General features: G+C 68.2%; 54 protein-coding genes and 3 pseudogenes (2 of these 57 cut by a window edge). 25 read left to right on the top strand and 32 right to left on the bottom strand.

What is annotated here, in order from left to right:
* Positions 1-705 carry the 3' portion of a beta-propeller fold lactonase family protein gene (locus FVA80_RS13910; protein WP_147908769.1) on the top strand. 279 nt of this gene lie to the left of the window's left edge, so the window shows 705 of its 984 coding nt (coding positions 280-984); its start codon lies off the left edge, out of view; it ends in the stop codon at positions 703-705.
* Positions 706-784: 79 nt separating this feature from the next.
* Positions 785-1,870: a sulfite oxidase gene (locus tag FVA80_RS13905; protein ID WP_147908770.1), complete on the top strand. Its 1,086-nt coding sequence runs from the start codon at positions 785-787 to the stop codon at positions 1,868-1,870.
* A gap of 3 nt (positions 1,871-1,873) precedes the next feature.
* Here FVA80_RS13905 and FVA80_RS13900 read toward each other — a convergent pair whose 3' ends face one another.
* From FVA80_RS13900 to FVA80_RS13880, 5 genes are read right to left on the bottom strand one after another with little or no spacing between them, the layout of a single operon-like run.
* Entirely contained in the window at positions 1,874-2,245 is a 372-nt protein-coding gene (locus FVA80_RS13900) for a DUF202 domain-containing protein (RefSeq protein WP_147908771.1), read from the bottom strand.
* Entirely contained in the window at positions 2,242-3,132 is an 891-nt protein-coding gene (locus tag FVA80_RS13895) for a LysR family transcriptional regulator (protein WP_147908772.1), read from the bottom strand. The genes FVA80_RS13900 and FVA80_RS13895 overlap by 4 nt, the downstream gene beginning before the upstream one ends.
* Positions 3,129-3,938, bottom strand: a complete 810-nt coding sequence (locus tag FVA80_RS13890; protein ID WP_147908773.1) for an anti-sigma factor — start codon at positions 3,936-3,938, stop codon at positions 3,129-3,131. The genes FVA80_RS13895 and FVA80_RS13890 overlap by 4 nt, the downstream gene beginning before the upstream one ends.
* Positions 3,935-4,444, bottom strand: a complete 510-nt coding sequence (locus tag FVA80_RS13885) for a sigma-70 family RNA polymerase sigma factor (protein WP_147828853.1) — start codon at positions 4,442-4,444, stop codon at positions 3,935-3,937. Before FVA80_RS13885 ends, FVA80_RS13890 begins: the two co-directional genes overlap by 4 nt.
* A gap of 43 nt (positions 4,445-4,487) precedes the next feature.
* Positions 4,488-4,871 (bottom strand): hypothetical protein, encoded by a 384-nt coding sequence (locus FVA80_RS13880; RefSeq protein ID WP_147840841.1) that lies wholly within the window; start codon positions 4,869-4,871, stop codon positions 4,488-4,490.
* A gap of 181 nt (positions 4,872-5,052) precedes the next feature.
* Here FVA80_RS13880 and FVA80_RS13875 point away from each other — a divergent pair, with 181 nt between their 5' ends.
* Entirely contained in the window at positions 5,053-5,508 is a 456-nt protein-coding gene (locus FVA80_RS13875) for a DUF305 domain-containing protein (RefSeq protein WP_147840842.1), read from the top strand.
* On the top strand, positions 5,505-6,941 hold the full coding sequence (locus FVA80_RS13870; protein ID WP_147908774.1) for a YncE family protein: 1,437 nt from the start codon (positions 5,505-5,507) through the stop codon (positions 6,939-6,941). Before FVA80_RS13875 ends, FVA80_RS13870 begins: the two co-directional genes overlap by 4 nt.
* A 231-nt stretch (positions 6,942-7,172) precedes the next feature.
* Here FVA80_RS13870 and FVA80_RS13865 read toward each other — a convergent pair whose 3' ends face one another.
* Both FVA80_RS13865 and FVA80_RS13860 read right to left on the bottom strand, forming a co-directional pair.
* Positions 7,173-8,552, bottom strand: coding sequence for an ATP-binding protein (locus FVA80_RS13865; protein ID WP_147908775.1), 1,380 nt, complete (start codon positions 8,550-8,552; stop codon positions 7,173-7,175).
* The gene (locus FVA80_RS13860) at positions 8,545-9,222 is read right to left on the bottom strand and encodes a response regulator transcription factor (RefSeq protein ID WP_147908776.1); all 678 of its coding nucleotides are present in this window, start codon (positions 9,220-9,222) and stop codon (positions 8,545-8,547) included. The genes FVA80_RS13865 and FVA80_RS13860 overlap by 8 nt, the downstream gene beginning before the upstream one ends.
* A 324-nt stretch (positions 9,223-9,546) precedes the next feature.
* On the opposite strand from FVA80_RS13860, the gene FVA80_RS13855 reads away from it, so the two are divergent.
* The 10 genes from FVA80_RS13855 (at position 9,547) to FVA80_RS13810 (ending at position 20,510) form a co-directional block, all read left to right on the top strand.
* On the top strand, positions 9,547-10,776 hold the full coding sequence (locus FVA80_RS13855; RefSeq protein WP_246692418.1) for an efflux RND transporter periplasmic adaptor subunit: 1,230 nt from the start codon (positions 9,547-9,549) through the stop codon (positions 10,774-10,776).
* 7 nt (positions 10,777-10,783) lie between these two features.
* Complete coding sequence (locus FVA80_RS13850; RefSeq protein ID WP_147908778.1) at positions 10,784-13,921, top strand: CusA/CzcA family heavy metal efflux RND transporter; 3,138 nt, start codon at positions 10,784-10,786, stop codon at positions 13,919-13,921.
* 402 nt (positions 13,922-14,323) lie between these two features.
* Positions 14,324-14,758, top strand: a complete 435-nt coding sequence (locus FVA80_RS13845; protein ID WP_147908779.1) for an EamA family transporter — start codon at positions 14,324-14,326, stop codon at positions 14,756-14,758.
* A gap of 70 nt (positions 14,759-14,828) precedes the next feature.
* Positions 14,829-15,488, top strand: coding sequence for a response regulator transcription factor (locus FVA80_RS13840; RefSeq protein ID WP_147908780.1), 660 nt, complete (start codon positions 14,829-14,831; stop codon positions 15,486-15,488).
* Positions 15,485-16,768 (top strand): ATP-binding protein, encoded by a 1,284-nt coding sequence (locus tag FVA80_RS13835; protein WP_147908781.1) that lies wholly within the window; start codon positions 15,485-15,487, stop codon positions 16,766-16,768. The genes FVA80_RS13840 and FVA80_RS13835 overlap by 4 nt, the downstream gene beginning before the upstream one ends.
* A 93-nt stretch (positions 16,769-16,861) precedes the next feature.
* Positions 16,862-17,635, top strand: a complete 774-nt coding sequence (locus tag FVA80_RS13830; RefSeq protein ID WP_147908782.1) for a hypothetical protein — start codon at positions 16,862-16,864, stop codon at positions 17,633-17,635.
* 73 nt (positions 17,636-17,708) lie between these two features.
* Entirely contained in the window at positions 17,709-18,113 is a 405-nt protein-coding gene (locus tag FVA80_RS13825) for a histidine kinase (protein WP_147908783.1), read from the top strand.
* Between the two features lie 30 nt (positions 18,114-18,143).
* Positions 18,144-18,926, top strand: coding sequence for a hypothetical protein (locus FVA80_RS13820; protein WP_147908784.1), 783 nt, complete (start codon positions 18,144-18,146; stop codon positions 18,924-18,926).
* Between the two features lie 29 nt (positions 18,927-18,955).
* Positions 18,956-19,732 carry a hypothetical protein gene (locus FVA80_RS13815; RefSeq protein ID WP_147908785.1) on the top strand — a complete coding sequence of 259 codons (777 nt, stop codon included), beginning with the start codon at positions 18,956-18,958 and terminating at the stop codon, positions 19,730-19,732.
* A gap of 43 nt (positions 19,733-19,775) precedes the next feature.
* The gene (locus FVA80_RS13810) at positions 19,776-20,510 is read left to right on the top strand and encodes a phosphatase PAP2 family protein (protein ID WP_147908786.1); all 735 of its coding nucleotides are present in this window, start codon (positions 19,776-19,778) and stop codon (positions 20,508-20,510) included.
* 203 nt (positions 20,511-20,713) lie between these two features.
* Here the strand turns inward: FVA80_RS13810 and FVA80_RS13805 are convergent.
* From FVA80_RS13805 to FVA80_RS13780, 7 genes and pseudogenes are all read right to left on the bottom strand, one after another.
* Positions 20,714-20,842: pseudogene (locus tag FVA80_RS13805) on the bottom strand (DUF411 domain-containing protein); the annotation flags it as partial.
* Positions 20,843-21,377: 535 nt separating this feature from the next.
* On the bottom strand, positions 21,378-22,334 hold the full coding sequence (locus FVA80_RS13800) for an alpha/beta hydrolase (protein ID WP_187193682.1): 957 nt from the start codon (positions 22,332-22,334) through the stop codon (positions 21,378-21,380).
* A gap of 338 nt (positions 22,335-22,672) precedes the next feature.
* A complete protein-coding gene (locus tag FVA80_RS13795; RefSeq protein WP_147908787.1) occupies positions 22,673-23,785 on the bottom strand; it encodes a glycosyltransferase in 1,113 nt (370 codons plus the stop codon).
* A 303-nt stretch (positions 23,786-24,088) separates the two neighbouring features.
* A pseudogene (locus FVA80_RS13790) lies at positions 24,089-24,902 on the bottom strand (IS5 family transposase).
* Between the two features lie 516 nt (positions 24,903-25,418).
* Positions 25,419-25,559 carry a hypothetical protein gene (locus tag FVA80_RS30550; protein ID WP_187193681.1) on the bottom strand — a complete coding sequence of 47 codons (141 nt, stop codon included), beginning with the start codon at positions 25,557-25,559 and terminating at the stop codon, positions 25,419-25,421.
* Between the two features lie 455 nt (positions 25,560-26,014).
* Positions 26,015-26,758, bottom strand: a complete 744-nt coding sequence (locus tag FVA80_RS13785; protein WP_147907686.1) for a DUF4396 domain-containing protein — start codon at positions 26,756-26,758, stop codon at positions 26,015-26,017.
* A gap of 5 nt (positions 26,759-26,763) precedes the next feature.
* Positions 26,764-27,513, bottom strand: a complete 750-nt coding sequence (locus tag FVA80_RS13780) for a glutaredoxin (RefSeq protein ID WP_147907687.1) — start codon at positions 27,511-27,513, stop codon at positions 26,764-26,766.
* A gap of 137 nt (positions 27,514-27,650) precedes the next feature.
* Between FVA80_RS13780 and cueR the strand changes: the two genes are divergently transcribed.
* Positions 27,651-28,124 carry a Cu(I)-responsive transcriptional regulator gene (cueR, locus tag FVA80_RS13775; RefSeq protein ID WP_147812918.1) on the top strand — a complete coding sequence of 158 codons (474 nt, stop codon included), beginning with the start codon at positions 27,651-27,653 and terminating at the stop codon, positions 28,122-28,124.
* Positions 28,125-28,152: 28 nt separating this feature from the next.
* On the opposite strand, the gene FVA80_RS13770 is transcribed toward cueR, so the two are convergent.
* From FVA80_RS13770 to FVA80_RS13725, 10 genes are all read right to left on the bottom strand, one after another.
* The gene (locus FVA80_RS13770; protein WP_147853399.1) at positions 28,153-28,485 is read right to left on the bottom strand and encodes a four-helix bundle copper-binding protein; all 333 of its coding nucleotides are present in this window, start codon (positions 28,483-28,485) and stop codon (positions 28,153-28,155) included.
* A 161-nt stretch (positions 28,486-28,646) separates the two neighbouring features.
* A complete protein-coding gene (locus FVA80_RS13765; protein ID WP_147907688.1) occupies positions 28,647-31,823 on the bottom strand; it encodes a CusA/CzcA family heavy metal efflux RND transporter in 3,177 nt (1,058 codons plus the stop codon).
* The gene (locus FVA80_RS13760; RefSeq protein ID WP_147907689.1) at positions 31,820-33,346 is read right to left on the bottom strand and encodes an efflux RND transporter periplasmic adaptor subunit; all 1,527 of its coding nucleotides are present in this window, start codon (positions 33,344-33,346) and stop codon (positions 31,820-31,822) included. Before FVA80_RS13760 ends, FVA80_RS13765 begins: the two co-directional genes overlap by 4 nt.
* Entirely contained in the window at positions 33,343-33,747 is a 405-nt protein-coding gene (locus FVA80_RS13755; protein ID WP_147853402.1) for a FixH family protein, read from the bottom strand. The genes FVA80_RS13760 and FVA80_RS13755 overlap by 4 nt, the downstream gene beginning before the upstream one ends.
* 81 nt (positions 33,748-33,828) lie before the next feature.
* Positions 33,829-34,254: a hypothetical protein gene (locus FVA80_RS13750; protein WP_147907690.1), complete on the bottom strand. Its 426-nt coding sequence runs from the start codon at positions 34,252-34,254 to the stop codon at positions 33,829-33,831.
* 88 nt (positions 34,255-34,342) lie between these two features.
* Positions 34,343-34,543, bottom strand: a complete 201-nt coding sequence (locus tag FVA80_RS13745; protein WP_056488124.1) for a heavy-metal-associated domain-containing protein — start codon at positions 34,541-34,543, stop codon at positions 34,343-34,345.
* 186 nt (positions 34,544-34,729) lie between these two features.
* Positions 34,730-35,893 (bottom strand): MFS transporter, encoded by a 1,164-nt coding sequence (locus tag FVA80_RS13740; protein ID WP_147907691.1) that lies wholly within the window; start codon positions 35,891-35,893, stop codon positions 34,730-34,732.
* A gap of 7 nt (positions 35,894-35,900) precedes the next feature.
* Positions 35,901-37,196, bottom strand: coding sequence for an arsenic transporter (locus FVA80_RS13735; RefSeq protein ID WP_147907692.1), 1,296 nt, complete (start codon positions 37,194-37,196; stop codon positions 35,901-35,903).
* A 36-nt stretch (positions 37,197-37,232) separates the two neighbouring features.
* Positions 37,233-37,658, bottom strand: a complete 426-nt coding sequence (gene arsC / locus FVA80_RS13730) for an arsenate reductase (glutaredoxin) (protein WP_147907693.1) — start codon at positions 37,656-37,658, stop codon at positions 37,233-37,235.
* Entirely contained in the window at positions 37,658-38,005 is a 348-nt protein-coding gene (locus FVA80_RS13725) for a metalloregulator ArsR/SmtB family transcription factor (protein ID WP_147907694.1), read from the bottom strand. The genes arsC and FVA80_RS13725 overlap by 1 nt, the downstream gene beginning before the upstream one ends.
* A gap of 47 nt (positions 38,006-38,052) precedes the next feature.
* Between FVA80_RS13725 and arsH the strand changes: the two genes are divergently transcribed.
* Positions 38,053-38,805 (top strand): arsenical resistance protein ArsH, encoded by a 753-nt coding sequence (arsH, locus tag FVA80_RS13720; RefSeq protein WP_147907695.1) that lies wholly within the window; start codon positions 38,053-38,055, stop codon positions 38,803-38,805.
* A 28-nt stretch (positions 38,806-38,833) separates the two neighbouring features.
* Here arsH and FVA80_RS13715 read toward each other — a convergent pair whose 3' ends face one another.
* The 4 genes from FVA80_RS13715 to FVA80_RS13700 all read right to left on the bottom strand — a co-directional run bounded on the left by FVA80_RS13715 (position 38,834) and on the right by FVA80_RS13700 (position 41,152).
* A complete protein-coding gene (locus tag FVA80_RS13715; protein WP_147907696.1) occupies positions 38,834-39,388 on the bottom strand; it encodes a metallophosphoesterase in 555 nt (184 codons plus the stop codon).
* Between the two features lie 608 nt (positions 39,389-39,996).
* A complete protein-coding gene (locus tag FVA80_RS13710; protein ID WP_147907697.1) occupies positions 39,997-40,269 on the bottom strand; it encodes a hypothetical protein in 273 nt (90 codons plus the stop codon).
* A gap of 86 nt (positions 40,270-40,355) precedes the next feature.
* Positions 40,356-40,601, bottom strand: coding sequence for a hypothetical protein (locus tag FVA80_RS30545; RefSeq protein ID WP_187193680.1), 246 nt, complete (start codon positions 40,599-40,601; stop codon positions 40,356-40,358).
* 233 nt (positions 40,602-40,834) lie between these two features.
* Complete coding sequence (locus FVA80_RS13700) at positions 40,835-41,152, bottom strand: hypothetical protein (protein WP_246692395.1); 318 nt, start codon at positions 41,150-41,152, stop codon at positions 40,835-40,837.
* 190 nt (positions 41,153-41,342) lie between these two features.
* Here FVA80_RS13700 and FVA80_RS13695 point away from each other — a divergent pair, with 190 nt between their 5' ends.
* From FVA80_RS13695 to FVA80_RS31270, 3 genes and pseudogenes are all read left to right on the top strand, one after another.
* On the top strand, positions 41,343-42,062 hold the full coding sequence (locus FVA80_RS13695; protein ID WP_147907699.1) for a response regulator: 720 nt from the start codon (positions 41,343-41,345) through the stop codon (positions 42,060-42,062).
* Positions 42,059-43,399, top strand: coding sequence for an ATP-binding protein (locus FVA80_RS13690; protein ID WP_147907700.1), 1,341 nt, complete (start codon positions 42,059-42,061; stop codon positions 43,397-43,399). The genes FVA80_RS13695 and FVA80_RS13690 overlap by 4 nt, the downstream gene beginning before the upstream one ends.
* A gap of 26 nt (positions 43,400-43,425) precedes the next feature.
* Positions 43,426-43,829, top strand: a pseudogene (locus tag FVA80_RS31270) (DUF4113 domain-containing protein); the annotation flags it as partial.
* 77 nt (positions 43,830-43,906) lie between these two features.
* Here FVA80_RS31270 and FVA80_RS13680 read toward each other — a convergent pair.
* Positions 43,907-45,007 (bottom strand): DNA-binding protein, encoded by a 1,101-nt coding sequence (locus FVA80_RS13680; protein WP_187193679.1) that lies wholly within the window; start codon positions 45,005-45,007, stop codon positions 43,907-43,909.
* A gap of 522 nt (positions 45,008-45,529) precedes the next feature.
* On the opposite strand from FVA80_RS13680, the gene FVA80_RS13675 reads away from it, so the two are divergent.
* The 3 genes from FVA80_RS13675 (at position 45,530) to FVA80_RS13670 (ending at position 49,930) form a co-directional block, all read left to right on the top strand.
* Positions 45,530-48,736 carry an AAA domain-containing protein gene (locus FVA80_RS13675; protein WP_187193678.1) on the top strand — a complete coding sequence of 1,069 codons (3,207 nt, stop codon included), beginning with the start codon at positions 45,530-45,532 and terminating at the stop codon, positions 48,734-48,736.
* A 172-nt stretch (positions 48,737-48,908) separates the two neighbouring features.
* Entirely contained in the window at positions 48,909-49,259 is a 351-nt protein-coding gene (locus tag FVA80_RS30540; RefSeq protein WP_187193677.1) for a hypothetical protein, read from the top strand.
* Complete coding sequence (locus tag FVA80_RS13670) at positions 49,256-49,930, top strand: PIN domain-containing protein (RefSeq protein ID WP_187193676.1); 675 nt, start codon at positions 49,256-49,258, stop codon at positions 49,928-49,930. The genes FVA80_RS30540 and FVA80_RS13670 overlap by 4 nt, the downstream gene beginning before the upstream one ends.
* A 59-nt stretch (positions 49,931-49,989) precedes the next feature.
* Here the strand turns inward: FVA80_RS13670 and FVA80_RS13665 are convergent, their stop codons facing one another.
* Both FVA80_RS13665 and FVA80_RS13660 read right to left on the bottom strand, forming a co-directional pair.
* Complete coding sequence (locus FVA80_RS13665; RefSeq protein ID WP_147907704.1) at positions 49,990-50,355, bottom strand: hypothetical protein; 366 nt, start codon at positions 50,353-50,355, stop codon at positions 49,990-49,992.
* Positions 50,330-50,587: a hypothetical protein gene (locus FVA80_RS13660; RefSeq protein ID WP_147907705.1), complete on the bottom strand. Its 258-nt coding sequence runs from the start codon at positions 50,585-50,587 to the stop codon at positions 50,330-50,332. The genes FVA80_RS13665 and FVA80_RS13660 overlap by 26 nt, the downstream gene beginning before the upstream one ends.
* A gap of 323 nt (positions 50,588-50,910) precedes the next feature.
* Here FVA80_RS13660 and FVA80_RS31265 point away from each other — a divergent pair, with 323 nt between their 5' ends.
* From FVA80_RS31265 to FVA80_RS13645, 3 genes are all read left to right on the top strand, one after another.
* Positions 50,911-51,123, top strand: coding sequence for a hypothetical protein (locus tag FVA80_RS31265; protein ID WP_246692394.1), 213 nt, complete (start codon positions 50,911-50,913; stop codon positions 51,121-51,123).
* Positions 51,124-51,499: 376 nt separating this feature from the next.
* On the top strand, positions 51,500-52,888 hold the full coding sequence (locus FVA80_RS13650) for a hypothetical protein (RefSeq protein WP_147907707.1): 1,389 nt from the start codon (positions 51,500-51,502) through the stop codon (positions 52,886-52,888).
* The gene (locus FVA80_RS13645; protein ID WP_147907708.1) at positions 52,885-54,762 is read left to right on the top strand and encodes a hypothetical protein; all 1,878 of its coding nucleotides are present in this window, start codon (positions 52,885-52,887) and stop codon (positions 54,760-54,762) included. The genes FVA80_RS13650 and FVA80_RS13645 overlap by 4 nt, the downstream gene beginning before the upstream one ends.
* A gap of 12 nt (positions 54,763-54,774) precedes the next feature.
* Here FVA80_RS13645 and FVA80_RS13640 read toward each other — a convergent pair whose 3' ends face one another.
* Positions 54,775-56,607, bottom strand: partial view of a S8 family peptidase gene (locus tag FVA80_RS13640; protein WP_147907709.1) — the 3' portion only. Its footprint extends 717 nt past the window's final position; 1,833 of the gene's 2,550 nt are visible here — the last part of the coding sequence; its start codon lies off the right edge, out of view — the gene reads right to left on this strand; it ends in the stop codon at positions 54,775-54,777.

Raw genomic sequence — 56,607 nt, 5'->3', positions numbered from 1 at the left:
GACAGCGGCACCGGCCGGATCACGGTCTACGAGACCGCCACCGGCAAGGAGGCCGGCGTTCTCGCCGCGGGCCCCGGCGCGTTCGGCACGGTGCTCTCGGCCGACGGGACCAAGCTCTACGTCAACAACGAGGCCGCGAGCACGCTGACCGTGTTCGACACCAAGACCATGCTCGCCGAGGCCGTGATCTCCGGCTTCGCGCAGCCGCGCCAGGGCGTGAAGCTGTCGCCGGACGGCAAGACCGTGTTCGTGACGAACTTCCTCGGCGACAAGATCACGTTGGTCGATACCGCCACCAACAAGATCACCGGCGAGATCGCCGGGTTCGACAAGCTGCGCGCGATCTCAATCACCAAGGACGGTAAGACGCTATTTGCCGCCAACAGCGGCCGCAACACCATCGGCGTGGTCGATGTCGCCGCCCGTAAGGTCACCTCCGAGGTGGCAGTGGGCAAGGACCCCTACGGCGCCGCGCTGACCCCGGACGGGCGCTTCGTCTATTCGGGCAACCTCAAGGACAACTCGCTCTCGGTGATCGACACCGGCACCCTCAAGGTCGTCGCCACGGTGACCGGCCTGAACGAGCCGCGCCAGGCGATCGCGTTCTCGGCCGACAACGCCCACGCCTACGTCCTCAACCGCGACCTCAGCGTCGCCGTGGTGGACCGGGCGAAGAACGCGGTCATCGCGACGATGAAGCCCTGAGGCGACGCGCGCCGGGGGCCTTGTCGGTTCCCGGCGCGTTCTCGTCGTCGACACCTCACCAACGCAGGACAAAGACCCCATGCTCGGCCTGTTCCAGCGCAAGGACCGCCTCATCGTCCACGGCAAGGCGCCCTACAACGCCGAGCCGCCGCTCGATCGCCTACGCGCCGCCTTCCTCACCGATCAGGCCGACTTCTACGTCCGCAGCCACGGCGACATCCCGGACCTCGACGCCGACGGCTACCGCCTGACCGTCGACGGGATGGTCGCGACGCCGCTCGAACTGTCCATTGCCGATCTGAAGGCGCGGTTCGCACCCATCACCGTCACGGCAGTAATGCAATGCGCCGGCAACCGCCGGGCGGACATGCTGGCGGTGGCCCCGGTCGCCGGCGACCCGTGGGCGGCCGGCGCCATCGGCAACGCGGAATGGACCGGCGTGCGCCTCGCCGACGTGCTGCGCGCGGCCGGCCTCGACGCTGGGGGCGCACGTCACGTCGCCTTCGAGAGCCACGACCGGATCGCGGACACGGACACGCGTTTCGGCGCCTCGATCCCGCTCGCCAAGGCGCTCGCCCCCGAGACGCTGCTCGCCTTCGCGATGAACGGCGCGCCTCTCGCCCCCGAGCACGGCCATCCGTTGCGCGTGGTGGTGCCGGGCTTTGCCGGCATCCGCAGCCCGAAATGGCTCGCCCGCATCACGGTGCAGGATCACCCCTCCAACAACCCGATGCAGGCCGACGACTACAAGCTGTTTCCGCCCGACGTGACCGCAGAGACCGCGGACCCCGCCCACGGCATCACCATCGAGGCGATGCCGCTCAACAGCGCGATCTGCGAGCCCGCCCGCGGCGCAGCGTTGAAGGCCGGCCGGCACGCGATCCGCGGCTACGCCATCGCCAGCGACCGCGCGGTCGCCCGCGTCGACGTCTCGACGGATGGCGGTCGCAGCTGGGCACAGGCCCGGATCGACCGCGATGCGGACGCGCCCTACGCCTGGACGTTCTGGGAGATCGACTGCGAGCTGACCGCGGGCGAACACGAACTCGCGGTGCGGGCGTGGGACTCCGCCGGCCAGACCCAGCCGGCCGCGCCCGACGACACCTGGAACTACAAGGGCTACCTCAGCGCCGCATGGCACCGGGTGCGGGTCACCGTCGCCTGACCGTCACGCCCAGAGCAGGGCGGTGGCCGCGAGGCCCGAGATCGCGATGAGCAGGGCCGCAACCCCGACGGTGAGGATGCGCGGCATCATCGGGATCTCGGCATGAGCGAGTCGCGCCCGGATCGCTCGGTCCCGCCATGCGGCGCCGACGAACGAGGCGAGCGCACAGGCGATTAGCGTGAGCGACAGCACCTTCAGTGGCCAGACCGCCAGCACCTCCCGCAGGAAGCGCTGCGCGGCCAGGCCGACGCCGAGGAAGGCGAGCCCGGTGCGAAGCCACGCCACGAAGGTGCGCTCGGCTGCCAGCACCGTGCGGTCCTCGGCGAGCCTGACCCGCGGGTCGTCGGGGGGAACGGGCTTCGCAGGTTCCCTCATCCGGCAGCTGCCTCCTCGATCAGGTCGAGCAGCGCGTCGGCGGCCCGGCTGCGGTAGCGCTCCTTGTGGCGCAGCACCCGGAACGGACGGCTCGGCAGGGCAAACGCCGCCCGCACCAGCGTTCCGGCCCGAAGCGCAGCTGCCACTACGGTCTCGGACAGAACGGCGGCCCCGCCTCCGGCCTCGACGGCGGCGCGGACCGCCTCGTTGGAAGGCAGTTCGAGCGTGACCCGGAGCCGGGCCACGGCCAGACCGGCCTCCGTGAGCGCTGCCTCGAAGGCCGAGCGGGTTCCCGATCCCGCCTCGCGCAGCACCCAATCGGCCCCGGCGAGGTCCTCGGGTGCGAGCGCTGTCGCCCCTGCGAAGGGATGTGTTGGGGCGACCACGAGGACGAGTTGGTCCCGCGCGATGGTGGTGCTCGCAAGCGTCGGGTCGTCCAACGCCCCCTCAACGAAGCCGAGTTCGGCCGTCCCCGCGCGCACCGCGTCGGCGGCATCGGCGGTATTGCCCACGGCCAAGCGAACGGCGATCTCGGGATAGGCCCGGCGGAAGGCGACGAGGTGGCGCGGCAGCCAGTCGCTGGCGATGGTCTGGCTGGCGTAGAGCGCCAGCGTCCCCCGTCGCAGGCCGCTGAGGTCGGCGAGCACGAGTTCGGCGGCTTCCGCCCGGGCGAGCACCGCGCGAGCCTCGACGAGGAATACGCGCCCCGCCTCGGTGAGTTCGATCCCGCGGCCGACCCGGTGAAACAGCTTCGTCGCGTGCCGCCCCTCGATGTTGGCGATCGCCGTGCTGACCGCCGATTGGACGAGGTTCAGCGCCTCGGCGGCTCGGGTCACGTGCTGCCGCTCGGCCACCGCCACGAAGATGCGGAGCTGGTCGAGGGTCACGGCTGCCGCCGATCCGGCGCGAGGCCACGGACCTGCGCATCGACCGCCTGCGCGACAGTGAGCAGCCGGGCCTCATCAGTGCGACCGGTGACGACGTAGGACATGCCGCCGTCGACCCAGGAGAAGGCGGCGACATCGCCCTCGCGAGCGAAGCGGAAGAGCGTTCGCCCATCGCCGTCTCCGACACGGCTGTAGAGCGACAGGCGGGTTCCGCGGTCGTCGTCGTACATCAGCATAGCCGCCGATTCGGCGCCGGCAGGCAGCAGACGCCCGCCCATCAGGCGAAATCCTTGCGCCGCGAGATCGGGGGCCGTGACCGCGTGACCGAGGCGCTTCGAGAGCCATGTCACCAGGTGGGGCTTCTCGTCGGCGCGCACCTCCACCGGATGCACCACCTCGACCACGAAGGTGCGAAAGGCCGCGACCGCGTCCTGCGTCGCCGGTGACTCCGCCACCATCGCCGTCGCGGGTCCGCCGCGCAGGGCATGGCCGACCCAGCCGCCGGCACCGCCGAGCGCAAGGCAGAGCACGGCTGCAGCCGCCATGGGGAACCAGCCCCTGCCGACGAACCGACGTCGCGGGCGAATGTTGGCCACCCGGAGCCGCGCCGGGATCGCCTCCTCGGCGATCGGCGCGAGGCGGGCACGCAGGCGCTCGCGCAGGGCGCGATCCGCCGAGACCTCGGCCGCACGCGCGGGGTTTCCTTTGAGCCATGCCTCGACCAGCGCCTGCCGCTCCGGTTCGAGGCGGCCATCGATCAGGCCGTGCAGGTCGTCCTCGCCGACCGGGCGTGGATCCCCGCTCATTTCACCCTCCTCAAGAGGCCGGTTCGGCCTGTTTCCAGAAAACTTCGCATCCGCGTCCGCGCCCGGCTCAACCGCGACATCACGGTGCCGAGCGGTACGCCAAGCACCTGGGCCGCCTCGGCATAGGACAGATCCTCCACCGAGACGAGGAGCAGCACCGAGCGCTGTTCCTCGGGCAGGGCGTCGAGGCCGGCGAGCACGTCGCGGGCCCCCATCGCGGCCTCCGGGTCGATACCTGGGTCGGGCACCTGCTCCAGCGCTTCCGCGCCGCAATCGACGCCGCGCCGGCCCCGGCGCCGGACGGCGCCGAGGAACAGGTTGCGCTCGATCGTGAACAGCCACGCTCGGAGGTCGCCGTCGCGGCGGCGCCCGGACCAAGCGGACAAGGCCCGCTCCAGGGTGTCCTGGACGAGGTCGTCCGCCGCCTCGCGGTCTCGCAACAGCGCGACGGCGTAGCGCCGCAGGGCCGGGATTTGCGGTTCGATCAGGGCGGCGATCTCGTCCAACGACGTTTCCCGGTCAGAGGGGGCCGATCAAGGCATTCACCGATCAAGGCTTGGCGATGTGCCACGCGCCATTGAGGAAGCCGTCGCCGGTGATGTCGCCGGGCTTGGTGTCCTTGGCAAAGGTGTAGAGCGGCTTGCCCTTGTAGGCCCACTGCATCGTGCCGTCGTCCCGCGTCACCATCGTCCAGTCGCCGCTGGCGGCCGAGCCGGAGGCGGCCATCAGGGCCGGCCAGTTGGTGGCGCAGGGGCCGTTGCACATCGACTTGCCGCCCATGTCCTTGTCGAAGGTGTAGAGGGTCATGCTCTTGGCATCGACGAGCGCCGGCCCCTTGGCGGTCTCGGCCGTCATGGCAGGCGCGGCGGCCTGGGCGGCCAAGGCGGAGAAGGCGACAGCCGCGAAGGCGCCACGGATCAGCAGAGTGCGCATGGGTGAGGTCTCCCGCGGTCGAGCATGACCGCATCGGGAGGGATGCCGAAGAGGCGCCTCTATTCCACGCGTCTTCTCGACGACAGATCACGAAGGCGTGAACGGGCTCTCAGCCACATCCGCGGAATAAAGCCGCGCCCCAGGCATCCTTCCCATCGACACCGGATCAAAAGGAAGCCGCATGCGCGGAGCACTGGGATTTGCCGTGACGGCGGCGCTGATGGCGAGCGGCCTCGTCGGCGGCCGGATGATGATGCGCCCGACCTTGGCCGCCACCGAGCCAGCGGCAGCTCCGTCTGCGTCCTTCGACGCGATGATGGCGCAGTCGATGGCGCAGATGCATGCCGACATGATGGTCCCGCCCTCGGGCGACCCCGACCGCGACTTCGCCGCGATGATGATCCCGCACCACGAAGGCGCGATCGCGATGGCGAAGGCGGAGCTGCTCCACGGCGAGGATCCGGTCCTGCGCCGCCTCGCGCAGGGGATCGTCGTCGAGCAGGGCCAGGAGATCGATGTGATGCGCCGCGCGCTCGCCGATCGCCTCGCGATGCCGGGTCGGGCCGCCGGCGCCCCTCCCGTTCACCACCATGGCGCGGCACCTGCCGCCGAGATGCCTTCGGAGCACCGCCGATGAAGACCGCCCTGACCGTTCTCGCCCTTGTGCTGCTCTCCGGCTCGGCCTTCGCCGGGCAGGCTCCAGGCCCCGCCTCGGCGCCCGACGTGCCCATCAGCAGCAAAGACCGGTTCTACACCTCCGATCAGTTCTCCAATACGGTCTCTGTGGTCGATCCCGCCGCCAACACCCTGCTCGGGGTGATCCGGCTCGGCGACCCGACGCCGACAAACCTGAGCCCGCTCTATCGCGGGCAGCTTCTGGTTCACGGCATGGGCTTCTCGCCGGACCACAGGACCCTGCTCGCGGTCTCGATCGGTTCGAACTCCGTGAGCTTCATCGACACGGCGACCAACGCGGTCCGCCACACCGCCTATGTCGGCCGCTCGCCGCACGAAGCCTTCTTCACGCCGGACGGCCGAGAGGTCTGGGTGAGCGTGCGCGGCGAGGACTATATCGCCGTGCTCGATGCCGCGACCGCCATGGAGACCCGCCGGATCACCGTACCGAACGGGCCGGGCATGACGATCTTCTCGCCGGACGGCACCTACGGTTACGTCTGCTCCAGCTTCAGCCCCGAGACCGTCGTCATCGACACCAAGACCCACGCCATCGTCGGCCGCGTGAAGCAGGAGAGTCCGTTCTGCCCCGACATCGCCGCCACGCCGGACGGCAAGCAGGTGTGGTTCACCCTCAAGGATGTCGGCCGGACCCAGGTGTTTTCGGCGCGTCCGCCATTCGCGCCGCTGAAGACGATCGAGACCGGGCCGATCACCAACCACGTCAACATCGTCTCGACCAAGGCCGGCCAGTTCGCCTACGTGACGATTGGCGGCCTGAACCAGGTCAAGGTGTTCCGCACCGACGATTTCTCCCAGCTCGCAACGATCCCGACCGGCGCCCTGCCGCACGGGCTCTGGCCCTCGGGCGACGGCAGCCGCGTCTATGTCGGCCTGGAGAACGCCGACAAGGCCGCGGTGATCGACACCGCGTCGAACACGGTGATCGCCGAGGTGCCGATCGGGCAGGGTCCGCAGGGCGTCGCCTACGTCCCGAACGCCGTGCCGGAGGGCGACGGAATGCAAAACCTCCAGCCGCTGGGGGCCGCAGGCCAGACCAGTGCGCTGACGCTCGCGGGCAGCGACGGCAAGCCGGCGACGCAGGTCACCCTGTTCGACCAGGGCGTGCTGCAGACGCTGCAGGCCGCGATCACGGGACTGGCGCCGAAGATGCCGTTCGTGCTGGCGCTGTCCGCAGATCCGAAGGGCGCGACCGGCCTGGAGCCACTCGCCGCCTTCACCACCAACCCGGCCGGCGCGGCCATCGTCAACGCGATCGGCCCGATCCGGCAAGTCACCCGCAAGGACGCCGGCCCGAGCCGCCGTTACCTCGTGGTCGCGGCGGGCAAGCCCGGCAAACTCGGCGGCGTCGAGCAGGTGCAGATCACGGATTAATCGAGCGGTGTCGCCAGTCCGGAAGGCGAACATCTCAAACAATGCCTCCGTGACGCGAGCCCAGCCTCGATGTCTGCTTTCGAGAACAGCGTCAGCCCGCTTCTATGGCGTAGTTGGGTCGGATGCAGAACGTCTGCTTCAGGGCGTAGGGTGGGTTTCGGCTCCCCACCCTTTGGAGACCTTCAGTGGTAGAGCCCGGGTGCGGTACTGAAGATCTGCAACTGCCCCGCATTACCGTATTATCGGACGGGGTCCCGCCGTAGGGCACGCCATCTCGAAGCGACATCCACCGAGGGGACCGTCGCCGACGGTGAGGGTAAATCCGTGCAGCTTGGCAATGGCTACCACGAGGCCGAGGCCCAGCCCGTTTCCCTGCGTCTGTCGGGCACGTTCCGTACGATAGAACCGCTTGAAGACGTGGTCGCGTTCGCCTGCGGCGATGCCCGGTCCCGTGTCCTCCACGGACACCACGGCGACGCCGTCGCGCCAGGCGAGATCGATCCGAACGCGGCCCCCGGTCGGCGTGAACTTGATCGCGTTGTCGAGAAGGTTCGAGACCGCCTCGAAGATGAGGCTGCGGTCGCCCCGAACCACGGACGATCCCTCCGCGATGCCGATGCCGAGGGCGATCCCCTTCTCGTCGGCCAAGGGTTCGAACAACTCCGCGGCCTCGCTCACCACGAGCCCTAGGTCGACTGGCCCGAAGGCGGCGCAGCGCCGTCCGTGTTCGATCTCGCCGATGCGCAGGACCGCCGTCACCATCTCAAGCGTCTGGTCGATCCAGATCAGGCCTTGGTCCACCGCCTGGCGCAGTTCCTCGATGTCGCGGGCTTGATCGCGGCCTCGCTCCAGACGCAGCCTCAGGCGCGTGAGCGGCGTCCGGAGATCGTGGGCGACGGCGTCACCCACTCCGCGCACTTCCTCCATAAGGCGCTCGATCTCGTCGAGCATGCCGTTGACGTCCCGTGCTAGTCGGTCGAATTCGTCCCCGGCTTCGCCGACCGGCAGGCGCTGGCGCAAGTCACCCCGCATCACCTGCGCGACCGCCGCCTCCGTGGATGCCAAGCGTCGCCGAGCGCGTCCGGCGAGCAGGACGCCGCCGAGGACGGAGAAGGCCAGGGTCGGGACGAGGGCGAGGCCGAGCGCCCGGATCACCGTGGCCTTGGCGCGGTCGATCTCGTCGGTGTCGTGGGCCACGACCACCACGGTCCCGTCCTCTAGGGAGCGGGCGGCCGACCAGACCTCCTCGTGCAGGCGCCGGCCCGCGATGGCCACCTGCGTACCGATCCGGTGGACCTCGCCGTCGAGGGGCAGCTCCGGTGGGCGGACATCGAGGTTGCCGGCAAGCTTGCGGCCATCCGCCCCAAACAGGCCGGCGAAGTGGACGCTGTGCAGGTCCTCGCTGACCCACGTCTCGATGCGAGCGGCCGCCTTGGCCGGGTCGCCGGAGGCGTACCGGGCCTCGTGGCGCAGGACCTGAGCAAGCTCGTCCTGCATGAACGCTGCGGTCTGCCAGTACACGAAGGCGAAAAGCAGCAGCGAGAGCAGCGTCGACCACAGTGCGATGCCCAGCGCCCACCGGAACGCAAAGGAGCGGACGAGCCTAGACATCGGGGATCAGGGTGAAGCCCTCTCCCCGGACGTTGTGGATCAGCAGCGGCTCGCCTTCGGCCTCAAGCTTCCTGCGCAGGCGGCCGACATGGACGTCGATGACGTTGGACTTGGGCGCAAAGCGGTAGTTCCAGACCTGCTCGAACATCATCGCCCGCGTCACGACCTGCCCCGGCCGCCGCATGAGGTATTCGAGGAGCTTGAGCTCGCGCGGCAGAAGGTCGAGGTCGCGCAGGCTCCTGCGACCGGTGCCGGCGATGAGGTCGAGCTCCAGTGTCCCTACCCTGAGCACCGTCTCGCGGGAGTCCGTCGGCCGCCGCAGCAAGGCCTCGATTCGGGCCGCGAGTTCGGCGAGGACGAAGGGCTTGCCGAGATAGTCGTCGCCGCCGGCGCGCAGGCCGCGGATGCGCTCGTCGACGTCGCCGAGTGCGCTCAGGACCAGCGCGGGCGTGCGGTCGCCGGTTCCCCGCAGGTCGCGCAACAACGTGAGCCCGTCCAGGCCCGGAAGCATCCGGTCAAGGACGATGGCGTCCCAGCAGCCCGTTCGCGCGCCGGCGGCGCCCTCCGGCCCGGTGGCGGCCCATTCCACGGCATGCCCGCGCCCGCGCAGGTCGGCGAGGATCTCCTCGGCCGTCTCGGCGTCGTCCTCGATCAGCAGCAGCTTCGCCAACCCGGTTCACTCCCGGGCTCACGCCCCTGCCCCGCCGCTGATGTGGTTCGTGACCGGCCCCAAGGCCACGAGTGTGAACGCGAATTTAATGGCAGGTTTGGTCGCCCGCTCTATGTCTTAGAACAGCTCTAATCTGATGTGGACGACACCGTGCTGAGGGAGGCGGAGACCGACATGCCCGGGACCGACGATGCCGAGATCGTCGACCGTGGCGGTGTGCGCACGTCGGCGAATGCCGATGGATCGGGCTCGACGGCAGCACCCATCAGCTCCGCGGCACCCGGTCCTGCATCCACTAAGTTTGGTCGTCGTTCGCGGTGGGCCCTGGTCGTTTGTCTGGCCGCGCTCGTGCTGGGCGGGTGGTGGTATCGCGACGCTGTCCGGCCTTTTGTCGAACCGCTTCTTCAGACGGTCGGCCTAGCGCCTTCGGCACCCGAGGCCGCGACGACGACCCCTGCCGCCTCCGAGCAGCCGACAGAGGACAACGTCGTCCGGCTCGATGCCGACGGCCAGGGCCGCCTCGGACTGTCGTTCGGGCAATCCGAGACCCGCCGGATCATCCTTCCCGTGCGGACCCCCGGCATGGTCGCCTTCGACGAGCGCCGGGTCACCCGCCTGAAGCCCCGCACCTCGGGTCGGGTCCTGAGCCTGTCCGTGCAGCCGGGCGACCGGGTGAGCGTAGGGCAGACGCTGGCCACCCTCGATGCCTCCGGCGTCCTCGACGCCAGGAACGGCCTCGCCGCCGCCCAGGCCAGCCTTGGCGAGGCCCAGGCCACCGAGAAGGTCGCTGAGATCAATCTCAAGCGCGGCAGCGACCTTGTCCGGATCGGCGGCGTCGCCCAAGCGGAGGTCGACCGTCGGCAGGTCGAGCTCGCCAAGGCGCATGCCGCGACCCTGTCCGCAAAATCGCAGGTCGACCTCTACCGGGCGCAGTACGAGCGCCTCGCCCCGGCCCCCGGAGAGGCTCCTGGCACCAGCGCCATCGTCTCGCCGATCAACGGTGTGGTGACGATGGCGGGGATCACCCTGGGCGAGGTGGTCGATACCAACCGCGACGCCTTCACCGTGGCGGATCCGTCGCAGATCCAGGTCCTGGCCAATCTCTACGGCCACGACATCGCCACCGTGAAGGCCGGCGACCGGGCGACCATCGAGGCCCCGGTGACGGCGCATCCGTGCTTCGAGGGACGGGTGCGCTCGGTCAACGCCGCCATCGACCCGATAACCAACACCGCCCCGGCCCGCATCGAGATCGCCAACCCCGATGGGAGCTTGCGCGCCAACATGTTCGTCTCCGTGGAGATCGCCGCCGACCTCGGGCGCGAGGGCGTCACGGTTCCGGCCGCCGCGATCCAGCAGACCGAGGGCGGCCCCATCGCCTTCGTGCGAACCGGCGACGACCGCTTCGAGAAACGGGACCTCAAGCTCGGTATCCAGCGTGCCGACTGGGTCGAGGTGACGTCCGGCGTGGCGGCGGGTGAGACGGTGGCGACGCAGGGAAGCTTCGGCCTCAAGGCCATCCTGATGCGCGCGCTCCTCGGCTCGACGGACTGAGGCCGCGATGAACGCCTGGTTCGCCCTCCTCATCCGCCGCCGCTGGCTCGTCCTGATCCTGGCGCTCGCCGGCGCGGTCGGCGGCATCGTCAACCTCGAAGGCCTGTCCATCGACGCGGTGCCGGATGTGTCGCCGAAGCAGGTGATGGTCCTGACCCTGTCGCCGGGACTGGGACCGCTGGAGGTCGAGCGCCTCGTCAGCTTCCCCGTCGAGAATGCCATGGCCGGGGCGCCGGGGCTGTCGGGCATCCGCTCGACCTCGCGCTACGGCGTCTCGGCCGTCTACGTCACCTTCGACGACGCCATGTCGATCACCGAGGCGCGCTCGCAGGTGTTCCAGCGCCTGCCCTTGGCCAAGACCATGATGCCGGCCGGCATCGGTGATCCCGAGATGGGGCCGATGGCGACGGGCTTAGGCGAGATCTACCAGTTCGAGGTGCGCGGCCCGGGCTACTCGCCGATGGCCTTGAAGCGCATCCTGCAATGGACCATCGCGCCGAAGCTCAAGCTGACCCCCGGCATCGCCGACGTGAACGTCTACGGCGGCCAGATGCCGACCTACGAGGTTCGCATCGCCGCCGAGAGCCTGCACCGCTACGGCGTCACGATGGCCCAGGTCTACACGGCGCTCGGCGAGAACAACGCCGCGCGCGGGGGCGCCTACATCGAGCACAACGACCAGCAGGAGGTCATCCGCGGCCTTGGGCTCGCCAAGGACACGAAGGACCTTGCCAACATCGTCGTGACCACGGGCCCCGGTGGCGTTCCGGTGACGGTCGCGACCCTGGGCGAGGTGGTGGAAGCCCCGAAGGTGCGGCTCGGCGCCGTGACGCACGATGCGGCGGGCGAGACCGTCGTCGGCATCGCCATGATGCAGCAGGGCGAGAACGCCAGCGCCGTGGTCGTGGCCGTAAAGCAGACCATCGAGGCCCTGCGCCCGCAGTTGCCGCCGGGCGTCGACATCGTGCCGTATTACGACCGCAGCACCCTGGTGGCGCGGACCATCCGCACCGTCGAGCACAACCTCATGGAGGGGGCGGTACTCGTTATCGTCGTGCTGCTCCTGCTGCTCGGCAACCTCCGGGCCGGCCTGGTCGTGGCGGCCGCGATCCCCCTGTCGATGCTGATGGCGTTCGCCGGGATGCGGCTGTTCGGGCTGTCGGGCAACCTGATGAGCCTCGGCGCCATCGACTTCGGCCTCATCGTCGACGGCGCCGTGGTGATGATCGAGAACGTCCTGCGCGCCCGCGGCGAGCACCCGGAACGTCCGGCCGAGGAGGTCATCCGCAAGGCGACCGTCGAGGTGGCGCGCCCGATCCTGTTCGCGGTCGCCATCATCATCATGGTGTACCTGCCGATCCTCGCGCTCGAAGGGGTCGCGGGCAAGATGTTCCGGCCGATGGCGCTCACCGTGATCCTGGCGCTCGCCGGCTCGCTGGTCCTGACGATGACGCTGATGCCGGCGCTCGCCGCCATCGTGTTGGCCGGACCCGGGATCGGCGAGCGCGAGACCCGCCTCGTCCATTGGGCGCGCAGCGCCTACACGCCCGTGCTGAGGCTGGCCGAGCGCCGCACGGGGATCACCGTCCTGGTGACGTTCGGCCTGTTCGCCGGGAGTTGCCTCCTAGCGACGCGCCTGGGCGGCGAGTTCCTGCCCAAGCTCTCGGAAGGCTCCATCGTCATCACGTCGGAGAAGCTGCCCGGCATCAACCTCGACGCCTCGCTCAAGGTCATGCACCGGATCGAGCAGACCCTGAAAACGTTTCCGGAGGTCAAGCGGGTCGTGTCCCTCACGGGAAGCGCCGAGATCCCGACCGATCCGATGGGCGTCGAGTCGACCGACAGCTTCATCACGCTGGCCGAGCCGTCGACGTGGACGACGGCCGACACCCAGGAGGGTCTCGTCGCCGCCCTCCACAAGCGTCTGCGCGCGGAGGTGCCGGGGGTGTCCTACGCGTTCTCGCAGCCGATCCAGATGCGGATGGACGACCTGCTGGAGGGCGTGCGCGGCGACGTGGCGATCAGCCTCTACGGCGACGACCTCAAGGTCCTGAAGGACAAGGCCGACGCCATCGTGCGCGCGGTCTCCGGCGTCTCGGGGGCGGCCGACGTCAAGGCCGAGGCCCAGGCTGGCATGCCGGCGCTCTCCATCCAGGTCGACCGGGCGGCGGCCGCCCGCTACGGCATCAACGTCAGCGACGTCCTTGACGTGGTGGAGAGCATCGGCGGCCGCACCGCCGGCATGGTCTACGGCGACGATAACTCCATCACCGACATCGTGGTCCGCCTGAAGTCCGCCGACCGTAGCGACATCGCCCGCATTCGCGACCTGCCCGTGGGGCGCAGTGGAAAAGCGCTGGTACCGCTCTCGCTGGTCGCCTCGGTCGACGTGGCGACGGGACCGGCCCAGATCAGCCGGGAAAAGCTCCAGCGCCGGATCTCGGTCCAGGCCAACGTTCGCGGCCGCGACGTCCAGAGCTTCGTGAGGGACGCGCAAGCCGCTGTCCAGGCGCAGGTTTCCCTTCCGCCGCGCTACTCGCTGCAGTGGAGCGGGCAGTTCCAGAACCTTCAGGAGGCGACGAGCCGGCTCTCCGTCGTGGTGCCGGCGGCCATGGCCGCGATCCTCGTGCTCCTCGTGGTGATGTTCGGCGACATCCGGCTGGCCGGCTTGATCTTCCTGAACGTGCCCGTCGCCGCGACCGGCGGCATCGTCGCCCTGTATCTCCGCGAGCTCCCGTTCTCGATCTCGGCGGCGATTGGATTCATCGCCACCTTCGGCATCGCCATCCTCAATGGCGTCGTGCTGACGAGCTACATCCGCGATCTCGAACGCGTCGGCCTCGACCCACGCGAGGCGGCGACCCGGGCCGCCGAGATGCGCCTACGGCCGGTGCTGATGACGGCGCTTGTGGCGACGCTTGGCTTCCTGCCGATGGCGCTGTCGTCGAGCGCCGGCGCCGAGGTGCAGCGGCCGCTCGCGACGGTGGTGATCGGCGGCCTTGTCACCGCCACCCTGCTCACCCTGATCGTGCTGCCCGCCGTCTATCCATATTTGGCGCATATCCGCTTTCCGTGGCGACCTCGCGACAGCGGGCACTCGGAATTGGCGACGCAAGGCGATCAGCGGGCGAGCGCCGATGGCTAGGGTCATCCGCGTCACACCGGCGACGGCCCGCGCGATTGCCATGCTGCTCGGGTCGGCAGCGCGATCCGCGTTCGCTGCCGATTTCGACTGCATCAACCCAACTCAGCCATAGTGGACCGAGCTCGCATCTGCTTCGAGACCCTGGGCAGCCGTCTCGGCACAGAGGAGGCGCATCTGGGGGTGACCGAGTTCAAACGGCTCCGGTCCATACGCCACCCGGATGCGGTTCGCGCGATGCTGGCCTCCACGTTTCCCATGGTCGACTGCCCCTGAATGCCCCATCGGAAGGGCACCAGACGAATACCATGTCGGACGTGGGCTCCGCCGTCGAGGCGTCTCCCAGTTCGAGGACCGTTATTCCATCGATGTCGCGATATGAACCATCCAACCGGATAACCCGCCATGAGATCACTACTCGGATACTGGCAACTGTGGGCACTGCTTTCGGCCGCCTTCGCTGCGCTGACCGCGATCTTCGCCAAGGTCGGCATCGAGAACGTCAATTCCGATTTCGCCACCTTCGTTCGCACGGTCGTCATACTCTGCGCGCTCGGCGCCATCCTGGTGGGTACCGGCCAGTGGCAACCGGTCGGATCGGTGTCGGCAAGGACCTACGTGTTCCTCGTCCTGTCGGGCCTCGCCACCGGAGGCTCGTGGATCTGCTACTTCCGCGCCCTCAAGCTCGGCGAGGCCAGCCGCGTGGCCCCCATCGACAAGCTCAGCGTCGTACTGGTGGCCATCTTCGGCGTGACCTTCCTAGGCGAACGGCTATCCGCGCCGAACTGGGTCGGCGTCGCGCTCATCGCCGCCGGGGCGGTGCTCGTGGCCTATCGTTGATGAAGTCCGGTGGAGAAGACGCATCGTCGTGCCGTTCACGACGAAGGCGCGAAGCCGGACGGGGCGACCGATGCGCGTGCTGTTGATCGAAGATGACCGGATGATCGGCGAAGGGCTTTCGCACGGCCTTTCGGCCGAGGGCTATTCCGTCGATTGGGTCCGCGACGGCGTCGAAGCCGAGACCGCGCTGCGCAACGGCGGCCATGCGCTCGTCCTGCTCGACCTCGGCCTGCCGGGCGGTGACGGCCTCCACGTCCTCCGATCCGCCCGGGCGGCGGGCATCGACACGTCGGTGCTCATCGTCACGGCCCGGGACGGCCTCGACAGCCGCATCGCCGGCCTCGACCTCGGGGCGGACGACTACCTGGTGAAGCCGTTTGAGATGCGCGAGTTGCTGGCGCGGATGCGTGCCATCCTCCGGCGCCGGGCGGGACGGGCGAGCGCCCGGCTGGTGGCCGCCGACACCGAGCTCGATACCGAGACCCACGCCCTCTTCCACGCCGGAACCGTCGCCGTACTGTCCGCCCGTGAGTACGCCCTCATGCATGCCCTTATGGAGCGACCGGGCCGCATCCTGTCGCGGGCCCAGATCGAGGAACGCATCTACGGATGGGGCGATGAAGTCGAGAGCAACGCCGTAGACGCCATCATCCTCACGATCCGCCGCAAGGTCGGCAAGGGTTCGATCCTCAATGTCCGGGGCGCCGGCTGGATGGTGCCGAAGCCATGAGGGTCGTTTCCCTGCGCCGGACCGCGCTGGGGTGGATGACCGCCCTCCTCGCCGGCATCGGCCTTGCCGCGATGCTCGCGGCCTACGTCCTGGCGCGCGGGGAAGCGTCCGACTTCCTCGACGGTCAGCTGCGGCAGGTCGCCCTCAACGCCGGCCCCGGTCTCCCGGACGCGGATGCCCCGCCGGCCGCCGACCAGGATCCGGAGGACCAGCTCGCCGTGTCGATCTGGAAGGACGGACGGCTCCTGCGCAGCGACCGCGGCGTCGACGAACGGCGGCCCGAGCGCACCGGTTACGCGGACGTCGTCATGGGCGGGGAAGCCTGGCGCACCTACGCGACGGCCAACGGCACCACGATGGTCCGGGTCGCGCAACGCGAGGTGGTGAGGACCGAGTTCGCGCGGAACGCGGCGCTGGGGGCCTTGGCCCCCTTGCTGCTCCTGATCCCGCTATCGTGGATCGTGGTCGGGTGGGCGATGGACCGGGTCCTTCGGCGGCTGGACGACCTGGTGCGAGACCTCGCGGGGCGGGGCGCGACGGCGAACGGCCCGCTTTCCCCGCGCGGCGTGCCGGCGGAGGTCGCGCCGCTGGTCGAGGCCATGAACGGCCTGATCCTGCGCCTGCAGGCCGCGCTCGACGCCCAGAAACGGTTCGTCGCCGACGCGGCGCATGAACTCCGGACGCCGCTGGCCGCGATGCAGATCCAGGTCGGCGCCCTCGACGGGGGGCAGGACGACCGACGCATGGCGCTTGCGAGGGGCATCGCTCGGGCGAGCCGATTGGTGGATCAGCTGCTCCGCCTCGCCCGCCTCGACGACGACATCGCGGGAAGTCGCGAGACCGTCGACCTCGGACAGGTTCTGCTCGACTGCGTCGCCGACCATGTCGTGCTCGCGCAAGGCAAGGATATCGACCTCGGCGTGGACATCGAGACGCCTGTGCGGATTCCCGCCGTTCGCGACGAGCTCACGACCCTTTTTTCCAGCCTGATCGACAACGCCCTGCGCTACACCCCGGCAGGCGGGCAGGTCGACGTCACGCTCCGGCTTCGGGACGGGAAGGCCGTCGTGACGGTGCGCGATACCGGCTGCGGCCTGCCGCCGGGCAGCGCATCGCGTCTCTTCGACCGCTTCTTCCGGGCCGCCCCGCCGGGGATCGAGGGAACCGGCCTCGGCTTGGCCATCGCCCGCCGCGCCGCGGAGCGACACGGCTTGAGCCTCACGGTCGAGAACCGCCGCGACGGGCAAGGGGCGATAGCGGAGGTCCGTCCTCAGTCCTGAGAACGTCCCTGCGCTTCCCCGGGCCTGCGCTCATTCCGTCCTCATTCTGGCCGGCTATCACCCACCGCGGACGATGACGGACGGGAGACGGGAATGAGCGGGAAACAGGTCCGGGTCCTGAACAAGGTCCCGGAGGTCACCGCGGCCTTCTGGGTCATCAAGATCCTCTCGACGACGGTCGGCGAGACCGGAGCGGACTATCTCGCCGTCAACGTAAGCCTCGGCGCGGCGACCACGACCACGATCACGGCCGCCCTCCTGGCCGGAGCCCTCGCCCTGCAATTGCGTCAGCGACGCTACGTGCCGTGGATCTATTGGTCGACCGTCGCGCTCGTCAGCGTGGTCGGCACGCAGGTCACCGACATCCTGACCGACAAGCTCGGCGTCAGCCTTTTCGTGAGCACGGGCGTGTTCGCGTGCGCCCTGGCCGCGGTGTTCGCCGTCTGGTTCGCGACCGAGGGGACCCTCTCGATCCATGCCATCGTGACCCGCAGGCGCGAGGCGTTCTACTGGCTCGCCATCCTCCTGACCTTCGCGCTCGGCACGGCGGCGGGCGACCTCGCCACGGAGGCGCTCGGGCTCGGCTTCAATCTTGGCGTCGTCATCTTCGGCACGGGCCTGGCCGCCCTTGCGCTCGCCCGGGGCCTCGGCGCGAACCCGGTGCTGACCTTCTGGTTCGCCTACATCGTCACGCGGCCCCTCGGCGCGTCCCTCGGCGATCTCCTCTCGCAGGCGCGGGAGTACGGCGGTCTCGGGTTCGGCACGGCCCAAACCAGCCTCGTCTTCCTCGCGGTCATCGTCGCCTTGGTGGGGGCTTTGAGCCTGGTCCCGCCATCGGGAGAGCCCGGGGGACTGCGTGGGGGCTGAGCTTTGCCCGGAAGATGTCCGAACGCCCTCCATTTTCCCACTGCCCAACGCCGCATGAGCCGGAGGGAAGACCATGAGAACCATCATCCTTGCCACGGTTGTCGCCGTGATCGTCGGGGGCACCGCCGCACCTCTCGTCCTGCTGGCGATGCAGGACGCCTCCGGCGCGACAGCTCCGGAGGCTGCCACGTCGAAGCTCGGCGACCTCTCGAAATTCCGGGCCATCGTCGTCGAGGTGAAGGCTCTCACCGACCGGGGCGACCTTCCGGCCGCGAAGGGGCGCATCAAGGACCTCGAACTCTCGTGGGACGGAGCCGAGGCGGGTCTCAAGCCGCGTGCGGCCGCCGACTGGCACATCGTGGACAAGGCCATCGATGGCGCACTCGACGCGCTGCGGGCTTCGCCCCCCGACCCGGCCGCCTGCCGTCGCGCCATCGACGATCTGCTCGCGGTCATCGACCGGATGCAGGCCGCCTGAACCGACCCCGGCCTCACATAAGGCATCCTCATGCAACGACCCGAGCGAACCATTCCCACGGAACCCGGCAAGGTGCCGGAAGCCACCGCCGGGTTCTGGGCGATCAAGATCGTGGCCACCACGCTGGGCGAGGTCGGCGGCAACGCCGTCGCCCTGACGCTCGGCCTGGGCTATCTCACGGGTACGGCGATCTTCGGGACCGTATTGGCCGTGCTGCTCGCGGCACAGATCCGGGCAACCCGCTTCCATCCCATCCTGTACTGGGCCGTGATCACCGCGACGACGCTCGCCGGTACGACGCTGGCGGACTTCTGCGACCGATCCCTCGGCATCGGCTACCTCGGCGGATCGCTGATCCTCCTCGCCTCGGTCGTCGCGACCCTCCTCCTCTGGAAGCACACCCTGGGCACCGTCGCCGTGGAATCGGTGCGGACCCCGCAGGCCGAAGGGTTCTACTGGGCCACGATCATGTTCTCGCAGACGCTCGGCACCGCGCTGGGTGACTGGATGGCAGACAGCACCGGCCTTGGGTACAACGGCAGCGCGCTCCTCATCGTCCTCGCGCTCGCCGTCGTAACGGCCCTGCATCTCCGGACGCGCGTATCCCGGCCGCTGCTTTTCTGGACCGCCTTCATCCTGACGCGGCCGCTCGGCGCCACCCTCGCCAACTCGCTCGACAAGCCCGCGGCGTCGGGCGGCCTGGGCATCGACGACATCACGATCTCCGCGGTGCTGGCGCTCCTCATGGTGCTGCTCGTGCTCCTCATCCCGCAGCGTGCCGGTCGTCACGCGGTCGGCGTCGATGCCGCCTGAGGTTCACCTCCAGCCGAAGGATCCATCAAATGAACGACACCCTCGAACGCACCTTGAGCAAGGTCCCTGAGGTCACGCTCGGCTTCTGGATCATCAAGATCCTGGCCACCACGCTCGGCGAGACCGGCGGCGACACCGTCACCATGACACTGAACTGGGGTTACCTCGCCGGCACCGCCCTGTTCGGCGTGGTGCTGCTCGGCCTCGTGGTCGCCCAGGTCATGGCGAAACGGTTCAACCCCGTCCTCTACTGGTCCACCATCGTCGCCTCGACCACCTTCGGCACCACCATGGCGGACTTCGCCGACCGCTCGCTCGGCATCGGATACACCGGCGGGTCGGCCCTGCTCCTCGCCTGCCTCGCAGCGGTGCTCTGGCTTTGGTACGCGTCCGAGGGCACCGTGTCGGTCGAAACGGTCTCGACGCCGCGGATCGAGGCGTTTTACTGGGGCGCCATCACCTTCTCCCAGACGCTCGGCACGGCGCTGGGCGATTGGCTCGCCGACACGGGCGGGCTCGGCTACCAGGGCGGCGCCCTCGTGTTCGGGGCGGCCCTCGCGGTGGTCATCGTCTTATACTACCGGACCTCAATGTCGCGTGTCGCGCTCTTCTGGGCGGCCTTCATCTTGACGCGGCCGCTCGGTGCCATGGTGGGTGACTTCCTCGACAAGCCGGCCATCGATGGGGGGCTGGACCTCAGCCGGCCATTCGCCTCCGCTGTCATCGCGGCCTTCATCGTCGCGCTGATCGTCCTGCTGCCACAGAGGGCCGGACGGCATCCGGGGGCGGACGCGACCGCGTCCTGATGCCCGCCGCCGGGCCCCTACATCCGACCAGGAACCAGGATCGATGAACCAAGTAACCCCGCCCGCCCCGGCGGCCATCGTCGCGCGTCTCGGCCGGAGGGAGATAGGCCTGATCGCGTCGCTGTTCTGCGTAGCCGCCCTCATCCTCGGCTTCGGCCTCCTCGCCGAGGAGGTCGTGGAGGGTGACACGACGGCCTTCGACACCCGCATCGCCCACTTCTTCCGCCCGGTCGGCGCCACCGACGCCATAGGCCCAGCCTGGCTCCACGAGATGGCCCGCGACGTGACCGCGTTGGGCAGCATGGTCGTGCTCTGCTTCCTACTGGCGGGCGTGGTCGGCTACCTGCTCCTGATCCGGAAGCGCGGGGCCGCCGTCCTGCTGGTGGGCTCGATCCTCGGGGGAACGGTCGTCAGTTTCGGACTGAAGCTGCTCTTCAGCCGGCCCCGTCCCGACATCCCCGACGGCATCCAGGTCTTTACCTCCAGCTTCCCCAGCAGCCATGCCATGCTCTCCGCGGTGACCTTCCTGACGCTTGGAGCGCTCATGACGCGCGTCGCCGCGGACGCTCGTCTGAAGGCATACTTCACGGGATGCGCGGTCTTCCTCTCCATCGTGGTCGGACTGAGCCGGGTCTACCTTGGGGTGCATTACGCGACGGACGTGCTCGCGGGTTGGTGCGTGGGATCGGCTTGGGCCGCCCTGTGCTGGATCGTGGCCCTTCGGCTCCAGCGTCGTGGGCAGGTCGAGAGGCCCGGCGGTACGGAAGGCGCGCGATAGGCAGTCCAGCCGGATGCATCCTTGCGGTCGCAATCGCGGTCGAGGGCGGGGGACCGGGATAGCCGGAATGAAGCGCCGGGTTCCGTGCTTATTGGACGGAGGTTTCCGAGAACCGAAGGCGGCGCTCAGCCTATCGACCGCATCGACGAACCGAGACGGTCAACCTGGAAGACGGGTTCGGGCGCCAATGGCCGCTTCCAGCCTCAGGCCGGCGTTCCGCCGCGGTAACGGGTGAAGACGCTTCTGGCTTCCGACCCGAACAGGTCGGCTTCATAGGTATCGGGCTCCATGCCCTCGACTTCCATGCCGGGGGAACCTACGGGCATACCGGGCGATGACGCCATGGCGCAGCCCGGGGCCGGACAGGTTCCGGCCGCGGACGACCATGAACTCCCGGCTGTGTTCGGTGTCCACCCAGAACATCCACGGCACGTCCGCCGCATTCAGCGCCCGCCGCAAACCGGCGCTCCTATCGTTCCCGAGTGAAACAGACTGGTTTCCCGATTTGCTGACTCGTTTTCCCGATTAATACCGACTCAAACTCAACCGCTCCTCAGACAACTTAGAGATACTCGCTCCAGCTACCTCATCGACTTAGCAGCGAACCCGGCAATCAAAATCACCAACTTCGTCGCTCTGCCCCTGATAGGCGAGTGCGGGATCTCCTCGTAATAGCCGACCCAATGTTTTGCTTTTGGGCCTCAAAGTTCGGCACTAAATCAACTTAGAGTGAGGCAGCACCTGCGGCTTCTAAACTGCATGCGCTGTCCGTTTCACGTTCGCGCAATTCGAGAACAGTCGCTTGGAAAAGACCGATTTCGGGTCACGGGGTCAAGTCCGCTCAGGTTTCCCGCCGCGCGGACCTGCTCATGCGGCTCGGGCAATGATGTCCACGGCTGCCATGACCTCATGCGGTGCGGTGTGATGCATCATGTGACCGCATCCCTCGACGACGTGGAGGCTGCTGGCCGGGAGCGCCCGATGGAGGCGTTTGGCCTGAGCGTCGAGATCCACCATCTTGTCACCGCTTCCTGCAACGATGGCGACCGGCATGGAGAGCTCGCCGTAGCGGCTTTGCATCGCCAGGGCGTCCGGGATCATCAAGGCAGACTCAGCCGCACTGGCCCTCAGTTGCGAGGGACGGATCGCCATCTCGGAGGGCACGCCCATGAACGTGGCTGCCACCGGCGCGGGACTGAACAACTTGCGGATCATCGTCGGCCACAGGAGACGCGCGACCGGCGGCGAGACGGTATAGCGCAGGATGTCGCCGACGATTGGCACGGCCGGTCCTGACATCATGAGGACGTCGGCACGAACCGACCCGTAGTAGTAGCCGCTTTCCAGGATCAGTCCCCGAACCATCTCCGGGTGGTCGAGTGCGAGCGCGAGGGCGACTGAGGCGCCCCATGAGTGCCCAAGCACCAGGGTGCGTGCCACGCCGATCCGATGCAGTGCCTCGCGAAGGAGCTCCGCCTGCGCGGCGGGCGTCCAGATCGTGCTGCGGGGCCGCTCGGTATAGCCGTAGCCTGGGCAGTCAAAAGCGATGACGCGGTAGCGCTTGGCCGCCGCTTCGACGAAGCCGCTCGCCATGAAGTCTTGGAGCATGCTGCCGTTGCCGTGCAGGAGCACCAGGGGCTCCCCCTCACCAACTTCTGCATAGTGGACCTGTACGCCATCAACGTCGATGAGGCGGCCGGTCGGCGGGTTGTCGCGCTCGGCTTGCCGTGCCCTGGCGCTAACCAAGGTGGCCGTCAGGCCCAGGGCCAAGGCTCCCAGCCCTAGGATGGCAGCGGGACGCACGAAATCGCGGCTTTGGGCCATGGGGAGGTATCCGATCCCGGGGTTGGAAGCGCGGTGGGACAGGCCGTCCGCGTTGCACTGCAACAGGGCCAACGGTCCCGGCCCACCATCGTTCCGGACGACGTGGCCTTGTGACGTCAGCCCTAGATTTCAAAGGAGGCTGACGAAATAAGCGTCAGGTTTTTGCTGCTTTCCAACTGGTTTCGCAGGGAGCGCCTGGACCATAGGCTCATACCCGAAGTCATAGCGAAAGCGGCTTTTAGGTTGTAAGCCGAAGATAGATTTCGCAGCGATACATCTGATCGATCGGCGGCTGCCTTGATGGTGGAAATGTTACCATCCGCGCATTTGCATTCCTGCTAAGCCGCACGGTTCCCCTTCATATGGTCTAATGGCAAGTCATCGTCAGTTCGACGTGGTGTGTGATCGTCGACGATCTGTCGATAGACTTCCAGATAGCGGTCGGCCATGGCCTCGGCGTCGAAAAGCGCTTCTGCTCGGTTTCGGCAGTCACGGCGTGACAGGCCCATGGCCTCGCGCATCGCGGCACCCAGGTCGTCCGCGTCATCCGGCTTGCCTAACCGTCCGCAGCTTACGTCGAGGATGGCAGGCATCGCGCCACGGCGGAAGGCCGCGACCGGTGTGCCGCAGGCGAGCGCCTCGGCGACCACGAGGCCGAACGGCTCCTCCCATCGGGGCGTGACGATGGCCACGCTCGCCAAGCCGATCCGTTGGGCAAGCTCACGATGCGGGAGGTGTCCCAGGTCTACCAAGTCCCACCCCAGGCGTGGCGCGATCTCGGCCGCCCAGTAGGCCGGGTCGAGCCTAGGTCCGGCGAAGTGCAGCGACAGGCCCGCTGCCCGGGCAGCGTCAATGGCGAGGTGTAGGCCTTTCTCCGGAACGATGCGGCCGGACCAGATCGCATGGGGGGGCACATCCGGAGTGGCGTTGTAGGTGAACGTCGTGAGATCGACGCCGTTGCCCACCACCTGCGCGTGAGGCACGGTCTCGGACCATTGCCGTGCCAGCGACGACGACACCGCCAGGAACGTCATTCCGGGCGCCGCAGCCACGATCCCGCCGACGAGGGAGTCGAACGGCGGGACGTGTAACACGGTCACCCATGGCAGGCTCATCCCACCGCTTGCCCGCAGTGGCAGGTCATCCAACGCGTTGTTGTGCACGAGATCAAAATTCCCGGCACGGACCATATCCATCATCGCCCGATAGGCGACGACTTCCGCATCGTAAATGGCGGCCTCGTGCCGGGCATCGCCTTCCGCCGCAATGCCGGTCGGGTCGCACATCATCGTGGGAGCAAGCTCGGGGTCGGAACCGGTGCTGGCGAAAAGGGTGACCACGTGTCCGCGACGCTGCAGCGTCCGGACGAGGAGGTGGGTGTGCATCTCCAAGCCTCCTGCGTAGGGCTCGGCGATGGGGTATTTCAGATGCGCGACGACGGCGATCCTCACGAAATGCTCACCCCTGTGTTTTCCGTAGAAAAACTGGCCACGACGTATCATGCCTCGGGCTTGGATCGCAGTCTTCGAAGGCCTTCGGTAGCGAGGTAGCCTGATCCGTCGCGCCGGGACGGATCCCTATTCCCAGTCCCGACTGTCAAGCGTGCACGCACCATTCGCTGCGGCCGAGATGGCCGACATGGCCGCGTCGAGCGAGGCATGTTCCCGCTTGACCGATTTGAGGAGCCCGGCAGGTTCAGGCTGGACCAAGACGTCGTCTGTGTCGGCGGCCTTCGTGACGGCCCCTAGAGGCTGTTATGAACTGGCTGCCAGTCGAGCGGCTTGTTTGAGCATGAGGCAGACGAAGGCGACGATGTGGAGATCCGCGAGCGTGCTGGGATAGCGCTCGTAGTCCTTGACGAGGCGTCGGAAGCGGGTCGCCCAGGCGAAGGAGCGCTCCACCACCCAGCGCCGCGGCAGCAGGACGAAGCCGCGCTTGGCCTCGGGCAGTCTGACGACCTCCAGCTCGATACCGTGCGTGCGTGCGTGCGGCCTTAGCCGGCCTCTCCCCGGTGTAGCCCTGATCGACATAGGCGAGATCGACGGTGTCGCCGGTGGCGGCCTGGATCGCCTTGGCGAGCTGCCCGACCTGGGCGCGGTCGTCGGCGTCGGCGGACGTGACGTGCAGCGCCAGGAGGTGACCCAGGGTGTCGACGGCCAAGTGGACCTTCGAGCCCCGTTTGCGCTTGGCTCCATCGTATCCGGCCCGCTCGCCGCTCTCGGGCGTCGAGCGCAGGGTCCGACTGTCGAGGATCGCTGCGCTGGGCTCTGAACGACGCCCGGAGGCTAGGCGCAGCAGGGCGCGGAGGTCGTCGGCCAGTTGCTCGAAGCAGCCGGCCGCCAGCCAGCGTTGGGACTGCTGGTAGACGGCTTCCCAGGGTGGCAGATCGTTGGGCATCCACCGCCAGGGTGCCCCTGTCTTCACGACGTAGCGCAGGCCATTGAACACCTCGCGCAAGCTATGCTCGCGCTGCCCCGCATCCTCGCGCAGCAGGGTCAGATAAGGGGCGACCAGCACCCACTCATCATCGGAGACGTCGGATGGGTAGGATCTGCGCGAAGGGGTCATGCCCCCTCATCTGGAATCCCCAAGCCACGGGTCCATAACAGCCTCTAGCTTCCGCCTAGCAGGCCGTTGAAAAAGTCGAAAAGCGCCTCAGGAGATCGATGTGACCTACTGCAGGTAGGTGCCACCTGCCTGTTGCCGTACCAGATCTGAGTGCAAGCGCCGCCCGTCCGTACTTTTTCAACACCCTGCTAGGCGGTCATCCAGGGTCCACGCATTGCCGCTGGACCCAGTGGGCGTGAGAACGACATCCATCTCTTCGATCCTCGACGTAGGGCGATACTTCCAAGGGCTAACCCGGCAGAGAAAACCGATTAGGCGGTGATCCTCACGACCAGCCGCTCGGTCCCGTCGATGGCGACCCGAATGATCTCGGCCTGGGCGGAGATCCGGTCGGCATCGGTCGGCCATCAGAGACCGCCGTCTGTCCCACGGAGCATGTCGGCAAGGCGCGGGTTTTGGAGGGCCAGGGATTTTATCGCATTACAGCTGTTCACCACATGACCCCCGATTTTGGCTTCAGGCCGCTTCGGGCGCACCTTCCAGCCTTGCCAAGGCCTCGGCCTCGAAAAGGGCTGCCAAGGCCAGGCCGAGACGGCTGCGCACCGCTTCATCCAGGTTGATCGGGAACGCGATTTCCAACGCGCGGGTGGTACCCACGATGGCAGCCTGCACTGCCACGGACCGCGGCAGAGGTCGAAGTCGGTGGAATGGCATGGGGCACCCTGTTGGCCGGCGAGCATGTGCCACCCACGCGTATTCACCTATGTTTATCTTAGTCGGCTCGGAGGCTCGCCCTCCGAGAAGGCGGCACGCTCCGCAGTCGGCCGCAGGAGCGACCCAACTCGAACGCGGCGGCCTCAACGAGGTGCGGCCGATCATGGTTAAGGAATCCTTGATTCCGGAAGTGGGCAACTGAAAGCAAATCCCCCGTTCCGCTTCCCTCGGAGTCGAGATCGACCGCATCGGAGACGGCGACGATGTCCACCCCGGCGGGCGGGTAGGACGTCCGACACTCAGATCATAATGATCGACCGCGATCCGTACGGGCCCTGGATGCGGATCAAACGGGTTGTTTTCCGTCCGGTCGCGCAACCTAGAAGGCACCGACGGTCCTACATCCGCTCCTTGATCCCCGCGGAGACAAGCCACCAGTTCACCGGGTAGCTGGTCAGGAACCCCGCCAGCATGGCGAGCTGCATGACGAACCAGAACTCGGCCGAGTTGACCGGTGCCCGCTGCCCCGTGAGGTGCGGGAACAGAATGAACTGGGCGAAGGACATGAACCCGTACATGCCGACCTGCCAGGCGATCAGCGACAGGGTGTCGGCCTTGAGCGCGGCGACGATGCCCTGGCCCGGGGAGAGGCCGCGCATCGGCACGATAGCGTAATACTGGAACACGATCCCGAGCCCGAAGGCGAAGACGAAGTCCAGCACCCAGACCGCGTACATCTTCTCCTCGAACAGCGACTGCCAGCCGAACCAAACGGCCACAGCCGGCACCAAGAAGGCGAGCCACTCGGCGGCGACGTCGCCCAGCATGCAGCCGCTTCCGCAGTGGAGCGCGCCCTTGCCCACCATCACCGGAAACGGCGTTTGCGTCATGTTCGGAGGCTTCTCGTCCCGCTCCATCGCGCGGTGATGCGCCTCCAAGGTCGCGAGGCGGCCATAGCGAAAGTAGGCCCAGACCACGACCACCGTCCCGAACAGGGCGCTGACCGGCCAGACCACGTTCATCACGGCCATGTGCTGCGGATGCCGGATCACCTGCACCGACAGTAGGATCGAGGAGGCGGCCCCAAGCAGCAGGGCCAGGATCGAGAGCGCGTGGAGCCAGGCGGGGACCGTCGTGGCCATGCCGCTCAATGCCCCATCGCCAGCATCCAGACGGCCATGGCGACCATCATCACGTTCTCGGTCAGCGAGACGAAGCCGAGCGGCACCTTGCTCGATCCACCGACGCAGGCGCACTTGATCTCGCGCTTCTCGACGTAGACCGCCTTGAACACCGAGACCGCGCCGATGGTACCGATGAACAGGGCCACCGGGATCGACAGCCAGTTCAGGGCGCCGGCCACCATCAGGACGCCGGCGATGCCCTCCAGGAACGGGTAGGCGTAGGCGTAGCGCACCCAGCGCTTGGCCAGCAGGTCGTAGCCGAGGAACATCGACGAGAAGGTCTCCACGTCCTGCAGCTTGAGCAGGGCCAGCACGCACATGCTGAAGGCGATGAACCACTCGGCCGCACGGACGGTCAGCGGCGTGCCGTACACGGCGTAGCTCGCCGCGAGCGCCATCAGCGCCGTCATCGAGAACACCGCCACGACCGGCGTGTAGGTCGTCGCGTTCGGGTCGTTGGCGGCCTTGCCGAAGTGGCGCTGCAGGTCGTCGAAGCCGCCGACGCGCTCGCCGTTGATGAAGGTCTGGGGCGTCGACTTGACCCCGTGCTCGGCCTTGAAGCGGTCGGTCTCCTCGCGGGTGCTCAGCCAATGATCCTCCACCTCGAAACCCTGGCGTTCGAGGAGGTCCTTCGCCTTGAGGCCGTACGGGCACGTGTGCTGCGGCATCATCATGCGGTACAGGACCGCCTTGCGGGACGCGGTGGCTTGCATCGGAAACTCCGTGGGTTGTCGGGCCGGGATGCCGTGCGGGCTTCGAAATGGAAGCAGGGTGCGGGCAGCGGTCGATTTGGCTTGCGTACCTTCCTGCACCTTCCCATGATGGGAAGGTCAACGGGGGAAACCTTACGATGAACATCGGCGAGGCGAGCCGGGCCTCGGGGGTCTCGGCCAAGATGATCCGGCACTACGAGAGCATCGGGCTCGTGCCCCCGGCCGACCGGCGCGACAGCGGCTACCGCGATTACGGGACCGCCGACCTGCACCGGCTCGGCTTCATTCGGCACGCCCGGGACCTGGGCTTCTCGCTGGACCGCATCCGGGTGCTGCTCGGGCTCTGGAGCGACCCCGACCGCAGCAACGCCGACGTGAAGGCCATCGCGAGGGCCCATGTCACGGAACTCGAACAGCGGGCCCGCCAACTGAACGAGATGGCCGACGCCCTGCGGTCCCTGGCCGACGCCTGCGACGGCGACGGCCGGCCGGACTGCCCGATCATCGCCAGCCTGGAGACCGGGGCGAACGTCCCGGCCTGCCATCCGGGCGGCTCCCAGGGGGCGATGCCGCCCCCCGCACCGCGTCGGAAGGCCGTGGCCGGTCACTGAGCCCGAACCGGCTCCGGCGGCGCTTCGATCAGGCGGCCATCTTCCGGCAGCTCTCGGCGCAGCGGCGGCACTGCTCGACGCAATGCTGCATGTCGCCTACCTGCTCGCAGCTTCGGGCGCAGTCCTCGCAGACGTCGGCGCACTCGGCGCAGGTGTGCTTGTGATGCCTCGTCCCGATCAGCATGAAGTGCGCCGACGTCCGGCACATCTCGGCGCAGGCCAGCATCAGGCGGAAGTGCTCGGGCTCGACGTGCTTGCCGCCCGCCGGGAGGCAGTGGTTCGAGGCCATGCCGAGGCAGGTCTGATAGCAGCGAAGACATTCGTCGATGCAGGACTGCATCTCGCTCGACATATTGCCCATGTGAAGCTCCTTTATGTTAGACAAAAAGAGAACGAGCATCAGCACTGGGTGACAATATGCCTCCAGTATTGCCTTGCTCATTCTGTCAACTCATGCCGGTATAGTTCGTTCTAATAAATCCCTTTCTTCTTGGCCGGGATTTTCAATTCGTCCGCAAGCGCCTACTCCGCCGCCTCGCGGTAAGCGGGTCGTTCGGCCGGGGCGACGCTTGCCGGCGTCTCGGCGGCCGTTGACAGGCCCCATCCCTTCACGAGTCCGTAGACGGCGGGGATAACCACGAGCGTCAGCACGGTCGAGGACACCATCCCGCCGATCATCGGCACCGCGATGCGCTGCATGACCTCGGAGCCGGCGCCCGTGCTCCACAGGATCGGGATCAGGCCGGCCATGATGGCGGTCACCGTCATCATCTTCGGGCGCACCCGCTCGACCGCGCCCACCATGATGGCCTGCCGCAGGTCCTCGCGGGACAGCGGCCTCCCTTCGCGGTCACACGCGGCCCGGACCTCGTCGAGGGCATGGTCGAGATAGACCAGCATGATCACCCCGGTCTCGGCCGCGACGCCGGCGAGCGCGATGAAGCCCACCGCCACCGCCACGGACATGTTGAAGCCCATCCACCACATCAGCCAGATGCCGCCGACCAGGGCGAACGGCAGTGACAGCATGACGATGAGCGTCTCGGTCAGGCGTCGGAAGTTGATGAACAGCAACAGGAACACGACGAGCAACGTCAGCGGCACAACCACCTTCATGCGCGCCTCGGCCCGCTCCAGGTACTCGTACTGCCCGCTCCACTGCAGGGTCGTGCCCTGGGGCAGCTTGACCCCGCTGTCGACCGCAGCCCGCGCGTCGGCGACGTAGCCGCCGAGATCGCGCCCATTGATGTCGACGAAGATGTAGACCGCGAGTTGTCCGTTCTCGGTGCGGATCGAGGTTGGGCCCCGGGTCAGCGCGACCTTGGCGACCTCGCGCAGCGGCACCGTGCCCCCGGCTGGGAGCGGCACCTGCACCTCGTCGGCGATGGATCGCGGGTCGGACCGGAAGGCGCGAGGATAGCGGACGTTGACGGTATAGCGTTCGCGTCCCTCGACGGTGTTCGTCACGCTCTGGCCGCCAAGCGCCGTGGCGATGACGTCCTGCACGTCGCCGACCATCAGCCCGTAGCGTCCGAGCGCCTCCCGGTCCGGCGTGATGTCGAGGAAGTAGCCGCCGATGACCCGCTCGGCATAGGCGCTCGACGTGCCCGGCACGTTGCGCACCAACGCCTCCACTTGGCGGGCGACCCCTTCCATCTCCTTCAGGTCCGTTCCTAGCACCTTGATGCCGACCGGGGTGCGGATGCCGGTCGAGAGCATGTCGATGCGGGCGCGGATCGGCTGGGTCCAGGCATTCGACACGCCCGGGAATTGCAGGGCCTTGTCCATCTCGGCCTTGAGGCTCGCCAACGTCACGCCAGGACGCCACTCGGCCTGCGGCTTCAGGGCGATGACCGTCTCGAACATCTCCATCGGCGCCGGGTCGGTCGCGGTATTGGCGCGGCCAGCCTTGCCGTAGACCGAGGCGACCTCGGGGAAGGATTTTATGATGCGGTCCTGGGTCGCCAGCAGCTCGCCCGCCTTGGTCACCGACAGGCCCGGCAGGGTCGTCGGCATGTACATCAGCGTGCCCTCGTTGAGGTCAGGCATGAACTCGGAGCCGAGCTGCCGGGCCGGCCAGACGGTCGCCGCCAGCACCCCGAGGGCGAGCAGGACGGTCAGGACCCGCGCCCGAAGGACGCCCGCGATGAGCGGCCGGTAGAGCCAGATGAGGAGCCTGTTCAGCGGGTTCCGGTGCTCCGGGATGATCCGGCCGCGCACGAACATCACCATCAGCGCCGGGACCAGGGTCACCGACAGGATCGCGGCCGCCGCCATGGCGAAGGTCTTGGTGAAGGCGAGCGGCCCGAACAGCCGGCCCTCCTGGCTCTCTAGGGTGAAGATCGGCAGGAACGAGACCGTGATGATGAGGAGCGAGAAGAACAGGGACGGGCCGACCTCGCTCGCCGCCTCGACCAGGATCTCCGTCCGCGGCTTGTCCGGTGGCGCCCGCTCCATGTGCTTGTGGGCGTTCTCGATCATGACGATGGCCGCGTCGATCATGGCGCCGACCGCGATGGCAATGCCGCCCAGGCTCATGATGTTGGCGCCGAGACCCAGGGCTCGCATGCCGACGAACGCCATCAGGATGCCGACCGGCAGCATCAGGATGGCGACCAGCGCGCTCCTCACGTGCAGCAGGAAGACGAAGCACACGATGGAGACGACGATGCTCTCCTCGACAAGCGTATGTCTGAGGGTCTCGATGGCCGCGTCGATGAGCTGCGAGCGGTCGTAGACCGGCAGGATCTCCGTGCCTGCTGGCAGGCTTTTCGCCACCTCCGCGAGCTTCGCCTTCACTCCCTCGATGACGTTCAGCGCGTTCGCGCCGAAGCGCTGCAGGACGATGCCGCCGGCGACCTCGCCCTCGCCGTTCATCTCGGTGATGCCGCGACGCTCGTCCGGTCCGAGCTCGACCCGGGCGACGTCCCGCACCCGCAGCGGCGTGCCGGCCGAGGTCTTCAGGACGATGTTCTCGATGTCAGCCAAGCTCCGCAGATAGCCACGGCCGCGGACCATGAACTCGAACTCGGAGAGCTCGACCGTGCGGCCGCCGACGTCGGCGTTGCTCGACCGGATCGCTTCCCGGAGCTTGTTGAGGGAGATGCCCTGGGCGCGCAGCCGGTTCGGATCGACCACGACGTTGTACTGCTTGACGAAGCCGCCGACTCCCGCGACCTCGGCGACGCCCTCTGCCCGCGAGGCCCCGAAGCGGACCACCCAGTCCTGCAGGGAGCGAAGCTCGGCGAGCGTCCGTTCCTTGGCCACCACCACGTACTGGTAGACCCAGCCCACGCCTGTGGCGTCGGGGCCGAGCGTCGGGGTCACGCCCGCCGGCAGGCGGCTCGCCGCCGCGTTGAGGTACTCCAGCACCCGCGAGCGGCCCCAGTACGGGTCGGTGCCGTCCTCGAAGATGACGTAGACGAACGACACACCGAAGAACGAGAAGCCGCGCACCACCTTCGCCTTCGGCACCGTCAGCATGGCGGTGGTCAGCGGGTAGGTGACCTGATCCTCCACAACCTGGGGGGCCTGCCCCGGGTACTCGGTGTAGACGATGGCCTGCACGTCCGAGAGGTCGGGGATGGCGTCGAGCGGCAGGGTCCGCAGCGACAGGACGCCTGCCGCGACGGCGAACACGGTGCCCACCAGAACCAGGACGAGGTTGCGGGCCGACCATCCGATGAGGCGCGCGATCATGGCGTCGCTCCCGCGTCGGCGGCTTGGCGGTCGTCCTTGGGGGGCGCCAGGCCTTGCAGTGCCGCCTTCAGGTTGCTCTCGGCGTCGATGAGGAAGTTGGCCGAGGTCACCACCCGGTCGCCGGTCGAGACGCCGTCGCGGATCTCGGTGTAGCCGCCGCCATGCACGCCGACCTTCACGGCCTTGGGCTCGAAGCGACCCTCGCCGCGGTCGATCAGCACGACCTGTCGCTCGCCGGTGTCGATGACGGCGTCGTCGGGCACGGCCACGACCGGCATGGCGTCCCCCGTCGCGATCTCGACGTCGGCGTACATGTCCGGCAGCAAGGTGCCGTCCGGGTTCGGGAGCTCGATGCGCACCCGCGTGGCCCGGGTCTCCGGGTTCACCTGCGGGTAGATCGTCCCGACCTTGCCGGTGAAGGTGCGGCCCGGGGCCGAGCGCAGGCGGATCGTGGCAGTTTGCCCGACGCGGACGTTGGAAAGGTCGCGCTCCGGCACGTCGGCCAGCACCCACATGGTGGAGATGTCGCCGATCCGGAACAGGGTATCCCCGGCCGCGGCCTTCATGCCCTCGATGGCGGTCCGCTGCAGGACGATGCCGTCCCGGGCCGAGGACCATGTGATGGCCATCGGCACGTTCCGGGTGCGCTCCATCTCGTCGATCACGGCCTCGGAGACGTTCAGGTTCCGCAGGCGCCGCCTCGCGCCGTCGAAGCCCGGGTTGGCGATGAGCTGGGCCGCCGCGGCGTTGATCTCGGGCGAGTAGACGTGGACCAGCGCCTGCCCCTTGCGGACGCGGTCGCCGGTGGTGACGTTCTCGACATGGTCGACGTAGGCGTCCGACCGGGTCGCGATGACCGTCACCCGCCGCTCGTCGAGGGCGACGGTACCGGGGACGCGCACGGGCTGGGCGACCACCCGGCGCTCGACCACCTCGGTCCGTACGCCGGTGCGCTGGACCTTGCCGGGCGAGACGGTCACGACGTTGCCGTCGCTGTCCTCGCCTTCGTAGACGGGGATGTAGTCCATCCCCATCGAATCCTTCTTCGGCGTCGCCGAGGTATCCGGCAGCCCCATCGGGTTGCGGTAGTATTGGATGCGCCGGGCGCCCGCGGCGGCCTTCGCATCCCCAGCCTTCCCCGTGTCCTGGGTGGCCATGTCGTGCCCAGCCATCCCGTTCCCGGCCATGTCGGCGAGCATGGCCTCGTCCGCATCCGGCGCGTCGAAGCGCACGTCCTCGCTGGCGTGGACCGCCCGGAACTCCCGGCCATCCGCGGTCGCCATCGGCGAAAGCGAGTAGACCGGCTTCCCGTCCGGGTCCTGGTAGTAGACCACCGGTCCGGTCGCCTTCGCGGAGGCCGTAGCCTGCGCGGCCGGCATGGGGCCCGGAGACCACCGGGCGAACTCCGTCCGGGCGCGCTCGGCGAGCGCCGGCACGGGGTTCTCCCCATGCCCCGCGACATAGCCGGCGCCCCCCGCCGCGAGTGCGGCGAGGGTCCCGGCGAACCAGGCCGCGCGGCTCACTTGACGGCCTTGAAGACCAGCTTGTCCTCGACCGTGCCGGTCTCGCCCTGGACCTTGGCCCCGAGCGACAGGCGCCAGCCGCCGGCCATCGTGAGCTTCGCCTTGAAGCGATAGACGCCCGGTTCGGTCGTGGGGAGTTGCTCGATCTTCGAGGTCATCTCGTCCATGCTGTCGGGCGCCATGTCGATGCGCTTGGCGAAGATCACGGCGTCGGGAACTGGCTTGCCGCTGCGCTTATCGAGAAGGCGCACCGACAGGACAGCCTCGCCGACCTTGGCCTCCTGCTGCACGAGCTCGAAGCGGTAGTCCTTGGTGTCGGCGAATGCCGGGAACGCGGTCGCCGACAGGGCGGCACCGAGCAGCGCCGCCGAGACGGCGCGCGAAAAAGTCTTCTGGGTCACGGGGGATGTCTCCTGAACGACGGGAAGGGACGCGTGGTCATGCGTCACCGTGCCGGCGCATGCGGCGCCGGCGTCATCGGTTCAGGCTCGGGGGGGCTCGGGTAGCGGCGTCCCATGCACGCTCGCGAAGGACGCCGAGGCGGGCCAGGACAGTGTCGCACGGGACGCGACGGGAGCCGGGACGGCGACCGTCCCCGGCAGCAGGGACGCGGCGCTTGCGAAGCACAGGGCCATCAGCGGGCAGCCCTTGGTGCAGTCGGGCTTCTTCGCCGTTTCCTTCGGGCAGCAGGGCATGTCGTCCATGGCCATCTCGGCCATGTCCATCGCACCCATTTCGGCATGATCCATGACCATGCCGTGGTGAACGACCGGCATCGAGGCCGCGGCCTCGTGAGCGATGGACGCGTGCATGCCCACAGTGGCCGCGGGAGCGGTCACCGGCGTCAGGGCGAGGCTGAGAACCGCCAGCAGCGGCAACAGTCGCCTAAGGGCAAGCCAAAGGGTCACCGATGCAGGATGCCAAATTCTACGGTCGGGCGAAAGCCCGTTCCGAATTCCTCGAACGACGCAGGACCAGGTTGGTTGCAAGCACCCGTCAGGCGAGCACCGCCGGGAAGCCGGCCGCAACGATGGCTCCGGCGATCCGGTCGGCCGGGCCGGCGGCATCGGACACGGTCACGAGCTTGGCACCGAGGTCCACATCCACCCGGGCTCCAGGCTCGATGCCAAGCACCGCGCGGGTCACGGACTTGGCGCATCCGCCGCATCCCATTTTGTCGACCTTGTAACGGAACATGACGCTCTTCCTTCGATAACGTCACGCCGAGATGGGGCTTCCCATAGTGGTAAGGTCAAGGGTCGCCGGCCGATGTCCTCTCACGCTTGCCCGAATGCTTGAACGATGCCCCCGACGGCGCGAGCGGCGGCATCTGGCGGGCATCCAATTCCGTGAACCCAGGTAAATCGGGGAACGGGCCGGCGCTTAGCGTACGCGCCACAGCAACAGGGCGAGCACTACGTTGCCCAGGGCAAGAACGGTCAGGACGGTATAGGTCGCATCGGCTCCGCCATGTGTCAGCACGACGGCCCCGAGGGATGGCGCGAGCGCCTGCGCCACCAGGCCCGGACGCGCCAACCGGCCGACGAGCGCGGCGTAGCGTTCCGGACCGAACAGGGCCAGGGGCACCGTACCCCGTGCAATCGAGTAGATCCCGTTGCCGGCCCCGTAGAGGACCAGCGCCAGCCCGACCAAGGGTAGGCCGGCCGCCAGCATCGTGACCCCAAGGACCACCAGGATCATAGCGGCGGTCAGGGTCCAGAGTGGGTGATGCCGGCCCTTCCCGGCCATCTCGACGATGCGCGCCCCCACCTGCGACGGTCCGATCAGGGCGCCGTAAGCGACGGCCGAGGCCAGCGCGACGCCACGGGCCTGCAGCAGGGTGATGAGGTGCACCGACACCATGGCCATCACCGTGCCCCCGAGGGTCAGCACCCCCGTCATGAGGAGGAAGGCACGGTGTTCCCGACCATGGAGACGAATGACGGGGCTCGGGCCTGCGGGTCGCGTGACCGGGTGTGCGGGCGGGCGGGGGATAGCGAGCAGGACGAGCGGCAGCGTGACCGAAAGATGCAACCCGGCATAGGCGAGGCAGGTCCCGCGCCAGCCGACCCGTTCGACGAGGAAGGCCGAGAGCGGCCAGCACACCGTGCTGGCGAAACCGCCCCACAGGGTCAGGGTCGTGATGGCGGACCTTGCCTCGGCGCCGTAGAGGCGTCCGAGCGTGGCGAACGCGGGATCGTACAACCCGGTGCCCATGCCGAGGCCGACGAGAAGCCAGGCCGCCAGATAAGCCGTGAGGTTCGGGGCCAGGGCGAGGCCCGTGAGGCCCAGCGCCAGGGCGATGGCGGCGAAGGCCAGCACCGGCCGCCCGCCATGCTCCCCGATGAAGGCTCCCACCCGCGGCGAGACGAGGCCCGCGACGAGGAGGCTGGCCGACAGCCCTCCGATGACCCAGCCGAGGGGCCATCCCGTATCCTTCGACATCGGCGCGGCCAGCACCGACAGCAGGTAGAACGAGGAGCCCCAGGTCAGGATCTGGATGACGCCCAGGGCCGAGATCACGGGCCATCGACGCGTCGGGGGCATCGCCGCGCTACCGAGCCCCGAGCAGGGGCAGCCACAGTGCCAGGGCCGCCAGGGTGACGAGCAACACCGGCGGGGTGATCACGAGGCCGACCCGCATGTACTGACCCCAGGTGATGCGCTGGCCCTTGGTATCGAGGACGTGGAGCCAGAGCAGGGTCGCCAGACTCCCGATGGGCGTGAACTTCGGTCCGAGGTCGCAGCCGATGACGTTGGCGTAGACCATGAGCTCGCGCATCAGGGGCGACAGGTCCGGGGCCTGCTGGATCGAGAGCGCCCCCACCAGCACGCTCGGCATGTTGTTCATGACCGAGGACAGGATGGCTGCGGCGACCCCCGTACCGATGGTGGCCACGAACGGTCCGTGGCCCGAAAGCCAGACGAGGCCTTGCGCCAGGTAGTCGGTCAGGCCGGCGTTCTTCAGCCCGTAGACGACGAGGTACATGCCGAGGCTGAACAGCACGATCTGCCAGGGGGCACCGGCGAGCACCTTGCGGATCGGGATGACGCGGCTCCTGTTCGCAAGCACCAGCAGCACCACGGCGCCGGCGCAGGTGACCGCCGATACCGGCACGGCGAACGGCGCGGTCACGAAGTAGGCCACCAGCAGCAGGGCCAGGAGTGGAAAGGCCGCCTTGAAGACGAGCCGGTCCTTGATCGCGTGCCGCGGCGCTTCGAGCTCGGCCACCGGGTAAGTGGCCGGCAGGTCGCGCCGGTAGAACAGCCACAGCACCACCAGGGTCGCCGCGAGCGAGACCAGGTTCACCGGTACCATCACGGCGGCGTAGCGGCTGAAGGAGATGTCGAAGAAGTTCGCCGAGACGATGTTGACGAGGTTCGAGATCACCAGCGGCAAGCTGGTCGAGTCCGCGACGAACCCGCAGGCGACGATGAACGCCAGCGCGGCCGCAGGCTTGAAGTTCAGCCGGAGCAGGATCGCGAGGACGATAGGGGTGAGCAGCAGGGCCGCGCCGTCGTTGGCGAACACCGCCGCGATGGCCGCCCCCAGCAGGATTACCAGCGGGAACAGCAGCCGTCCCCGACCCCCACCCCAGCGGGCGATATGCAACGCCGCCCAGTGGAAGAAGCCCGCCTCGTCGAGCAAAAGCGAGATGATGATCAGCGCCACGAAGGTGAAGGTGGCGTCCCAGACGATGTGCCAGACCACCGGGATGTCCCCGGGATGGATGACCCCTGTGGCCAGCGCCACCCCGGCCCCGATCAGGGCGCTCCATCCGATCCCAAAACCTTTCGGCTGCCAGATGACGAAGACGAGGGTGACCACGAAGATGGCGAGCGCAAGCATCGGGACCGTTTCTTGTTTTTGATTGCGTGGGTGCGATCAGGCGGTGGCGACGCGCCGGCCGTGCTCGTCGACGACCCGCTCACCGTCCTCCTTGACGAACTCGCCTTGCTGGGCCGGCAGGAGGTCGAGGACGGCCTCGGAAGGTCGGCAAAGGGCGACGCCCCTGGGGCTCACCACCAGGGGGCGGTTCATTAGGATCGGGTGCTCGGAGATGGCGTCCAGAAGCTGGTCGTCCGTCAGGCTCGGGTCCGAGAGCCCGAGCTCGGCGTAGGGCGTCCCCTTCTCCCGCAGGAGGTCACGTACCGTGATGCCGGCGCGCTCTGCGAGCTGGCGGATCAGGATACGGTTCGGCGGCGTCTTGAGGTACTCGACCACGTGCGGCTCGATGCCGGCATTGCGGATGAGGGCCAGGGTATTGCGGGACGTGCCGCAATCCGGGTTGTGGTAGATCACGACGTCCATCAGGCGGTTTCCTCGCAGCAGGCGGATAGGGCGGCGACGGCCGGGGCGCAGACCTCGGGGCGGCCCTGGCAGCAATCGCGCATCAGGAACTGGATGAGCTCGGACAGCTCGGGATACGCGGCGCTGTAGATGATCGAGCGCCCCTCCCGCCGGGAGGTGACCAGCCCCGAATGGCTGAGCTCCTTCAGGTGGAACGACAGGTTGGTGCCCGAAACTCCGACCGCCTCGGCCAGCATGCCGGCCGCCATGCCCTCCGGTCCGGCGGTGACGAGCTGGCGCACGATGCGCAGGCGATGCTCCTGGCCGAGGGCCGCGAAGGCAGCCACGGCTTGCCGTTCGTCCATCATGATGTCAATATCTCAACCATCGTTGAAACGTAGAGGAACGAGACGCCTTGGACAAGCCCCGACAGCCCTTCGCCGATGGCCTGCCGAACCTGAGCGAGGGGCACTTCGTGGTCCCGACGACCGACGCCCTGCAGGTGCAGACACCGTTCACCCACGCCCCGCGCTTCCTGATCCTGTACGGCTCCCTCCGGGAGCGCTCGTTCAGCCGCTTCCTCGCCTACGAGGCCGCGCGCCTGCTGGAGGCGATGGGCGGCGACGTGCGGATCTACGACGCGCACGGCCTGCCGCTGCCCGACGACAGCACCGCCGATCATCCGAAGGTCCAGGAACTTCGAACCCTCTCGATCTGGTCGGAGGGCCACGTCTGGGTCAGCCCCGAGCGCCACGGCGCCATGACCGGCGTGGTGAAGAGCCAGATCGACTGGCTCCCCCTGTCGGAAGGCTCGGTGCGCCCGACGCAGGGGCGGACCCTGGCCGTGATGCAGGTCTCGGGCGGTTCGCAGTCGTTCAACGCGGTCAACGGCCTGCGCGTGCTCGGGCGCTGGATGCGGATGATCACCATCCCCAACCAGTCCTCGGTCCCGATGGCCTACAAGGAGTTCGACGACGCCGGCCGGATGAAACCCGGGCCGCTCTACGACCGTGTCGTCGACGTCTGCGAGGAACTGTTCCGGTTCACGCTCCTGACGCGGGAGCGCGCCGACCATCTCGTCGACCGGTACTCCGAGAGGAAGGAGCGCGAGCCCGAGCGCCTGAAGGCCGTGGCCGCCGACATCGGGTTCGTGAAGCGACCATCGTGACCCGACAGGAGCGGGCACCGACGCATCGTCAGCATGACGAGGCGATGGCAGGGGACGCCGCCATCCTTTCCATGATCTCCCCCAGCGTGACCGGCCGCCAATCCCAGCAATCGACGCCGACGTCGAGGCTCGTCCGGGTGGCCGGGATGCCGCCGTGGGAATGGCCGTAGACGTGAAGGTCGCCGTGCCAGGCATTAGGCCACGTCACGTGCGCATAGTGGCTGGCCCAAAGGGCGACGCGTTCGGGCATCCCCGGGTCCTGGACGTAGATCCTTTGGACGTCAACGATGGAGCCGGCCCATTCAAGGCGCTCACCGAGATCGCGGTCGTGGTTGCCCCGAATTAGGTGGATGCGGCCGTGTAGGCGCGCCTTGATGGATGCGGCGTAATCCAGGCCGCACTTGTAGGCGAAGTCCCCGAGGTGCCAGACGATGTCGTCCGGTCGGACGGCCTTGTTCCAGGCGGCGACCAGGGCTTCGTCATGGGCCTCCACGGTCTCGAAGGGGCGCGGCCGAGGCATGCGTGGACTGAGCATGCCCTTGTGCCCGAAATGGGTGTCGGCGCAGAAGAGGGTTCTGGGCATTTGGGCCTCCGAAATGACGGAGGCCTTCTCGCTATGCGCGGCGCTCCTGGGTCAGGGGATCGGATTGTGGTCCCTGGCTTTCATCGGTCGCGCACTCCTTGTGTGACGTGTCGATCGCATCGCCTCCGTCCCCGCCGCAAGCGGCGGGCGAACGGGATCCACCGGCAAAGCCCGTCCCTTGCCGCTTTCCGCACGATCACAGCCATCCTGCAGGCGACCCTACGAGGCGCGGCCCATGATGGTTAAGGAATCGTTGATTCGGGACGCAGGTGACGGGAAGCGCATCCCGCGTCCAGCTTCCCTCGGAGTCGAGATTGTCGACGCCACCGGGGACGAGAACCGCGCGCGGCCGACCGGTTCCGCCTCAGACTTGGCATCGCCGTCGTCCTTGCGTCGGTCCACGGGCCGCCATCTATGACGGTCGGGGCCGGGCGGATGCCGGGGATGCCTAAGCCACCCGGCATCGCCACCTTCAGGCGGCCTTCGTGGTGACCTTCTCGTAGGTCCCGGTGCCTCCTTTAGAAGCCACGCGGATCGTCGACCGCGCGGGTTCGCCTTCGCTCAACCGGGCGCTCGAAGCCCAGTGACCTGACCGATGAAGCGCCGCCTCAGCGGCGGCAGCGTCCGGCGGGGCCGCGATACAGCCCGGGTGGGCAGCCGCGCGGTGCGCCGGTGACGGCCCGCCGGATCGCGCCGCGCGGACCGCGGTTCAGGCGGCACCCTCCGAACCCGCCACGATGGGCGCCGAACCCGCACCCGCCACGAACCTGGACAATGGGGGCGTCGATGCCCAGCCCGGGACTGGCCATGGGCAGCGCCTGGGCTTGGCCGACGATGAGCAGGGATGTGGCCGCGGCCAGAATGAAACCGGTGAACTTCATGTTGAGCCCTTGATGTAAGCGGACACGGCTTCTTGCCGAGCCACGGGGGGAAAGACGTTTCGGGACCGGCATCCCAAGGGGTCCGGTCACTTGGCGCGGCACGGCCGCTCTGCCCGGGTCACCCGTCCGTCATGGTCGGCATCGAGCCTCGCGAACCGCTTTGCGGACACGGCATCGATCTCTTCCGCCGTGAGGAAGCCGTCGGCATCCGCGTCGACGGCCCGGAAGCGTCCGGCCGGATCGTAGGGCCCCTTGCCGGGATGGGCCTCCCACCAGGACGCCCACTCCGCCCGGCTGATGCGACCGTCGTGGTCGGCATCGGCCCGCATCATCCGATTGCGGTTCCGCGTGAGGAATGTCGCGAGATCGACACCGGTGGCCACCCGGTCACCCGTTGGCGGAGGGGCCGTCGTCTGTGCCCGAGCGGATGCGCCGGTCACCGAAATGAACGTGACCAAGGCCAGACAGACGACACTCTTCGCCATGGGCGCACCTCTCTCGTTGATGGATCGGTGGGAGCGTATCGAACGGCACGCCCCCCTATGCTTCGGATGGCTTGCGCCGGTCACCACCGGCGATGCCACCCGCCGTGCCAGCCAACGCGACCGTAGCCGCCGCCCCAGCGGTGCCAACGCGGACCACCCCAGCCAAAGCGCCGCGGGCCGTAGAAGGCCGGCCGATAGCCGTAGGGCCGGTAGAATACCCGTGGACCAAGGTTGGGCCGGCAGAAGCCGTAGGGCCCGCGATGCCCCCCTAGGCCGCAGCCGCCCCGGGCCTCCGCCGTGCCTGCGGTCGCCAGCGGGGCCGCGAGACCAGCCACCAACAGGGCCGCCGGAAGCAGTCGCTTGAACAGGCTCGGTGCGCCCACCGTTTCCTTCGTCATCGTCGTGTTCTCCCGATGCGTGGTTGCGAGTGCCGGGATCTTGCCCCCCGCTTGTCGCAGGCGTTTGCCGGGAACCTGCTTTTTCGTCGCGAACCGTCGTCGGCTCGAACGTCCCGATACATTTCGCGACAAAAGCCTCCGGGAGACGAACGCTTCGGCGCGTTAGGGTCCGGGACGAAAGGCTTGGGACATGGAAGACGCACACATCCTGGTGGTGGACGACCATCGCGACATCCGAGATCCGCTCGCGACCTACCTCAAGCGGCACGAGCTCCGGGTCAGTGTCGCAGCCGACGCGGCGACGGCCCGTGTCGTCCTGGCGGGCAGCGTCATCGACTTGGTCCTCCTCGACGTGATGATGCCGGGCGAGGACGGGCTTTCGCTCTGTCGTCACATCCGGGAAGCCTACGACACGCCCGTCATCCTCCTCACCGCCCTGGCGGAGGGGACCGACCGGATCGTCGGACTGGAGATCGGGGCCGATGACTACGTCACGAAGCCGTTCGAGCCGCGGGAGCTCCTGGCCCGCATCAAGAACCTGCTGAGGCGCACGCGTGCGCTCCCCCGGACCCGGGACGAAGCGGACGGACGCAAGCTGGCGTTCGACCGCTGGACGCTGGACACCGACCGTCGCGAGCTCATCGATGATGCCGGAACCCAGGTGGCGCTCAGCACGGCGGAGTTTCGCCTGCTCTCGGCGCTGACCCGCCATCCCAGGGTGGTGCTCTCCCGCGACCAGCTTCTCGACCTGACCAGCGGTCGCACCGCCGATGCCTTCGACCGCAGCATCGACAACCAGGTCAGCCGCCTCCGGCGTAAACTGGAGCGCGACCCTGCCAACCCGGGGCTCCTCAAGACCGTCTGGGGCGGTGGCTACGTCCTCGCCGCCGAGGTGAGGACGGTATCTTGAGGCTGGTTCCGCGCTCGCTCGGCGGACGGCTGGCGCTCCTCCTCGTTCTCGCAGTCGTCTGCGCCCAGGCCGCGGCCTTCGCGATGTTTGCGCACGAGTCCTCTCGTGTCGGCCGCGCGGCGGCCAGGACCCAGGTTGTCGACCGCATCGCCACGCTGGTGCGCCTGCTCGACACCGTCCCGCCCGACACCGTCCCGAGCGTGGTCGCGGCCTATGGCTCCCCCCGCCACCACTTCACCATCGATGCCGGTAGCCTCGTGCCCGAGGGCGCGATGGGGATGGACGAGGCGCGCCTTGCGCGGCGGATCGACCGTCGCATGAAAGATGACGCCAGCCAGGCGCGGATCGCCCTGGTCGGGAGGGATGTCGGAGAGGCCGCCCCCCGGGGCCGGCTGTCCGACAGGACCCAGGCCCTGCGGGTCTCCGTCCGGCTCGACGACAGGCGCTGGCTCAACGCCGAGGCCCCGCTCGCACTCCGGACACCGCCATGGATGCGCATCGCGCTCATTCAGGTCCTGGCGAGCGTGGTCGCGGTGCTCGCCGTCGTCGCCGTCGCAAGGCGCGGGATCGTCGCCCCGGTGGCAGATCTCGCCAGGGCCGCCGAGATGGCCGGTCGCGGTGCCGCCGTCGAGCCGCTGCCGGAGCGCGGCCCAAGCGAGTTGCGGACCATGACGGCGGCGTTCAACCGGATGCACGAGCGCTCGCGGGCCTTCGTCGCCGACCGCACCCGGATGCTGGCCGCCATCAGCCACGACCTGCGCACCCCCATCGCCTCGCTCTGGCTCCGGGCCGAGATGGTCGAGGACGGCGAACTGAGGGACGCGATGGTACGCACGATCTCAGACATGGGGCGGATGGTCGACGCGACCCTGGCGTTCGCCCGGGACGATGCGCTGGCCCAGGACAGCGGCCCGCTGGAACTCGCCGAGATGGTCCGAGCGCTCGTGGACGACCACGTGGTGCTAGGGCGGGACGTAACCGTCGCGTCGCCTGCCGACCTTCCGTTCCATGGCCGGCCGGTAGCGCTGCGTCGGGCCCTCAACAACCTCGTCGAGAACGCCGTTCGCTACGGCGACAGGGCGCGGATCACGCTGGAACGGAACGACGACCACATCCGCATCCTCGTCGACGACGACGGCCCGGGAATTCCGCCCGACAGGATCGAGGAGATGTTCGCGCCCTTCGCGCGACTGGAGGGCTCCCGTAACGCCGACACGGGCGGAACGGGTCTCGGCCTCGCCATCGCTCGGTCGGCGGTCCGCGCCCATGGCGGCGACGTGGCGCTCGCCAACCGGCCCGGCGGTGGCCTGAGGGCGGAGATGACCCTGCCGGCCTAGGACCAAATGACCGAGGCTGGCGGCAAACCTCCGAGCATGACCGCGACCGTCCCCAGCGCTCGGTCTCGACCGTCGTCACTCTGCCCGAGGCGACCGGCGACGCCCTCGCCCTGGTGAAGGCCGCCACTCACGGCGTCCGGAAGACCTGACGGGACGGGTACTGCTATTCCAAGGTCGGGGTGGTCACCACCGACCACATGTCGCTGGCTACATTCCAGCGGGCGATGCCCGGCCTTGGCCAACTCGACCGCGAGATGGGGCCGCCCTCATGGAGGCGCTCGACGCCTGCAACCACCGCTTCGGGCGCGGGGCCGTCGTCCCGGGCGCCGCCGGGTTCGCACCCAAGCGGGAATGGTCGACCAAGTTCGAGATGCGGTCGCCTCGGTACACCACCCGGATCGACGAACTCCCGGTGGTTGCCGCCGCCTGAGCCGCCCGGGGAAGAACGCGTCTTCCCTCAGGCCGAAGGTCCGCAAAAACGTAACGGGTAGCGGATGTCGCTACCCGCTAGGCGCTACGGTCGGAGTCGCTCGATCCCGCGGCGTCGCCCTCGATGGCGGCGTAACGACCATCACCCAGGCTCTTGAAGTAGTACCCTCGGCCGGCCCGCTCGGACATGTCCTTGGCCAACCGCGCCAGGCCGCCCTTCCAATGCTTCGCAGCGGCCTCGTGCACCCGGGTCGGCAGGCACTTCCGGATCTCCGCCGGCTTCATCGGCCCGCGCTCCAGCAGGACCCGCCTCACTTCCCACATCACGGAATCCCCGAGAGAAGGCGGCGGCGACCGAATCTCGTCCACGGCAGGAGGGGCCGCGGGCGCCTCGTCCGCGCTCTCCTCGGCGGGCATGAAGCGCCCGTTTTTCTCCGCAATTGGCTTGCCCGCCTCGATCATCGTCCGCAGGCGGTACCGGAGCCAGCCCACGGACAGGGGCATCTCCACGTCCGCGCCGCGGTTCAACAGGCTGTCCGGCAGGGCGTACAGCAAGTCGCCCGCGGGCATCGGGCCGCGACTGTTCAGCAACGCGAAAACCTCGGTCTCGACGGAGTGCCAGAACGCCTCCTGGGCGGCCGGAACGACCTTCTCGTCCCTCTTCTTCAACATCGACGCACGCAGGGCCGCGCCGCTCTCCCAGACCTTGCGACGGCGCAAGAGCTCGGCCTCGTCCTCGGCCGACCTTCCGATCGCCTCCGTGGCGCCGCCCTTGCGCAGCCGCTCGACCTCGGCGGTCAGCGCCTCCACCCGCGCCTCCAGCACGTCGACCAGCATCGCGGCCTCGTCCAAACCCTCCCGGATGGCGGTTCGCTCCACCTCGAAGTTCGCGCGCTCGACATCCCGGACGCGGCTCTCGTACGCCTGGACCTCGTCGAGGAGCGCCTTGCCGAAGTTACCGAGGCGCGTCTGCAGGGCATCCGGCAAGGCCATCAGCTCGATCACGGGCTGGTAGTTCCGGGTGGATTTCCAGACCGCCAGCTCGGGACCGACGTCGCTGAACGAACCCTTCCCCAGCAACTCCTCCCGCACCCGCCGCACCGAGACCCGAACGGCATCCCTGCCCCGAAGGGCCCGTAACCTGTCCGCGACCTCGAAGACCTCGACCCGACTGACCATGACCCGCGCCCCGACAAAGTTCGTGGCAGCATGGGGCCGAGACGTGAAGAAGCGGTCACCTCGACGACATGCCGGAGCCATCGAGGATCATGTCCACGGAGAACGAGGGAAGCATTCGCTGGACACCGGAGGAGCCGACCCGGAAAATGCCGCGTACGATTCCAAGTCGGAAAAAAGATGAGACCCTATCAGCCGTTGCGCGTGACCGACCTCGAACGCGTGTTCGAAGCCGCGAAGGATGACCGGGACATCCTCGATGCGCTCATGGCGGAACTGGGTCATCGCACGACGCCCAGCGCCGAAAGGCTCCGCGCAAAGGTCGGGAAGGCCCTCGCGAACCCGGACCGCGAGCCGGGCCCGCAGAGGCGACGTGGCGCCGGCGAGGAAACCGCGGCGGGGTCGAGCTCAGCACGTGCACGTCCATCGCCACCGCCCGGGGACGAACCGGCGGCCTCGACGTCGCGTCCCGACAGCGAACCGCCGCCCTGGACGAAACCGGGTCCGCGACCGACCCCTCCGCCCGTGCGCGACCGTCCCGAGGACATCCTCTCGGCCTGGACGGCCCTGGAGGTGCTTTCGCCGATGACCTACCGGAAACCGGCCGATATGGCGGACGGGGACCAGCGACGCATCGCCGACATCACCCAATCCATGCCCTGGCAACCACCGGGCGAAAAGGCGAAGCCCCAGAAGCAGCTGTTCTATCAGGTCGTCCTCGGCGCGATCCGCATGGACGAGGCCACGAACGCCCTGCTGTCGGTCTTCGTCGACAAGAACCAGGACCGTCGCGGTGCCGCCGGCCTCGCGGCCATCGCGACCGTGACCCTCGACAAGACCGGCGTGCCGGTGGCGGAGGGCGAGGCGACGGCCATCTCCAGCTTCGCATGGGGCCTGCCCCTCGCCCTTCGCCGGGACCTCGTCGGGCTCGGGCGATGGCCGGAGGCCGAGACGCGCCTGAACGAAGGCCTCGACCGCCGCATCCGCCGCGTCGGCGACGACGGAAAACCCGTTCCCCTCGACGGGCGTGCGATCCGGGCCGCGTTCGATTGGCTGGTCTCGGAGATGGGCCTACATTCGAGCCTGATCGAGCCGCCCGCCTTTGCGATGCGGGTCTACCACTACTGGATGGCGCAGGACCCGCCCGACGCCCCCCTCCTCGGCAGCTTCTACCTGGAAGACCTGGCGAGCGCCCGCCGCCAGGTCGTCGAAGGCAGGACCACGGCGAACCTCCGCCGATACCTCGGCATCGACAAGCCGAAGGCCCGCAAGGACGTCCTGGCCGACGACACCGTCATCGCCGCCGCGGTGGCGCCGGCGCGGTTCCCGGTCGGCCGATGGCCCGCGGCCGGACGCCATCCCCTCGTCCTGCTCCAGCAGGGCGCCGTGAACCTCGCGATGTCCGACCTGGAAGGCGTCGACCTGTTTCCCGTCAACGGGCCGCCCGGCACCGGCAAGACCACGCTCCTTCGGGACATGGTGGCCTCGCTCGTCGTTCGGCGTGCCGAGGCGATGTGCGCCTTCGACGATCCCGAGAAGGCGTTTCCCGCATCCGGGTACCGGCCGAGGATCGGCACCGCGACCGTTCCGGTCCATAAGGTCGACCCCCGCCTGCGCGGCTTCGAGATGCTGGTCGCCTCCTCGAACAACAAGGCCGTCGAGAACGTCAGCCGCGAACTGCCGGCCCTCAAGGCCATCGCCGACGACGCCACCGGCCTGCGCTACTTCAAGACGGTCGCGGACAACGTCTCCGGCGACGTCGAGGCCTGGGGCCTGATCGCCGCCGTGCTCGGGAACGCCTCGAACCGGTTCACCTTCCGGGAGACGATGTGGATCGATCCGGACAAGGGACTGCGCGCCTACCTCGCCGAGGCTGCCGGAAGTCCGCAATGGATCGAGGAGCCCGATCCCGCGGACTCCACCCGCAAGCGCAGGCGGCGCCCCGTCGTGGTCGAGCGCGAAAACCCGCCGCGCAATCGCACGGACGCGCTCAAGCGCTGGCGCGAGGCCCGCACGGCCTTCAGGGAGGAGGTCACGCGGGTCCGCGACTTCCTTGCCGAGATCGAGGCCGCCCGGAAGGTCGTCGGCACCCTTCCCCGATTGCGCGACGCGGTCGACGAGGCGCGTCGGGCGGTCGCCGCGACGGACGCGGGGGCCGCCACGGGCGAACGGGAACACCGCGAGGCGACGGATGCGGCCGCCGTCGCATCGCAGGCCCGAGACCGCGCCCACCAGGCCCGGGCGGGCCATGCCCCGCGTCGGCCCGGCCTGTTCGCGCGCGTCTTCCGGACGACCTCCGCCAAGGACTGGACGACGAGCGACGCGCAACTCTCCCAAGCCCTCGACCGGGCCGACGCCGAAAAGCGCCGGACGTTCGGCGAGGCGGATCGTACCCTGCACCGGCTGCGCGAGGCGGAGGCTTTCAAGGCCTCGGCCCGGCAGGCCCTCCGGGCCGCGACCGCCGCCCGTGATACCGCCGAGGCCGGCGTGAAGCTCATGCGAACACGATGCGGCATCGGCACCGTCGACGCGGCGTTCTTCGCCAGGGATCGGGACACCGTCCAGAAGGCGGCGCCATGGCTGGACATGGCCGCCCACCGCCAGCGCGACCGCGTCTTCCAACTCGCCCTCGCGCTTCACAAGGCCTTCATCGATGCGGCCGCGGAGCCCATCCGGAGCAACCTGGAGAACCTGTTCAAGGCGCTCATCGGCCGGAACGCCTGGCAGCCCAAGACCACGCCGCACATGCCCGACCTCTGGGCCACCCTGTTCCTCGCGGTCCCGGTGGTGTCGACCACCTTCGCCTCGGTCACCCGCATGCTCGGCTACCTGCCGCCCGAGACGCTGGGCTGGCTCCTCGTCGACGAGGCGGGGCAGGCCGTGCCCCAGGCCGCCATCGGGGCGATTACGCGGACCCGACGCGCCGTCGTCGTGGGCGACCCGCTGCAGATCGAACCGGTGACGTCGCTGCCGACCGAGCTCTCCGAGACCATCTGCGCCGATTTCGGAATCGATCCCGACCGGTGGAACGCCCCGAAGGCCTCGGTCCAGGCCGTGGCCGACGCCTCCGCCACCTACGTCGCAGAGTTCCGCCAGACCGTCGGTTCCCAGAAGGTCGGCTTCCCGCTCCTCGTCCACCGGCGCTGCGCCGAGCCGATGTTCACCCTCTCGAACGAGGTCGCCTACCAAGGCCTGATGGTCCATGCGACGCCGCGCCGGACGTCCGACATTCGGGACGTCCTGGGGGGATCGCACTGGGTCGACGTCACTGGCGGGCGGACCGAGGACAAGTGGTCGGACGCCGAGGGCGCCGCCGTCATCGACATGCTGCGTCGCCTGTCGGCCGCCGAAGTACCCAACGTCGATCTATACGTGATCAGCCCGTTCCTGATCGTGGCCCAGCGCCTGCGCGAACGCATCATGGCGGCCGGCGTGCTGTCCCGCTGGACGACGGACGCCTATCGCTGGACGCGCGAGCGCGTCGGCACGGTCCACACCGTCCAGGGGCGCGAGGCGGACAGCGTGATCCTCGTCCTCGGGGCGCCGATGCCGACCCAGCGCGGCGCGCGCGGATGGGCTGGGGGGCCGCCGAACATCCTCAACGTCGCGGCGACCCGCGCCCAGGAAAACCTCTACGTCGTCGGCTCCCGCTCGGCCTGGGCCGATGCCGGCGTGTTCGGGCGCCTCGCCCGGGCCTGGCCCGTCGCGGCAAGGCGCGAACCGGTTGGGTGAGCCACAAGCCCTGCGGGGTTGGCTGTAGTGCGTTGGCAGGGCGATACGGGCCAAAAGTCCGCCGGCCGACCGACGGGACACCTTGACGCCCTCCCTGAGCGTGAGCGGACCCTCGCTTTGTGCGAGACGCAGGCCATGCTATAGATCCTATGGTTTCTATAGGAGTGCGGTCATGGCGGGTAGGTCAGTCTCGGGTTACGTGGATGAGTCCGTCGCTGCCAGGCTCGGCGACGTAGCTGCTGCCGAAGCCAGGACCGCGGCCAGCTTAGTGGGGCAAGCGACCAGTTTCTATGTCGGGTTGCCGGAAATGGCCCGTTCGGCTTTGCGCACCCTTGAGCAGAACGGTACCTCCGAGGAGCGCCGCTGGGTCGAAGGCGAGTTCGTCCGCTTGCTCCTCAAGGCCAAGTTCGCGATCAGCCAGCGTGCCATGGCGCAACAGGTCGGCCCATCCTTGCCGGCGGACGACAGCGACGAGGCAATCGAGGCCGCTACGCAAGACTGGTTGGGCGTGACCGCGCCGTGACAGCATTCCGCCTTTGCGTCGATCTCAACGTCTGGATCAAGCAATTCTTCGCTGACAAAGGCGGGCGTCGCGGCACTGCACCCCAACGGATCGTCCAAGCCGTATTGAATGGTGAGGCGGGCGTCGGGCCTATCCAACTCATCATCTCGCACACGATGCTGTCACGACTGCATTCCGTCTATCTTCGCAAGGGGATCGAGGGCGATGTCGCGGCGGACAACATCGAGACCATCACGAATTTCGCGCTCCTCGGACCCGCTGCGGAACATCCCCGAATGGTTCTGGGGGGAGGCGTGCAGCCGACGCGCGAGGCGATTGCGCCCGGTTGCAACCCTTACGATCCGAGGTTCAGCCACAAACCATATGACCCCGAGGATGGCCGGGTCCTGGACACTGCGCTCGCCGGACAGGCCGATGCCCTGGTCACGAGCAACTTCAAGGATTTCGTGCACTACTCCGATGGCATCGTACGGCGTGGGCGGGTCCACGTCAGGAGAACCGCAGGCCCGGACCTTTGGATCGTCCAACCTGAGGAGATGGCGGACTGGCTCCGGACAGGTAACAGACCCAGGCCGCCCCGGAACATCCTCATGAGGCGCGGCAGGCCAGTACGCCCGCGACAGGATACACCCACGGAAGAGGTCGACCCATCCGGTGACCCCAAGCCTTGAGGCGGTCCCGAACCGGCAACGGACCTTGCCGATGCCCGGTCCGGCGTAATCGCCGGAAATCAGGCGAACACGTGGTGGAGGGTCTCGCGCAAACGACCCCGCCGATACAGCCGAAGACGATAGGCATCGATGCCGGCCTTCGTTCGGAAGATGCGGATCTCGCCGTCCGGCTCGACCTCCTCCATGAACTCGATGAATTCGTCCATGGTCTGGGCATCGGGCATGAAGACCATGCGCCCGCCCGCGGTCAGGATGGGATCCTTCATTCCCCCGGTCGCCCCCCAGCCACGGAACTGCGTCACCCCGGACCGGGCGGCCACGCAGCGATGGCGTCGACGACGGATGCGCCCCTTGCCCCGCACGTCGACCGCGATCCAGCACCGAACCGGCCGGCTTCTCCTAGTCAGCTTCAGCTTCACCGCCATCACCATCCCCCTCCAACGATGCCATCAGCGTCCTCAAACGCCGTGGCGGGCCTTCCAGCAAACCCTCGAAGGATTCGAGGGACGCGAGAAACACCTCCGTCATCAACCCGGACGCTTCGAGCAGGGCGAGCAGGCCCACAAGCCGATTGGCCGTCCGTGACAAGCGCCGATGGTTCACCGCATCGGTCTCGTCGGTCATCCACGCCCGGGCCGTCTTCACGGGCACGCCCATCACCCTCGCCAACGCCGCGGATGCACCGCGCTCGCGCCCGCCATTGAATCGTCGGGCGATCAATCTGACGGTGCTAGGCTGAATGTTGAAAGGGCACTCAGCGGCTCTGGGAGAAAGGCACGGAGACGCCTTGGTTCATATGACCAGGGCAGCCCAGCCGGAGGTTCCGATGCCGTCGAGCCAATGCCGACGGTGTCCCGGCAATCATCATCGCAACGAGAGCCAGCCCCTCACGAGGGCTTCACAGGCGGGATCGGCACTATCGCTGGACGCGCGAGCGCGTCGGCACGGTCCATACCGTCCAGGGTCGCGAGGCCGACAGCGTGATCCTCGTCCTCGGTGCGCCGATGCCGACCCAGCGCGGCGCGCGCGGGTGGGCGGGGGGACCGCCGAACATCCTCAACGTCGCGGCGACCCGCGCCCAGGAAAACCTCTACGTCGTCGGCTCCCGCTCGGCCTGGGCCGATGCCGGCGTGTTCGGGCGCCTCGCCCGGAACTGGCCGCCCGCCTCGGAGATCCGCGAGCCGGCCGAGTAACCCCATACCGCGCATCGTCCTGTCGCGGAGCACGAGAGGCAGGGCGTGCCGGAAGTCCGATGGTCCCACCTGCACGTCGCGTGCATTCCAATTCCCAGGGGTCGTCAGCCCCTCCCGGATCGGTAGGGAGCCCCATGGTGCCTTTCCGAATCCACGGCTAAGCTCGAAACGGAACGCCGCATACGTAACGTCGTCAGCTGGTTTTGTTCGGCTTACGTTCTATAATCCGGCCTCGTCACCGATCCTGCTCCGAAGCGGCTTCCTCCGACCCGGCGATCATGTCGCCGGATCGGCGTCCGGAGACCGGGGGAAACCAAGAAACCGACACGACCCACGGTACCCGTACCGGCGGTGACACGAGCATGGGGAGGCCTGGATGGCAGACGGTTTCGGTGATGTCGTCGTGGTGCTGCCCGGGTTGATCGGTTCCGTCCTGACCAAGGATGGCAAGCCCCTCTGGGGCACCTCGCCTGGCGCGCTCTGGGGAACCGTGGTCGGCCAGAACCTCGAACGCCTGAGACTGACCGGCGAGGACAACGGCGACGAGGATCTCGGCGACGGCATCGTCGCGGCGGGGCTGGTTCCGAACCCGGAGATCATCCCGCGTCTCTGGAAGCAGGGCGGGTACTCCCGCCTCGGCGTCGACCTCGTCTCTCGCCTCGGACTGACCCGCGGCGAAAACTATTTCGAGTTCCCCTACGACTGGCGTCGGGACAACCGCGTCTCCGCGCGGAAGCTGGCAAGGGTCGCCCCTCAGTGGCTCGCGAAATGGAAGGCGAGCAGCGGGAACGAGAACGCGAAGATCGTGCTCGTCTCGCATTCGATGGGCGGGCTCGTCGGCCGGTACTTCATGGAGTGCCTGGAGGGCTGGAAGATCGTCCGCACCATGGTCAGCTTCGGCACGCCGTATCGCGGCGCGGGCAACGCGGTCGACTTCCTCTGCAACGGGTTCACCTGGAAGGTCGGTCCCGTATCGGCCTTCGACGGCACGGACGCCCTTCGGTCCTTCGACTCGGCCTACCAGCTCCTGCCTGTCTATCCGTTCGTCGAGCACGGCGGCACCGAACTCGCCCGCATCTCGGAGATCGCCCTTCCCCATCTCGATGCCGCCCGCGTCCTCAAGGCGAAGGCGTTCCACGACGAGATGCAGGGAGCGCCGAAGTCGAACGGCGGCATCCCGGCCTATGCGGCAGCGGGGATGAGCATCCGTCCGGTCGTGGGGACCAACCAGCCTACGAAGCAATCGGCGACCCTCAAGGATGAGGTCCTGATCCCCATGCAGGCTTACGAAGGGGAGGATCTAGGGGGGGACGGAACGGTACCCAGGATCTCCGCCATCCCCATCGGCGACAATGGGGCATCCGCGGCCTATTTCGCCACGTCCCACTCCGCCCTGCAGAGCGTGCCGGCGGCCCTCGACCACCTCAGGGGCGTGATGACCGGGATCGGCATCGACCTCGATAGGTTCCGCTCCGGACATGCCGGCGGCGGACGGATCGGCCTGTCCCTGCAAGACGCCTATCCGGCCGATGAGCCCGTCCTGCTGGAAGCGACGGCGTCCGAGTACACCCAGTTCCTGAGCGGCACGGTGCAACGGCTCGACGCACCGGCCGAGCCGGAAGGCTTCGTTCTCCGACCGCGAGACGATACCTACCGCGTCGAGCTGGCGCTCTCGCCCGGGTTGTACCGCGCATCGGTCACCGGAAAGGGCCTGGAAGCGGTCGAAGACATCTTCCTCGTCCTCGGTCCCGGTGAAGGGGCATGACGACCGACAGCTTCGGGGAATGGAACTGGGCATGGCGCAAGGGCGGCGTCAGGCACGAGGGCCGATATCTCGCCTTCGGGCTCATCGACGCCGACGGACCGCCGGTGGAGGACGAGCCCTGGTCGAGGATACGCTCCTCGATCTACACCCTCGCGCGCGAGATCTTCCTATTGGACGTGTCGCTCGCTGAAAAAGCGATCACCCTGAGCGGTAGGGTCACGAGCGAGAAGGTGAAGACCAGCATCGCCGCCCTGTTTCGCGGCGTCTCCGAAAGCCTGCGCAACGACCTGGAGGTCACCGCGCCGTTCAAGTCGGCCAACGTACCCTGGATCGAGACCGCAGCGGTGCTTCCGGCCGAGTCGGCGGCATCCCTCAGGCGCTTCCCCACGGTAACCCCGAACGGGGACGCGCGACCGGGCGAGGCATACCAATTCGAGGTCGATCTGGCCGCGACGCCCGACGGGGTGACCGAGGGGGGCGTCGTCGAGGTCAAGGACCTGCCGGCCGGATGGACCGAGATGCAGGTGGCCGTCGAGGCGTTCTGTGACTGGATCGTCTTCGACACGCCCTCCGGCAACGAGGGCGTCGTTACGATCCTGTCCGACGGGACGTCCCGCCCCGCGGTCTTCCGTGGCACCATCAGGCCCGATGCCGACGTGGGGAAAGCCTACAAACTCACGGTCACCTTCGATCAGGAGGGTCGGCATGCCGGTTCCGCCGTCCGGCGGATACGGATCGAGAAGGGAACGGCGACCGGGACGCCGGAGGCGGAGGTTGCGGCGCCGGCGGCCGTACGCGGCGTGGAACTCGTGCGCGACGTCCGCAGTCCCATCCTCACCATCAAGATCATCGAGGATTCGGACTCAAGAGACCTGACATGGAGCCTGAGTCCAGAGCGCGGACCGGTTCCGTTCAGAACCATGCTGTTGGCCGGGAAAATCAACCTGAAGGGCGATCCGGCCGACTTCGCGCGGGAGCTCCTTCAAACCTGTCCGGACCTCCGCCCCGGTCGGGCGCACATCAGCGTCCTGAGAGGCATCGGCGAAACGATCTGGAAGGCCACCCCGCCCTGCTTCAAGGAACTCTATGCCGAGCTGCGCGAGAAGCACGGACCGCGATTTTCAATCCAGATCGTGACGAACGAACCCCACGTCCCCTGGGAGATGATGCATCCCGATGCGGAAGCGGGTTTCCCGGACGCGGACCACCTTTTCATGACGCATCCCATCGCGCGCTGGTTCGGCGGCAACGAGGGGGGTATGCGCAATGGCTTCGAGAGGGGGCGGATCGTCAGTTTCGTCCCCAGGTATCCTCCGGACAGCGCCTTGCCGGCCGCCATCGCGGAAGGCGAGCGGCTCATCTCGGAATTCGGCGCGGTCAGCGGACTGGCAACCTGCGACGGCCTCAGGGACTTCCTCAGCGAGGCCACGCCGGGCCAGCCCGTATCGATGATGCACTTCGCCGGGCATGCCAACCCTCCGGGAGCGGGGTCGGACGGTACGAAGCAGGGCCTTCGGATGAGCGACGGATGGATGTCGCACAGGGAGGTCCACGGCGGCGTCAACCTCGGGATGGAGGACGGGACCTTCGTCATGCTGAACGCATGCTCGGTCGGCTTCGCCAATCATACCCTCGGCGTCGTCGGCGGTTGGCCGGCAAGCCTCGCGATGAGGGGTTTCGGGGGAATTCTCGCTCCCATCTGGGCCGTCCAGGACGAGCACGCGTCATCCGTGGTCCACGATCACATGGCCGGATTGCTGAAGGGGCGGACGCTCGGGGAGACGATGCTCGACGCCCGCGTGTGCTATCGCAATGCGTCGGCGACACCTTTCGCCTACCTCTGCCATGGCGACGTCATGGCCCGGATGTCGTGAGCAGCGCCTTCGTCAGGTAACGATGACCGCGGCCGGCGTCTCCACGAGGTTGGCCGGCTTGATCTTGGTGACGACCTCGGTGAACAGGTCGCCGCCGCCGGACTCGGGGGTCCGGATCGATACCACCAGCGAGAAGTTCACGGATCGCCCGTCACGGTTGAACCTCCGCGTATCGCCCCACCATCCCCTCACCGGCAGGATCGAGATGCCGCCCCGCTCGACGAGCTGGTGGGCCGGACCGGTCCAGATGTCGTGATGCAGCGCCCCCCTATGCCGATGGAAGGATCCCAGGACCCAACCGTCGTCGTTGGTGTCGTCGACGGGGTCGCTCTCGTCGGCAAGGGTATTCACCCTCGCCCTCGCCTGCGCGTCGTCCTCCCCGTACCGCTTGACGTCGAAACGAAGCCGGTGCGACGGGTACCGCTTCATCTGGTCCCGCGCGACCGCGTGGAGATCGGGCTCGATGAAGTACGAGAGCGTGCAACGCATCTCGACCTGGGTCCCCCCGAGGGCGCGCAAGGCATCCTCGGGCCAGGGCAGCTTGAAATACTTCATTTCCTTCAGGGGCAGGCTCGATCCATCCCCGCGCCGATAGGGCTGCAACGTGTCTTCGACCATCAGGGTCAAGGCGTTCCGGGCGCTCTCGAACAGGCGGGTCTCGTCCGGAACCCCCCAGCCGAACCGGCCGATCAGCATGGCGTAGGCCTCGCTCTTCGGAACGCCCGAATTCCTCGCCGCCGTCAGCTGCGCCCTCATCGCGGGGGTCCACTCCGCGGCATGGACCATGAGGGCCCGGACGGTCTCCATCCGGAGCTTCGGGTACCGGGCCAGCAATCGCCCGGCGAGGCCGGCGCAGGCCGCCGTCGCGGCGCTCGTCTCCCCCGCGAGCGCCAGCGTACTCGTCGGCGGAGGCCTGGACGTCGTGAGGACCATGTGGGTCGGCGAGGGTCGGCAGAAGACGCCATCCGCGTCGACCGTGAAGTTCCCGCCTTCCATGACGATGTCGGGCTTGTTCGCGTGCAGCTTCGCCCAGGCTTGCGCCGTCCTCGAAGTGGGAGCGAGATCGCCCGCATCGGCGACCGGCGTTTTACTCGGCGTGCGCACGTCCTTCAGGCTGACCGCCCCCACCGACAGCGCGTTCAGTGCCTGGGCGGGTGATTGGATTCCGAATTGGGCGTTGCGTTCGGCGTAGTACGCGGCCTGGTACGGTTCGTCCTTCGTGTGAGGCACGTTGCCGACGGCCGCGCAGAAGAGGCGCGTCCCGATCCCGTCGCCGTAGGCCAATTGGTCGAGTACGCCCGACGTGCTGGTCGGCAACCCGTCCTCCAACTCGCCCGAGGCGGTTTGGGCCAGGCAATAGACCCGGATGGCCCGCTCCACCTCCACCTCCTCGACGGCGCGGCGAATGGCATCGCGGGCCGGGACCGGGGGCGCGTCCTCGGGGGCCGTTACGATCACCGACTCAAGGCGGGTCGTCAAACGTATGGGCGGCCCGCCCACCGCGAGCGACGCAAGATCGCCATAGAGCACGACCCCGGCCATGTTGGTCCCATGCCCGTCGTGATCCCCCGTGCCCCAGAACGGCTCCGCCGTGTACTGGTGCGACGCCGGCAAGGCACCGTTGAGCAACGGATGCCTGGCCTGGACGCCGGTATCCAGGACCGCGACGACCGGGGCGTCCTTGCCAGGCCACTGGATACGCGCCGCAACACCCTTGAGCGTTTCGGTCATGTCCTCGGGCTGGAAGTGCTGGTCATCGGACGCAAACGTCGAAGCGCTCCGAAGTCCTACCACCGCGCCGGTGGCGCGTACGACCTCATGGATCTGGGCGGGAGTGGCGATCAG

It is taken from the genome of Methylobacterium sp. WL1, from assembly GCF_008000895.1.
Classification (GTDB): Bacteria; Pseudomonadota; Alphaproteobacteria; order Rhizobiales; family Beijerinckiaceae; genus Methylobacterium.
This window is presented reverse-complemented; position numbering and strand designations above follow the sequence as displayed.

Coding starts and splice junctions, on each gene's coding strand:
- FVA80_RS13905 (WP_147908770.1), top strand. CDS start 785: ATGCTCGGCCTGTTCCAGCGCAAGGACCGCCTCATCGTCCACGGCAAG.
- FVA80_RS30545 (WP_187193680.1), bottom strand. CDS start 40,601: ATGATGCGGGCCGATGCCGACCACGACGGTCGCATCAGCCGGGCGGAG.
- FVA80_RS13840 (WP_147908780.1), top strand. CDS start 14,829: ATGCGCGTGCTGTTGATCGAAGATGACCGGATGATCGGCGAAGGGCTT.
- FVA80_RS30540 (WP_187193677.1), top strand. CDS start 48,909: ATGGCGGGTAGGTCAGTCTCGGGTTACGTGGATGAGTCCGTCGCTGCC.
- FVA80_RS13680 (WP_187193679.1), bottom strand. CDS start 45,007: ATGGTCAGTCGGGTCGAGGTCTTCGAGGTCGCGGACAGGTTACGGGCC.
- FVA80_RS13770 (WP_147853399.1), bottom strand. CDS start 28,485: ATGGGCAATATGTCGAGCGAGATGCAGTCCTGCATCGACGAATGTCTT.
- FVA80_RS13645 (WP_147907708.1), top strand. CDS start 52,885: ATGACGACCGACAGCTTCGGGGAATGGAACTGGGCATGGCGCAAGGGC.
- FVA80_RS13890 (WP_147908773.1), bottom strand. CDS start 3,938: ATGAGCGGGGATCCACGCCCGGTCGGCGAGGACGACCTGCACGGCCTG.
- FVA80_RS13815 (WP_147908785.1), top strand. CDS start 18,956: ATGAACGACACCCTCGAACGCACCTTGAGCAAGGTCCCTGAGGTCACG.
- FVA80_RS13665 (WP_147907704.1), bottom strand. CDS start 50,355: ATGGCGGTGAAGCTGAAGCTGACTAGGAGAAGCCGGCCGGTTCGGTGC.
- FVA80_RS13875 (WP_147840842.1), top strand. CDS start 5,053: ATGCGCGGAGCACTGGGATTTGCCGTGACGGCGGCGCTGATGGCGAGC.
- FVA80_RS13825 (WP_147908783.1), top strand. CDS start 17,709: ATGAGAACCATCATCCTTGCCACGGTTGTCGCCGTGATCGTCGGGGGC.
- FVA80_RS13725 (WP_147907694.1), bottom strand. CDS start 38,005: ATGATGGACGAACGGCAAGCCGTGGCTGCCTTCGCGGCCCTCGGCCAG.
- FVA80_RS13830 (WP_147908782.1), top strand. CDS start 16,862: ATGAGCGGGAAACAGGTCCGGGTCCTGAACAAGGTCCCGGAGGTCACC.
- FVA80_RS13780 (WP_147907687.1), bottom strand. CDS start 27,513: ATGCAAGCCACCGCGTCCCGCAAGGCGGTCCTGTACCGCATGATGATG.
- FVA80_RS13695 (WP_147907699.1), top strand. CDS start 41,343: ATGGAAGACGCACACATCCTGGTGGTGGACGACCATCGCGACATCCGA.
- FVA80_RS13715 (WP_147907696.1), bottom strand. CDS start 39,388: ATGCCCAGAACCCTCTTCTGCGCCGACACCCATTTCGGGCACAAGGGC.
- FVA80_RS13810 (WP_147908786.1), top strand. CDS start 19,776: ATGAACCAAGTAACCCCGCCCGCCCCGGCGGCCATCGTCGCGCGTCTC.
- FVA80_RS13745 (WP_056488124.1), bottom strand. CDS start 34,543: ATGTTCCGTTACAAGGTCGACAAAATGGGATGCGGCGGATGCGCCAAG.
- FVA80_RS13820 (WP_147908784.1), top strand. CDS start 18,144: ATGCAACGACCCGAGCGAACCATTCCCACGGAACCCGGCAAGGTGCCG.
- FVA80_RS13785 (WP_147907686.1), bottom strand. CDS start 26,758: ATGGCCACGACGGTCCCCGCCTGGCTCCACGCGCTCTCGATCCTGGCC.
- FVA80_RS13660 (WP_147907705.1), bottom strand. CDS start 50,587: ATGGGCGTGCCCGTGAAGACGGCCCGGGCGTGGATGACCGACGAGACC.
- FVA80_RS13765 (WP_147907688.1), bottom strand. CDS start 31,823: ATGATCGCGCGCCTCATCGGATGGTCGGCCCGCAACCTCGTCCTGGTT.
- FVA80_RS13740 (WP_147907691.1), bottom strand. CDS start 35,893: ATGCCCCCGACGCGTCGATGGCCCGTGATCTCGGCCCTGGGCGTCATC.
- arsC (WP_147907693.1), bottom strand. CDS start 37,658: ATGGACGTCGTGATCTACCACAACCCGGATTGCGGCACGTCCCGCAAT.
- FVA80_RS13865 (WP_147908775.1), bottom strand. CDS start 8,552: ATGTCTAGGCTCGTCCGCTCCTTTGCGTTCCGGTGGGCGCTGGGCATC.
- FVA80_RS13710 (WP_147907697.1), bottom strand. CDS start 40,269: ATGAAGTTCACCGGTTTCATTCTGGCCGCGGCCACATCCCTGCTCATC.
- FVA80_RS13800 (WP_187193682.1), bottom strand. CDS start 22,334: ATGGCCCAAAGCCGCGATTTCGTGCGTCCCGCTGCCATCCTAGGGCTG.
- FVA80_RS13870 (WP_147908774.1), top strand. CDS start 5,505: ATGAAGACCGCCCTGACCGTTCTCGCCCTTGTGCTGCTCTCCGGCTCG.
- FVA80_RS13650 (WP_147907707.1), top strand. CDS start 51,500: ATGGCAGACGGTTTCGGTGATGTCGTCGTGGTGCTGCCCGGGTTGATC.
- FVA80_RS13880 (WP_147840841.1), bottom strand. CDS start 4,871: ATGCGCACTCTGCTGATCCGTGGCGCCTTCGCGGCTGTCGCCTTCTCC.
- FVA80_RS13735 (WP_147907692.1), bottom strand. CDS start 37,196: ATGCTTGCGCTCGCCATCTTCGTGGTCACCCTCGTCTTCGTCATCTGG.
- FVA80_RS13845 (WP_147908779.1), top strand. CDS start 14,324: ATGAGATCACTACTCGGATACTGGCAACTGTGGGCACTGCTTTCGGCC.
- FVA80_RS13850 (WP_147908778.1), top strand. CDS start 10,784: ATGAACGCCTGGTTCGCCCTCCTCATCCGCCGCCGCTGGCTCGTCCTG.
- FVA80_RS13835 (WP_147908781.1), top strand. CDS start 15,485: ATGAGGGTCGTTTCCCTGCGCCGGACCGCGCTGGGGTGGATGACCGCC.
- FVA80_RS13900 (WP_147908771.1), bottom strand. CDS start 2,245: ATGAGGGAACCTGCGAAGCCCGTTCCCCCCGACGACCCGCGGGTCAGG.
- cueR (WP_147812918.1), top strand. CDS start 27,651: ATGAACATCGGCGAGGCGAGCCGGGCCTCGGGGGTCTCGGCCAAGATG.
- FVA80_RS13700 (WP_246692395.1), bottom strand. CDS start 41,152: ATGACGAAGGAAACGGTGGGCGCACCGAGCCTGTTCAAGCGACTGCTT.